The sequence below is a fragment of the Actinoplanes sp. GCM10030250 genome, assembly GCF_042666575.1.
In the GTDB taxonomy this organism is placed as follows: domain Bacteria; phylum Actinomycetota; class Actinomycetes; order Mycobacteriales; family Micromonosporaceae; genus Actinoplanes.
Map to the genome: position 1 here is coordinate 1 of NZ_JBHTDO010000008.1, position 56,999 is coordinate 56,999.

51 protein-coding genes and 1 pseudogene are annotated in these 56,999 nt (G+C 71.5%); 26 read left to right on the forward strand and 26 right to left on the reverse strand.

Annotation, left to right across the window (positions count from 1 at the left end; genetic code table 11):
* Positions 1-579: pseudogene (locus ACFQV6_RS13115) on the forward strand (glycogen debranching enzyme); the annotation flags it as partial.
* 8 nt (positions 580-587) lie between these two features.
* Here the strand turns inward: ACFQV6_RS13115 and ACFQV6_RS13120 are convergent.
* Positions 588-968: a MerR family transcriptional regulator gene (locus ACFQV6_RS13120; RefSeq protein ID WP_378027707.1), complete on the reverse strand. Its 381-nt coding sequence runs from the start codon at positions 966-968 to the stop codon at positions 588-590.
* A 61-nt stretch (positions 969-1,029) separates the two neighbouring features.
* Here ACFQV6_RS13120 and ACFQV6_RS13125 point away from each other — a divergent pair, with 61 nt between their 5' ends.
* The 9 genes from ACFQV6_RS13125 (at position 1,030) to ACFQV6_RS13165 (ending at position 11,508) form a co-directional block, all read left to right on the forward strand.
* Entirely contained in the window at positions 1,030-1,971 is a 942-nt protein-coding gene (locus tag ACFQV6_RS13125) for an aldo/keto reductase (RefSeq protein WP_378027708.1), read from the forward strand.
* A 76-nt stretch (positions 1,972-2,047) separates the two neighbouring features.
* Positions 2,048-2,773, forward strand: a complete 726-nt coding sequence (locus ACFQV6_RS13130) for an alpha/beta fold hydrolase (protein WP_378027709.1) — start codon at positions 2,048-2,050, stop codon at positions 2,771-2,773.
* Between the two features lie 86 nt (positions 2,774-2,859).
* Positions 2,860-4,047 (forward strand): MFS transporter, encoded by a 1,188-nt coding sequence (locus ACFQV6_RS13135; protein WP_378027710.1) that lies wholly within the window; start codon positions 2,860-2,862, stop codon positions 4,045-4,047.
* A 75-nt stretch (positions 4,048-4,122) separates the two neighbouring features.
* Positions 4,123-5,187, forward strand: coding sequence for a hypothetical protein (locus ACFQV6_RS13140; RefSeq protein WP_378027711.1), 1,065 nt, complete (start codon positions 4,123-4,125; stop codon positions 5,185-5,187).
* Between the two features lie 89 nt (positions 5,188-5,276).
* On the forward strand, positions 5,277-7,280 hold the full coding sequence (locus ACFQV6_RS13145) for a fibronectin type III domain-containing protein (protein ID WP_378027712.1): 2,004 nt from the start codon (positions 5,277-5,279) through the stop codon (positions 7,278-7,280).
* 19 nt (positions 7,281-7,299) lie between these two features.
* Positions 7,300-9,672 carry a hypothetical protein gene (locus ACFQV6_RS13150; RefSeq protein WP_378027713.1) on the forward strand — a complete coding sequence of 791 codons (2,373 nt, stop codon included), beginning with the start codon at positions 7,300-7,302 and terminating at the stop codon, positions 9,670-9,672.
* A 73-nt stretch (positions 9,673-9,745) separates the two neighbouring features.
* A complete protein-coding gene (locus ACFQV6_RS13155) occupies positions 9,746-10,141 on the forward strand; it encodes a ChaB family protein (RefSeq protein WP_378027714.1) in 396 nt (131 codons plus the stop codon).
* Positions 10,134-10,550, forward strand: coding sequence for a DUF1810 domain-containing protein (locus tag ACFQV6_RS13160; protein WP_378027715.1), 417 nt, complete (start codon positions 10,134-10,136; stop codon positions 10,548-10,550). Before ACFQV6_RS13155 ends, ACFQV6_RS13160 begins: the two co-directional genes overlap by 8 nt.
* A gap of 226 nt (positions 10,551-10,776) precedes the next feature.
* Complete coding sequence (locus tag ACFQV6_RS13165; RefSeq protein WP_378027716.1) at positions 10,777-11,508, forward strand: dienelactone hydrolase family protein; 732 nt, start codon at positions 10,777-10,779, stop codon at positions 11,506-11,508.
* A 75-nt stretch (positions 11,509-11,583) separates the two neighbouring features.
* Here the strand turns inward: ACFQV6_RS13165 and ACFQV6_RS13170 are convergent, their stop codons facing one another.
* Together ACFQV6_RS13170 and ACFQV6_RS13175 are read right to left on the reverse strand one after the other, a co-directional pair.
* A complete protein-coding gene (locus ACFQV6_RS13170; protein ID WP_378027717.1) occupies positions 11,584-12,183 on the reverse strand; it encodes a maleylpyruvate isomerase family mycothiol-dependent enzyme in 600 nt (199 codons plus the stop codon).
* 55 nt (positions 12,184-12,238) lie between these two features.
* Positions 12,239-13,495, reverse strand: a complete 1,257-nt coding sequence (locus tag ACFQV6_RS13175) for a zinc-binding dehydrogenase (RefSeq protein ID WP_378027718.1) — start codon at positions 13,493-13,495, stop codon at positions 12,239-12,241.
* A 141-nt stretch (positions 13,496-13,636) separates the two neighbouring features.
* Between ACFQV6_RS13175 and dacB the strand changes: the two genes are divergently transcribed.
* Together dacB and ACFQV6_RS13185 are read left to right on the forward strand one after the other, a co-directional pair.
* On the forward strand, positions 13,637-15,436 hold the full coding sequence (gene dacB / locus ACFQV6_RS13180) for a D-alanyl-D-alanine carboxypeptidase/D-alanyl-D-alanine-endopeptidase (protein WP_378027719.1): 1,800 nt from the start codon (positions 13,637-13,639) through the stop codon (positions 15,434-15,436).
* Positions 15,318-16,262 (forward strand): winged helix DNA-binding domain-containing protein, encoded by a 945-nt coding sequence (locus ACFQV6_RS13185; protein WP_378027720.1) that lies wholly within the window; start codon positions 15,318-15,320, stop codon positions 16,260-16,262. Before dacB ends, ACFQV6_RS13185 begins: the two co-directional genes overlap by 119 nt.
* Here ACFQV6_RS13185 and ACFQV6_RS13190 read toward each other — a convergent pair.
* Together ACFQV6_RS13190 and ACFQV6_RS13195 are read right to left on the reverse strand one after the other, a co-directional pair.
* On the reverse strand, positions 16,259-16,744 hold the full coding sequence (locus ACFQV6_RS13190; protein ID WP_378027721.1) for a hypothetical protein: 486 nt from the start codon (positions 16,742-16,744) through the stop codon (positions 16,259-16,261). The two genes, ACFQV6_RS13185 and ACFQV6_RS13190, sit on opposite strands and share 4 nt — an antisense overlap.
* An 82-nt stretch (positions 16,745-16,826) precedes the next feature.
* On the reverse strand, positions 16,827-17,177 hold the full coding sequence (locus ACFQV6_RS13195) for a hypothetical protein (protein ID WP_378027722.1): 351 nt from the start codon (positions 17,175-17,177) through the stop codon (positions 16,827-16,829).
* 152 nt (positions 17,178-17,329) lie between these two features.
* Between ACFQV6_RS13195 and ACFQV6_RS13200 the strand changes: the two genes are divergently transcribed.
* Complete coding sequence (locus ACFQV6_RS13200; protein WP_378027723.1) at positions 17,330-18,466, forward strand: epoxide hydrolase family protein; 1,137 nt, start codon at positions 17,330-17,332, stop codon at positions 18,464-18,466.
* Positions 18,467-18,750: 284 nt separating this feature from the next.
* On the opposite strand, the gene ACFQV6_RS13205 is transcribed toward ACFQV6_RS13200, so the two are convergent.
* On the reverse strand, positions 18,751-19,398 hold the full coding sequence (locus tag ACFQV6_RS13205) for an HNH endonuclease family protein (RefSeq protein ID WP_378027724.1): 648 nt from the start codon (positions 19,396-19,398) through the stop codon (positions 18,751-18,753).
* Between the two features lie 260 nt (positions 19,399-19,658).
* Between ACFQV6_RS13205 and ACFQV6_RS13210 the strand changes: the two genes are divergently transcribed.
* A complete protein-coding gene (locus tag ACFQV6_RS13210) occupies positions 19,659-20,339 on the forward strand; it encodes a DivIVA domain-containing protein (protein ID WP_378027725.1) in 681 nt (226 codons plus the stop codon).
* Between the two features lie 22 nt (positions 20,340-20,361).
* Here ACFQV6_RS13210 and ACFQV6_RS13215 read toward each other — a convergent pair whose 3' ends face one another.
* From ACFQV6_RS13215 to ACFQV6_RS13225, 3 genes are all read right to left on the reverse strand, one after another.
* Entirely contained in the window at positions 20,362-21,939 is a 1,578-nt protein-coding gene (locus ACFQV6_RS13215; protein WP_378027726.1) for a methyl-accepting chemotaxis protein, read from the reverse strand.
* 138 nt (positions 21,940-22,077) lie between these two features.
* Complete coding sequence (gene nhaA, locus ACFQV6_RS13220; RefSeq protein ID WP_378027727.1) at positions 22,078-23,385, reverse strand: Na+/H+ antiporter NhaA; 1,308 nt, start codon at positions 23,383-23,385, stop codon at positions 22,078-22,080.
* A gap of 147 nt (positions 23,386-23,532) precedes the next feature.
* Positions 23,533-25,098, reverse strand: a complete 1,566-nt coding sequence (locus tag ACFQV6_RS13225; RefSeq protein WP_378027728.1) for a diguanylate cyclase domain-containing protein — start codon at positions 25,096-25,098, stop codon at positions 23,533-23,535.
* Positions 25,099-25,214: 116 nt separating this feature from the next.
* Here ACFQV6_RS13225 and ACFQV6_RS13230 point away from each other — a divergent pair, with 116 nt between their 5' ends.
* Both ACFQV6_RS13230 and ACFQV6_RS13235 read left to right on the forward strand, forming a co-directional pair.
* Positions 25,215-26,450 (forward strand): MFS transporter, encoded by a 1,236-nt coding sequence (locus tag ACFQV6_RS13230; RefSeq protein ID WP_378027729.1) that lies wholly within the window; start codon positions 25,215-25,217, stop codon positions 26,448-26,450.
* 29 nt (positions 26,451-26,479) lie between these two features.
* The gene (locus ACFQV6_RS13235) at positions 26,480-26,908 is read left to right on the forward strand and encodes a PPOX class F420-dependent oxidoreductase (protein ID WP_378027730.1); all 429 of its coding nucleotides are present in this window, start codon (positions 26,480-26,482) and stop codon (positions 26,906-26,908) included.
* Here ACFQV6_RS13235 and ACFQV6_RS13240 read toward each other — a convergent pair.
* The 3 genes from ACFQV6_RS13240 to ACFQV6_RS13250 form a co-directional block, all read right to left on the reverse strand.
* The gene (locus tag ACFQV6_RS13240; protein ID WP_378027731.1) at positions 26,889-27,479 is read right to left on the reverse strand and encodes a GNAT family N-acetyltransferase; all 591 of its coding nucleotides are present in this window, start codon (positions 27,477-27,479) and stop codon (positions 26,889-26,891) included. The two genes, ACFQV6_RS13235 and ACFQV6_RS13240, sit on opposite strands and share 20 nt — an antisense overlap.
* Positions 27,480-27,564: 85 nt before the next feature.
* Complete coding sequence (locus ACFQV6_RS13245) at positions 27,565-27,963, reverse strand: hypothetical protein (protein WP_378027732.1); 399 nt, start codon at positions 27,961-27,963, stop codon at positions 27,565-27,567.
* 91 nt (positions 27,964-28,054) lie between these two features.
* Entirely contained in the window at positions 28,055-29,440 is a 1,386-nt protein-coding gene (locus ACFQV6_RS13250) for a sulfatase (RefSeq protein WP_378027733.1), read from the reverse strand.
* On the opposite strand from ACFQV6_RS13250, the gene ACFQV6_RS13255 reads away from it, so the two are divergent.
* Positions 29,424-29,603 (forward strand): hypothetical protein, encoded by a 180-nt coding sequence (locus ACFQV6_RS13255; RefSeq protein WP_378027734.1) that lies wholly within the window; start codon positions 29,424-29,426, stop codon positions 29,601-29,603. The two genes, ACFQV6_RS13250 and ACFQV6_RS13255, sit on opposite strands and share 17 nt — an antisense overlap.
* A 4-nt stretch (positions 29,604-29,607) precedes the next feature.
* Here ACFQV6_RS13255 and ACFQV6_RS13260 read toward each other — a convergent pair whose 3' ends face one another.
* From ACFQV6_RS13260 to ACFQV6_RS13270, 3 genes are read right to left on the reverse strand one after another with little or no spacing between them, the layout of a single operon-like run.
* Entirely contained in the window at positions 29,608-30,306 is a 699-nt protein-coding gene (locus ACFQV6_RS13260) for a hypothetical protein (protein WP_378027735.1), read from the reverse strand.
* Entirely contained in the window at positions 30,300-31,091 is a 792-nt protein-coding gene (locus tag ACFQV6_RS13265) for a hypothetical protein (protein WP_378027736.1), read from the reverse strand. Before ACFQV6_RS13265 ends, ACFQV6_RS13260 begins: the two co-directional genes overlap by 7 nt.
* Before the next feature lie 14 nt (positions 31,092-31,105).
* Positions 31,106-31,717: a GGDEF domain-containing protein gene (locus tag ACFQV6_RS13270; protein ID WP_378027737.1), complete on the reverse strand. Its 612-nt coding sequence runs from the start codon at positions 31,715-31,717 to the stop codon at positions 31,106-31,108.
* A 98-nt stretch (positions 31,718-31,815) separates the two neighbouring features.
* Between ACFQV6_RS13270 and ACFQV6_RS13275 the strand changes: the two genes are divergently transcribed.
* The gene (locus tag ACFQV6_RS13275) at positions 31,816-32,997 is read left to right on the forward strand and encodes an acyl-CoA dehydrogenase family protein (protein ID WP_378027738.1); all 1,182 of its coding nucleotides are present in this window, start codon (positions 31,816-31,818) and stop codon (positions 32,995-32,997) included.
* Between the two features lie 459 nt (positions 32,998-33,456).
* Here ACFQV6_RS13275 and ACFQV6_RS13280 read toward each other — a convergent pair whose 3' ends face one another.
* The 5 genes from ACFQV6_RS13280 to ACFQV6_RS13300 all read right to left on the reverse strand — a co-directional run bounded on the left by ACFQV6_RS13280 (position 33,457) and on the right by ACFQV6_RS13300 (position 39,904).
* Complete coding sequence (locus ACFQV6_RS13280) at positions 33,457-33,951, reverse strand: hypothetical protein (RefSeq protein WP_378027739.1); 495 nt, start codon at positions 33,949-33,951, stop codon at positions 33,457-33,459.
* Positions 33,952-34,163: 212 nt separating this feature from the next.
* The gene (locus ACFQV6_RS13285; protein WP_378027740.1) at positions 34,164-35,135 is read right to left on the reverse strand and encodes an SAM-dependent methyltransferase; all 972 of its coding nucleotides are present in this window, start codon (positions 35,133-35,135) and stop codon (positions 34,164-34,166) included.
* Positions 35,065-35,733, reverse strand: coding sequence for a GNAT family N-acetyltransferase (locus ACFQV6_RS13290; RefSeq protein ID WP_378027741.1), 669 nt, complete (start codon positions 35,731-35,733; stop codon positions 35,065-35,067). The genes ACFQV6_RS13285 and ACFQV6_RS13290 overlap by 71 nt, the downstream gene beginning before the upstream one ends.
* A gap of 94 nt (positions 35,734-35,827) precedes the next feature.
* Positions 35,828-38,881 (reverse strand): putative bifunctional diguanylate cyclase/phosphodiesterase, encoded by a 3,054-nt coding sequence (locus ACFQV6_RS13295; RefSeq protein WP_378027742.1) that lies wholly within the window; start codon positions 38,879-38,881, stop codon positions 35,828-35,830.
* 114 nt (positions 38,882-38,995) lie between these two features.
* Positions 38,996-39,904, reverse strand: coding sequence for a 5'-3' exonuclease H3TH domain-containing protein (locus tag ACFQV6_RS13300; protein WP_378027743.1), 909 nt, complete (start codon positions 39,902-39,904; stop codon positions 38,996-38,998).
* 200 nt (positions 39,905-40,104) lie between these two features.
* On the opposite strand from ACFQV6_RS13300, the gene ACFQV6_RS13305 reads away from it, so the two are divergent.
* Complete coding sequence (locus tag ACFQV6_RS13305; RefSeq protein WP_378027744.1) at positions 40,105-43,188, forward strand: NACHT domain-containing protein; 3,084 nt, start codon at positions 40,105-40,107, stop codon at positions 43,186-43,188.
* Positions 43,189-43,246: 58 nt separating this feature from the next.
* Here ACFQV6_RS13305 and ACFQV6_RS13310 read toward each other — a convergent pair whose 3' ends face one another.
* Positions 43,247-45,562: an FtsX-like permease family protein gene (locus ACFQV6_RS13310; protein WP_378027745.1), complete on the reverse strand. Its 2,316-nt coding sequence runs from the start codon at positions 45,560-45,562 to the stop codon at positions 43,247-43,249.
* A complete protein-coding gene (locus ACFQV6_RS13315; protein ID WP_378027746.1) occupies positions 45,559-46,251 on the reverse strand; it encodes an ABC transporter ATP-binding protein in 693 nt (230 codons plus the stop codon). Before ACFQV6_RS13315 ends, ACFQV6_RS13310 begins: the two co-directional genes overlap by 4 nt.
* Before the next feature lie 242 nt (positions 46,252-46,493).
* Between ACFQV6_RS13315 and ACFQV6_RS13320 the strand changes: the two genes are divergently transcribed.
* The 3 genes from ACFQV6_RS13320 (at position 46,494) to ACFQV6_RS13330 (ending at position 49,298) form a co-directional block, all read left to right on the forward strand.
* Complete coding sequence (locus ACFQV6_RS13320; protein ID WP_378027905.1) at positions 46,494-47,276, forward strand: sensor histidine kinase; 783 nt, start codon at positions 46,494-46,496, stop codon at positions 47,274-47,276.
* A gap of 119 nt (positions 47,277-47,395) precedes the next feature.
* The gene (locus ACFQV6_RS13325; protein WP_378027747.1) at positions 47,396-48,058 is read left to right on the forward strand and encodes a response regulator; all 663 of its coding nucleotides are present in this window, start codon (positions 47,396-47,398) and stop codon (positions 48,056-48,058) included.
* A 100-nt stretch (positions 48,059-48,158) separates the two neighbouring features.
* The gene (locus ACFQV6_RS13330) at positions 48,159-49,298 is read left to right on the forward strand and encodes an acyl-CoA dehydrogenase family protein (protein WP_378027748.1); all 1,140 of its coding nucleotides are present in this window, start codon (positions 48,159-48,161) and stop codon (positions 49,296-49,298) included.
* A gap of 476 nt (positions 49,299-49,774) precedes the next feature.
* Here ACFQV6_RS13330 and ACFQV6_RS13335 read toward each other — a convergent pair whose 3' ends face one another.
* A complete protein-coding gene (locus ACFQV6_RS13335) occupies positions 49,775-50,938 on the reverse strand; it encodes a carboxymuconolactone decarboxylase family protein (protein WP_378027749.1) in 1,164 nt (387 codons plus the stop codon).
* Between the two features lie 143 nt (positions 50,939-51,081).
* Between ACFQV6_RS13335 and ACFQV6_RS13340 the strand changes: the two genes are divergently transcribed.
* From ACFQV6_RS13340 to ACFQV6_RS13350, 3 genes are all read left to right on the forward strand, one after another.
* A complete protein-coding gene (locus ACFQV6_RS13340; RefSeq protein WP_378027750.1) occupies positions 51,082-52,206 on the forward strand; it encodes a sensor histidine kinase in 1,125 nt (374 codons plus the stop codon).
* Complete coding sequence (locus ACFQV6_RS13345; RefSeq protein WP_378027751.1) at positions 52,203-52,865, forward strand: response regulator; 663 nt, start codon at positions 52,203-52,205, stop codon at positions 52,863-52,865. The genes ACFQV6_RS13340 and ACFQV6_RS13345 overlap by 4 nt, the downstream gene beginning before the upstream one ends.
* 205 nt (positions 52,866-53,070) lie before the next feature.
* Positions 53,071-53,517 carry an Lrp/AsnC family transcriptional regulator gene (locus ACFQV6_RS13350; RefSeq protein WP_378027752.1) on the forward strand — a complete coding sequence of 149 codons (447 nt, stop codon included), beginning with the start codon at positions 53,071-53,073 and terminating at the stop codon, positions 53,515-53,517.
* A 76-nt stretch (positions 53,518-53,593) separates the two neighbouring features.
* On the opposite strand, the gene ACFQV6_RS13355 is transcribed toward ACFQV6_RS13350, so the two are convergent.
* Positions 53,594-53,992: a TIGR03668 family PPOX class F420-dependent oxidoreductase gene (locus ACFQV6_RS13355; RefSeq protein WP_378027753.1), complete on the reverse strand. Its 399-nt coding sequence runs from the start codon at positions 53,990-53,992 to the stop codon at positions 53,594-53,596.
* 76 nt (positions 53,993-54,068) lie between these two features.
* Complete coding sequence (locus tag ACFQV6_RS13360; protein ID WP_378027754.1) at positions 54,069-54,896, reverse strand: LLM class F420-dependent oxidoreductase; 828 nt, start codon at positions 54,894-54,896, stop codon at positions 54,069-54,071.
* Positions 54,897-54,932: 36 nt separating this feature from the next.
* Here ACFQV6_RS13360 and ACFQV6_RS13365 point away from each other — a divergent pair, with 36 nt between their 5' ends.
* Positions 54,933-55,556: a maleylpyruvate isomerase N-terminal domain-containing protein gene (locus ACFQV6_RS13365; protein ID WP_378027755.1), complete on the forward strand. Its 624-nt coding sequence runs from the start codon at positions 54,933-54,935 to the stop codon at positions 55,554-55,556.
* A gap of 214 nt (positions 55,557-55,770) precedes the next feature.
* On the opposite strand, the gene ACFQV6_RS13370 is transcribed toward ACFQV6_RS13365, so the two are convergent.
* Entirely contained in the window at positions 55,771-56,916 is a 1,146-nt protein-coding gene (locus ACFQV6_RS13370) for an acyl-CoA dehydrogenase family protein (protein WP_378027756.1), read from the reverse strand.
* Between the last annotated feature and the right edge of the window lie 83 nt (positions 56,917-56,999).

Here is a 56,999-nt window from a genome sequence, read left to right on the forward strand (position 1 = left end):
CTGCTGCTCAGCCAGGGCGTACCGATGATCGCCCACGGCGACGAACTCGGCCGCACCCAACAGGGCAACAACAACGTCTACTGCCAGGACAGCGAGCTGAGCTGGGTCGACTGGCAGGAGGCACGCCAGTACGACGTGCTCACCGGCTTCGTGCAGAAGCTGCTCAAGCTACGCGCCGAGCATCCGATCTTCCGCCGCCGCCGGTTCTTCACCGGCGAGCCGGCCGGCGACTCCAAGCTGCCCGACATCGCCTGGCTGCGCCGCGACGGCGAGATCATGACCGAGGCCGACTGGAACACCCGCAGCGGCATGACCATGACCGTCTTCCTGAACGGCCACGGCATCCCCGAACGCGACGCCCTCGGCGAGGAGATCAAGGACGACTCGTTCCTGCTGCTCTTCAACCCGCTCGACGAGGACGTGGCCTTCACCCTGCCGGCCCGCGATTACGGCCGGACCTGGGAGATCTCGGCCAACACCGCCGATCCGCTCCAGGCGGGACGTCGCAAGACCTTCAAGGCAGGAAGTCAGGTACGGCTGGTCCGGCACAGCCTGGCCGTACTGCGCTGCCGTTACTGAGCCTGCCGTTACTGAGCCTGCCGTTCCTGAGTTTCTGACACCGACCGGTACCACTTGATTTTCTCGCGGACGCGTTCCTGCTCGAGGCGCAACTGGGCGACCCTGTCGTCGATCTCCCGGTCGTGTTCCTCGAGCAGGGCGGTGCGCTGGTCGGCGTTGTCCTCGCCACCCTGGAGCAGCTCGGCGAAACGGCGCAGGCGGGCGATCGGCATGCCCGAGTCGCGCAGGCAGCGGAGCAGTCCGAGCCGGGAGAGATCGTCGTCGGAGAAGACGCGGCGGCCCCCCGAGTCGCGCCGGATGCCGTGCATCAGGCCGATCTTCTCGTAGTAGCGGATGGTGTCGAGGCTGACCCCGATCCGTCCGGCCGCTTCACCCGGCGTGTACGGCACTGGTGCCTCCCCGTATCGGCATATTGACCTGGAGCGCGCTCCAGCAACCAGGCTATCGGGCATGGCAACGGAGATCACGATCGTCCTCGGCGCGCTGGCATTCGGCACCCGGGTGGACGAGGCACAGTCGGTGGACCTGCTCGACCAGTACACCGAGCTCGGCGGCGAGTGGATCGACACGGCGAACAACTATTCCTGGTGGATGCACCCGAGCGGCCTCGGCGGGCAGAGCGAGGCGATCATCGGGCGGTGGCTCGGCAAGCGTCCCGGGATGCGGGAAAGAGTCAAACTCAGCACGAAGGCCGGCGCGGAGCCGACAGTGCCCAACGGCTATCCGGAGCACGTCGAGGGGCTTTCGGCGGCGGCGCTGCGGGCGGCCCTCGGTAAGAGCCTGGACCTGCTGCAGACCGAGCGGGTCGACCTGTACTGGGCGCACATCGAGGACCGGTCGGTGCCGCTGGAGGAGACTGTCGAGGCGCTCGGTGGCTTCGTGGCCGACAATCGGGTGGGCCGGCTCGGCGCCTCCAACCACCCGGCCTGGCGGGTGGAGCGGGCCCGGATGCTGGCGGCGGAGCGGGGGCTGACCGGGTACACGGCGATGCAGTTGCGCTGGTCGTATCTCCAGCCGATGCCGGGAGTGGCGCTGCCGCAGAGCGGGCACGTGCACGCTTCGGCGGAGACTTTCGACTACGTGGGGGCGACCGGGCAGTGGCTGTGGGCGTACAACACGATGCTGGACGGCGGCTACACCCGGCCGGACCGGCCGCTGCCGGAGGCGTACGCCCACCCGGGCACGGCCCGGCGGCTGGCCGCCCTCGACGAGGTGGCCGCCGAGCTCGGTGCCACCCGCAACCAGGTCGTCCTCGCCTGGCTGGCCGGCGGGCCGATTCCGGTCGCGCCGATCGTCGGGGTGACCACGGCGGCGCAGGTCAGTGAGGCTCTGGGCGCAAAGGCGCTGCGGCTGACCCCCGACCAGCGAGCCAAGCTGGACGCGGCGGGATGATCGCTGATGGCGTGGGTAACAGGTGTGGGTGTTCGAGGACCCGCAGTTTCCCCGTCGCTGGGTGACGGTGGGTGGTGTGCGCACGCACGACCGCCACTCCACCCGAGCCGCCGGCCTGCCAGTGGTGATGGTGCACGGCCTGGCCGTCTCGCACCGCTACCTGATGCCCACCGCCCGCGCGCTGGCCGCCCGCCACCCGGTGCTGGTGCCCGACCTGCCGGGCTTCGGGCTGAGTGACAAGCCGCGTCGTTCCTATGACGTCGGGCGGCACGCCGAGCACCTCGCGGCCTGGCTCGATGTGCTCGGCCTGTCCCGGGTGTGCGTTGCCGGGCACTCGTTCGGGGCCGAGGTGGTGGCGCGCCTCGCGGTGCTCCGGCCGGATCTGGTGGCCGGTGTGGTGCTGGCGAGCCCGACCGCCGACCCGGTGGCCCGGACGCGGCGGGGACTGTTCGGCAGGTGGGCGCTGGACCTGTTCGTCGAGCAACCCTGGCAGGCGGTGGTGCTCGCCCGCGACATCGTCGACGCGAAGCCGTGGCGGGTGCTGGCGACGCTGGGGCACTCGGTGCACAACGCGGTCGAGCGGGATCTGCGCCGGCTGCCGGTGCCGCCGCTGGTGCTGGGTGGCTCGCTGGACCCGGTGGCGCCGCCGCGCTGGCGTGCCGAGGTGACGGCGATGACGGGCGGGGTGTCGGTGACCGTTCCGGCCGCCGCGCACAACGTCATGACCACGTCGGGGCGGCGCTCGGCGAACGCGATCGCCGCGTATCTGGGTGCGATGACAACGAGCGGAAAAACCGTTTGACGGCACCGATAATCTGATCCTCCGTATCTCCGGGAGTCCGTGAGCCGCGAGGGGGCCCTGCCCCACTCTCGACTCAGGAGCCGTTCATGCGCCGGGCACCCGCCCTCTCCTTCCTTCTTGTCACCGTCTTCCTCGACCTGCTCGGGCTCGGCCTGATCGTGCCGATCGTGCCGGCCCTGATGACGGCCGTCACCGCCGATGCCGCTGATGCCGTGTTCTGGGCGGGCCTGCTCGGCTCGGTCTACGGCCTGCTCCAGTTCGTGGTGTCGCCGCTGCTCGGCCGGCTGTCCGACCGGTACGGCAGGCGGCCCGTCCTGCTCGTCTCGCTCGCCTGTCTCGGCGTCGACTGGCTGGCGCACGCGATCGCGTCCGGCCCGTGGACCCTGCTGGCGTTCCACGCCCTGGCCGGCGCCTGCGCGGGAACACCGACCGTGGTCAACGCCTACATCGCGGACGTCACCGAGCCCGAGGGTCGCGCCCGGGCGTACGGGCTGGTCGGCGCCGCCTTCGGACTGGGTTTCGTGGCCGGCCCGATTCTCGGCGGGCTGCTCGGTGCCGTCGACGTCCGCCTGCCGTTCTTCGCCGCCGCCGCCCTGTCGTTCGCCGGTGTCGCCTACGGCTGGCTCGTGCTGCCGGAGTCACGCCCCGGGGACCGCAGCACCCGGCTGACGCTGAGAGCGGCGAACCCGATCGGCGCTATCGCCGTGGTTTTGCGGCGTCCGGTGCTGGGGCGCCTCGCGTACGCCCGTCTCTGCGCCGACGTAGCCCGGATGATCCATCAGTCGACGTGGACGTTCTTCGTCACGGTCCAGTTCGCCTGGAACACCGCCCAGGTCGGCGCCGTGATGGCGGCCGGTGCGCTGGCCGGAGCGGTGTTCCAGGCGCGGGCGGTCGGCCCGATCGTGCGAAGGCTCGGTGACCGGCGTGCCGCGGTGGGCGGCAGCGTGGTCGGCGTGGTGGCGCTCGCGGGTACAGCGTTCGCGTCCGAGCCGTGGATGCTCTACGTGCTGCAGGGCGTCGGTGTGCTCGGGTCGGTCGGTGGTGCCGCCGCGCAGTCGTGGATCTCCCGCCAGGTCGGGGAGGACGAACAGGGGACCGTGCAGGGGGCGCTGACCGGGATCGGAGCCATCGCCGAGACCCTGGTCCCGCTCGCTGCCGGGTTGGTTTTCGGGTGCTCACTCTCGTACGGAAGACCGGGTTTGATCTTCATGGTCGCCGCCGTCTTCGCCGCCCTGAGTGTGCTGCTGCTGGCCGCGACGCCGGGCCACCGGTAGCGCGACCGGCGCCGTCGCGACAGGTTGCGTGGCCGGTGGTCTGGTGCGCGGCGGCCGATGGTGTTACGCAGAGACATGGATGCCGTGCCACGTGTCTCCGCCCTCCGCCCCCGCGTCCACTTCGCCCCGCGGACCGGCCGGGTCGGTGACCTTTTCGGCGTGCTGCGGCTCGCCGGTCAGTACCACGTCTTCTACGAGCACCGGCCGGACCCGCCGCTCGCCGACGGGCCCGGCGGCTGGGGGTGGGCGGTCTCCGACGACCTGGTCCTCTGGACCGAGCGGAGTGTCGCCCCGCCACCCGTCGAGCCCCGCTGCGGCACTGTCGTGGCGGGGCCGGACGGTCCGATGATCTTCTCGGCGCGTGACGGGAAGGTGGTGCGGGCGGTGGCCGCGCCGGATCTCTCCGGCTGGCGGGCCGGCACCGCCGAACTGTCGATCGACACCTCGCCGGACGTCCGCGATCCGTTCGTGTGGTGGGCCGGCGACGAGTGGCGGATGATGGTCGCCGCGCGCGGCACGATCCAGCAGTACCACTCCGCCGACCTCCTGACCTGGGAGCACGACGGCGTCCTGATCGCCGGCGGCGAGGACTGGAGCTGTCCCCGGTTCTTCCCGCTCGACGGGCACTGGGTGCTGCTGGTGACGACAGCGACCGGCGAGGTGGCGTACGCGATCGGCGGTTATGACGGCCGCGAGTTCACCGCCCGTGGCTGGGGCGTCTTCGGCCGGGGCTGTCTCGGCCCCGCCGTCACCTTCGTCGATGCCGCGGGCCGCCGCTGCGCGCTCGCCCGCCTCGGTGAGTCGGCAGCCCCGCCGGGGTCGGCCTGGGCGGGCACGCTCAGCCTTCCGTGGATTCTTTCGGTACGGGAGGAGCGGTTGATCGCGACCCCGCACCCGCACCTCGACCGCTATCTGATCAACGGGGCGTCGGGTCTGACCGCCGCCGGGGGAGAGGTCCGCGACAACGGCGAGCTGATCCTGAGCATGCCGCCCGGTGGCGAGACGCTGGTGCTGGCCGACGCCGACATCATCGAGGTGATCGTCGAGGGGGTCAGCGGTTTCGGTGTGGCGCGGCGTGCCGCTCCGGGGCCGGCGGGCATTCGCGTGGCGCGATTTGGAGGGGCGAAAAAGGTCAGATGATCCCGTACGGCCCTTAAAGGCCTAAGTTTTGGATCTGTGATGCCGATCACGCTACCGGTTCGGAAAGTCCGGACCGGAACGGAGATCCGATGTCCCGCCGCGCCGTTCTCGCTGGAGCCGCCGGCCTTCTGCTGACCGTCGTGTCGCCCCTGCCCGCCGCTCACGCCGACGCACCGGACGACATGCCTGTCGATGTGTGGCCGGAGTGCTCGAGTCCCGCCTCGGCGTACTGTCTCGTCTCGGCGACCACGGTGCCGGCCGGCGGCTCGTCGACGGCTCTGACCGATGTCGGCCTGATCCCGAGCGTCACCACCACGGAGTCCGACACCGGCACCTGGCTGCGGTGGGCGGTCACCGACTGGGCCGGGCAGTCGCCGTCCGTGACCGGCGGGCAGATCACCCTGGTGATCAACACCGGGGAGTTCGTGCCCCGGTTCACCAACGCGACGGCGGCCGGCCTGCGGGTCACCCGGGCCACCGGCCCGTCCGGCGATCACCTGCTGACCGTCACGGGGCGCGCGACCCCGGTCTCCTGGACGACCGGTGACCTCGCCGCCGACTGCACCGCGGGCCTGACCTGCGGCGACACCGACACCATGGCTGATCAGGCCGGGAGCGGGTGGCGGTTCGAGGGCCGCACCCAGGACCTGTCGGGCAGTGACGCCGCGTACGAGTCGGCGATGGACGGGGCGTTCGTGGCGACCGACGCGCAGGCGCGGGCCGAACTGCCGACCTACGACCCGGGCGGCGGAACCTCGCGGTTCAGCCTCTCCGCCGTCGGCAACCCCCAGGTGAGCGCGGACGGTGCGGCGGTGCGGAACTTCCTCACGGTGCAACTGCCGACCGGGTACTTCACCGCCGCGGGCACCACCGCGTCGGCGGCGGTGAACACCGGATTCGACGTGGTGACGGCCGGTAGCGACGGTCCGGTGGCGCAACGCGTCGTCGCGACGACCTCGGACGGTGGCGTACGCCTCGAAGTGCCCGACATCGGACCCGGGGCGGACCTCGCCGACGTGGTGGTTCGCCATGTGGCGTCGACGGTGCCGATGAGCGCGGCGGCGCCGGGTGCACCACGCGCGGTGACCGCCATCGGTGCGGCGGACAGTGCTCAGGTCACCTGGCAGGCACCGGCTGCTGACGGCGGGTCCGCGGTCACCGGGTACCGGGTGCGGGCCTACGGCGCGGTGAGCGGCGGGACCATGGTGTCGTCCTGCGAGGCGGTGACGAGCGGGTGCAAGGTCGAGGACCTGACCGACGGGGATGCCTATTTCGTGGCGGTCAGTGCGGTGACCGTACGCGGTGAGGGCACGCCCGCCGGCCGGGTTCGGGTCGTGGCCGGGGTTCCGGTGCGAGGTCCGGTGGTCGGTGTTCCCCAGCAGCCGGTTTCTTCTGCCACCCCCACTCCTTCACCCACGCCCACTCCTTCTGTCTCGCCTTCTATCACGCCCTCCGCTTCGCCCTCTGCTTCGCCCTCCGCGAGCCCGACTCCCTCTGCGCCGGCTGAAGCGCCATCGGCGCCCGGCTCCGTCAAGCTGACTCCCGGAGCGGGCCGCCTCACGGTCTCCTGGGCGGCGTCGGCCTCCAACGGCGGTGCCCCGATCACCGGATACACCGCCCGGGCCTACCTCGCGGCATCCGGTGGCTCACCCGTCGCCGTGTGCAAGACCGACGCGTCCCGCCGTTCCTGCCTGCTCACCGGGCTCGACGACGGCACCCGCCACTACGTGCTCGTCACCGCCACCAACAGTGCCGGGACCAGCACCGGTGGCGTCCGTGCCGCCGCCTCCACGTGGGGCGTGCCGGGACGTCCGCGATCGGCCGACGCCGTGTCGCCGAAGAAGGGCCGGGTCACGGTGACCTGGCAGGCTCCCGCGGCGAACGGCGGCACCCCGGTGACCGCCTACCGCGCCGAGCTCTCGGCCAAGGCGGGTGGCCCGGCCAAGGCCCGCTGCACCGCCGGCGCGTCCGAGCGCAGCTGCCGGGTGACCGGTCTCAAGGCCGGCAGCACCCTCCATGTCCGTGTCGTCGCCCTCAACGCCGCCGGTACCTCGGCCGCCGCCACCGGCGGCCGGGTCAAGGTTCACGGCTGATCCTCCGGAGGACCGAGAAATGAAAATCGTCCGCTCCGCGCGGTCCGGCACCGCGTCGCGGGTGACCCGCGTGGTCACCGCCGGTACGACCGCGCTGCTCCTCGCGTTCGCCGGGGCGAACCCCGCCCAGGCGTCACGGCCCAAAGCCTCCAACGGCAAGGCCTGCACCGTCCTCGGCACCAACGGCAACGACCACCTGATCGGCACCCACGGGTACGACGTGATCTGCGGCCTCGGCGGCAACGACGTGATCACCGGCGGCGGCGGCAAGGACGTGCTGGACGGCGGTGCCGGTGACGACCAGATCACCGGTGGCACCGGCACCGACACCGTGTTCGCCGGCGACGGCCAGGACACGGTCGCCGGCGGCGGCGGCAACGACCAGATCCGTGGCGGCGAAGGCACCGACACCCTGAACGGTGGCGGCGGCGCCGACGTGGTCGACGGCGGGCCCGGCGACGACACCGTGGGCGGCGGCACGCCGCAGGACGAGACGGACCCGGCGAACGCCGCCGACCGGCTCGTCGGCGGTGAGGGCGCCGACACCCTGACCGGCGGGCCCGGCGCCGACGTCATCAAGGGCGGCGACGGCAACGACGACGTCGACGGCGGCGACGGCAACGACGTGGCCGGCGGCGACAGCGGCGACGACACAGTCGCGGGTGGCGACGGCAACGACCGGCTCGACGGCGGAGCCGACACCGACACCCTCGACGGCGGCGCGGGCAGCGACGGCGTCAACGGCGGTGCCGGTGACGACGAAATGATCGGCGGCGCCGGCGACGACACGGTCAACGGCGGTGCCGGCACCGACCATGCCGCGGGCGGCGACGGCAGCGACCGGCTCAACGGAGGCCCGGGCGTCGACACCATGGAAGGCGGTGCCGGCAACGACCAGGTCAGCGGTGGTGCCGGGAACGACGTCATCACCGGCGGCGACGGCGACGACACCCTCATCGGCGGCGACGGCGACGACACGATCGGCGGTGGCGACGGCAGCGACCGGATCGAGGGCGGCGGCGGCAGCGACGACCTGGACGGCGGCGGCGGCAACGACGACATGGACGGCGGCCTGGGCGACGACAAGATGGACGGCGGCGCCGGGGACGACGCCGTCGAGGGTGGCCCCGGTGTCAACGTGTGCGTCAACGACCCGGACGACGCCGGTGGCGACAGGTGCACCGACAAGGGGTCGCCGCGGCTCGACACCGCGTCGCTGACCTGGTCTATCGAGCCGTCGGTGAGCAACGCCGAGAACGTGACAGTCCGGCTCCGTGGCCGTCTCACCGACGACCGCAGCGGCGTCGTGAACACCGGCATCTACTTCAGGAGCCCGGAGGACTGGGGTCCCTCGCTGTACCTGAGCTCCTGGTACGGCGGGCTCGCCGGCGGTGAGCTGCACGACGGAATCTTCGAGTACACGGGTACGCTGCCCGCGCTCGCGGTGCCCGGCGAGTGGACCATCGACTCGATCTCCCTGTCCGACCGGGTGCACCGGACCAGCAACTACTACCGGCAGGAGGACGGCACCTTCCGGGTGGACACCAGCGTGGAGGGTGACGACGAGCAGCCCGTGAACGTCGAGGTTCCGCCGCTGGTGGTGACCGGCGAGACGTACGACCGGGAGCACCCCGTGCCGAACGGCGCCGAGGCGGTCTGGATGACCGCGACGACGCAGGACAACAGCGAGTTGCGGGAGGTCAAACTGCGGGTCCCGGTGACCGACGACCTCAGCGGGGTGGCGTACGCCGCCGTCGTGCTGCGAAGCACCGACCCGGAGGGGCCGACGATCTGGCTCAGCCATGCCGAGAAGGTCGAGGGCGACGACACCGACGGGGTGTGGGAGGTGGGCGGGGCGCTTCCGGCGTATCTGCCGACCGGGGAGTGGCGTGTCGAGAACATCTACGCGACCGACCGCACCGGCCGCTACATCTACGCGACCCCGTCGGAGGGCGGCGAGTGGATCGAGCCGCTGACCATCACCGGCTCGGCGTCGGACGCGCTGTCACCCACGATCGACGTGAGCTGGGGCGAGTACGTCGGCCTGACCGAGGCGGACAACAGCGCCGACCGGGAGGTCCGGCTCAAGATCCGGGCGGCCGACGACGTCAGCGGTGTCCAGTACATCAGCGCCGACTACTGCACCGCGGGCGCCCGCACCTGGATGTCCAGCCAGGGCGAAGGGGTCGACGGCGTGTGGGAGCTGGTCGGCACCCTTCCGGCGACGACCACGCCGGGTGACTGGCGGCTCTGCTCGGTCACCGTCACCGACAGGGCGGGCCGGAGCCGGCAGTACCAGATCAGCGCCGACGGCAGTTACAGCATCGACGGCGTGCCTCAGGACGGCACGGTCGGCATACCGACCTTCCTGCTCAAGCCGGTCGGCTCCTGACCGGTGGTGACACCCCCGTCCACGCGCTGTGGGCGGGGGTTTTGCCGTGTGCCCGGTGGGAACGTTGAGAAGTATGCCTGGACGTGACGAACTGCCGGAAACCCTCAAGCGGTCACCGGAGAAGGCCCAAGACACCTTCATCAAGACTCACGACTCCGCCGTCGAGCAGTACGGCGAGGGCGAGCGTGCCCATCGGACCGCGTTCTCGGCCGTCAAGCACTCGTTCGAGAAGGTCGGCGACCACTGGGAGCCCAAGGACGAGAAGGGCCCGAGCGACGCCAAGGCCGCCGGCGGGCGCGACACGAAAGCGGAGACGGCCGGTGGTGTCGACGCCAACGCGAGCAAGGAGCACCTGCTCGGCATCGCCCGCAAGCTGGACGTTCCCGGCCGCTCCACGATGACCAAGCCGGAGCTGGTCAAGGCGATCCAGAAGGCCAACGACCGGGAGACGCGGCGCGCGCGTGGCTGAGCTGGACCGTTTCGTACGGGCACAGGACGGCGGCGTCCACGAACAGGCCCTGGCCGAACTGCTCGCCGGGAACAAGCGCAGCCACTGGATGTGGTTCGTGTTTCCGCAGCTCGCCGGGCTGGGCTCCAGTTCCACCGCCCACCAGTACGCGATTCGCGACCTCGGCGAGGCGCGCGAGTACCTGGCTCACCCGGTGCTCGGCCCTCGTCTCCGGGAATGCTGCACCGCTCTCCTCAAGCACTCGGGCCGCTCCGCCACGCAGATTCTCGGGTATCCGGACGACCTCAAGCTGCGCTCCTCGATGACGCTGTTCGCCCGCGCCGCCGCCGATCCCACCCTGTTCGACCGGGTCCTGGCCCGCTACTACGACGGCCCCGACGACCGCACCCTCACCCTCCTCTCCCGCTGAAAATTAGCTGGCCCTCAGCGGTGCCCCGCAGGCGATTTGTCCCCGCTCACAGCCAGCTGGTCGTGAGGGGTGTCCCGGGGGCGATTTGTGCCCGCTCAGAGCCAGCTGGTTGTGAGGGGTGTCTTGTGGGCGGTTTTTGCCCGCTCAGGGCCAGCTGGGGTCACTAAGGAGGGGGAGTCGGTGGGCGGGAGGGTCACGGCGGGGCGGGCGCCGTAGGGTCGGCGGCATGAAGTTGCGTGAGGACGAGGTGTGGGTGCCGGCGCCCGACTGCGAGATCCGGACGATCGTGGTCCGGCCGGCCGGGGACGACCCGCTGCCCGGCGTCCTGCTCTACACCGACATCTTCCAGGTCACCGAGTCGACACTGCGGACCGTGCGGCGCCTCGCCTCGTACGGTTTCGTCGTCGCCGTGCCCGAGATCTACCCCCGCACCGAGCTGGCCGGAAAGGCACTGGAATTCGACGACGCCGGGAAGCAGGCCGGTCTCGCCGGTGCCGCCGCCACCACGACCGCGCACTTCGACACCGACCGGGTGGCCGTTCTCAATCATCTGGAGCAGCGCTCCGACGTCACCACCCTCTACGCCACCGGCTTCTGCATCGGCGGCCACCTGGCCTTCCGAGCCGCCCTGGACCCGCGGGTCGCGGCCACCGTCTGCTTCTATCCGACCGGCCTGCACAACGGTGGCCTCGGCGCCGACGACCCCGGATCCCTCGCACAGGCTGGCGACATCCGCGGCCGCCTGATGGTCGTCTTCGGCTCGCGGGACCCGCACGTGCCCGCCGACGCCCGGCTCCAGACGATCTCCGCCCTCTACGCCGCCGGCCTCGACGACCTGGAACTGCACATCTATCAGGGCGGGGAGCACGCGTTCATGCGCGACGTCGGCCCCCGCCACGATCCGGTCCTCACCGACCTGGCCCTCACCGAGGCCGTCTCGTTCCTGACCGGCCGGTGATAGAAAGCCTGACCGGCCGGTAATAGAGAGCCTGACCGGCCGGTGATAGAAAGCCTGACCGGCCGGTAACGGCGGTCAGGAAAGGACCGGGAACAGGTCGGCCGACCCTCGCCCCGTCGCCGCCTCGATGAACGCGACGGGCGGCGCCATCTGAGCGAGCACCGCCGCCGTGTGCTCCAGCGCCTCCGCCGGCAGATCGACCGGCAGCCCCAGAGCCCGCCGCAGGTCGAGCAGGTGCACCGTCGACTCGACCACCCCGATACTGATCACCTCGTCGATCGGCAGCAGCCCGAGACCGAAATAGTCCACCACCACGGGACCCAGGCCTCGTGCCGTCGCGAGAGCTCGCTGTCCCGTACCCGAGAAGCTCTCGATCATTTGATCTGTGCTGTAGCGATCAGCGTCCGACCGTGCGTTCGCCGCGACCCGCTCCCGCCCGCTGTCGGCAACGCCGCCGGGTGTGTTGAACTGCCGTAACAGGTCGGCGGCGCGCGGATGGGTCGGTTCCGCGGCGCGCACCTGGCCGGCCACCGCCGCCAGACCGTGCGGCCAGGCGGCGACATGCGCGTAAAGGCTGCGCACATTCCAGTCGCCGAGGCGGGTCGGCAGCTTCCACTGTTCCTCGGTCATCGTCCGGCCGTGACCGGTCCAGATCTCCCACAACGACTCCAGCACGGCAGTGTCATCCCTTCCAGCGTCTGGCCCATGTCACCATCCCAGGCTGCCGGGCTCAGCCGGCCAACGGAATTTCCGGATTCGGGCGCAGCGTCACCTTCACCGCACCCGCCCGCGGACCGGCCGACGCCGCCGCCAGCGCCGCCCGCCAGCCGTCCAGTGCGAACGTGTGCGTGACCAGGTCGTCGACCGGGAACGCCGGGTCGGCCAGCCACTCCACCACCTGCGCCATCGTCGGGCGCCCGCCGAGCGACTCCTCCGGACCGGAGTTGACCGTGCCCTGGACCGTGAGCTGCCGGTTCCATACCAGTGACCAGTCCACCGACTGGCGCCCGGCGCTGCCGACCAGCACCAGCATCCCGGTGGGCCGCAGCACGTGCAGCGACAGGTCGAGGGTCGAGCTGAGGGCGACGCAGTCGAAGACCACGTCGACGCCCTGTTCCAGGATCGGCGTACGGGTCAGCCGGGGCCGGATCACCCGCCCGCCGTGCTCGGCGGCGATCGCCTCCACGACCCGCGGTCCGGGTTCCAGCGTGCGCGACGCGCCGGCGAGCAGGGCGCGCTCCCGGCTGAAGGCTCCCGGCCCGACGGCCGTGATGTCCAGGTCGGGATGCAGGCGGCGCAGCGCGGCGATGAGCAGCAGCCCGATCGTGCCGGGGCCGATCACCACGGCCCGGTCACCGCGCCGCGGCCAGCGCAGGGCGGCGTGCAGCGCGATCGAGGCCGGTTCGGCGAGGACCGCGCGGCGTGACGGAACCGCGCCGACCGGGTGCAGTTGCGTCTGGTGCGCGACGACCACCTCACCCCAGCCGCCGCCCAGCGCCGCGTCGAAACCCTGGGTGGGCGACCGGCATCCGGTGGTGCCGGGCTGGTCGAAGCGCTCGCAGACGTACGGGTACCCGTCCCGGCACGACCGGCACGGCTCGAACCCGCGGTGCACGCACGACAGCACCGGGTCCACGGCCACCCGATCGCCCTCCCGCACGCTCGTCACGCCCGGCCCGGCCGCCTCCACCACGGCGACGATCTCGTGCCCGAGGATCTGCCGCCGCGCCGAGTAGTACGCGCTCAGCACCGGCGACGACTTGGCATGGGCCACGGCGGTGTCGCTGCCGCAGATGCCGGAGAGCTCGGGCCGCAGCCGCACCCAGCCGGGCGCCCGCGGCAGCACCGGCTCCGGAACGTCGTCCCGCAGCGAGAGCAGGCCCGCGACACCCCAGCCGGCTCGGCTGCCGGCGCCGCGCGGGAAGGTCTGTGCGGCAGCGGTCATCAGGTAGCGGGGGATGGTCAGATCGGTGAGGACGGCACGCATCGGTCCTCCGGGGGCGCTCGGGAGACTGTCCAGGCATGGTGCCATCGATCACCGTCGCCGGGAAGCCTCCGCGGTTACGCCGTGGGCGAGATATCGGCGTGTTCATCCCCTATGCCCTGGCTGTCTTGCCAAGATCCGCGGGTGCCTTTCAGCGTCGCCATCACCGCCGTCCTTGCTGCCGCCCTCGCTCTACCGGCGGCCGTTCCCACCCCTCAGCCGGCTTCCGGCGCTGCCTCGGCGCCGGGGCGGGAGCGCTCGGCGCCCGTGCGGGAGCACTCGGAGCCGGCCGAGGTCGCGGCGGAGCTGGATCGGGTGCTGGCTGATCGGCGGCTGGCGGGGGCGACCGTGGTGGGTGAGGTGCGGGAGGAGGGGAGCGGCGTGATCGTGTGGGCGCGCGACCCGGATCGGCGGGTGCTGCCCGCGTCGAACCAGAAGCTGCTGACGGCGGCCGCGGCCCTGGAGATCCTCGGCCCGGAGTACCGGTTCCGCACCGAGGTCCGGAACACCGGCACCATCGGCGCCGGCACGCTGCGCGGCGATCTCTTCCTGGTCGGGCGGGGAGATCCCACCATGACGTACGCCCGATACGACACGCTCGCCACCGCCGTAGCGAAGTCCGGTGTCACCCGGATCACCGGCCGGCTCGTCGCCGACGACTCCTGGTTCGATGGTGTTCCGCTCGGACTCGACTGGTCCTGGCAGGACGAGCCGTTCGCGGACACCGCCCCGATCTCCGCCCTCACCTTCGCGGCGAACGATCGGCTCGACAACGCCGCCGTCGAGGTCCGCTACCGGCCGGGCGCCGCCGGGAAACCACCGGTGCTCACCCTGCACCCGCCGACCACAACGGTCCGGCTGGTGAACCGCGCCGTCAGCGGAAGGACCGGGGCCGTCGCCGTGACCCGTGATCACGGGGCCGGGACGATCGTGGTGAGCGGGACGGTCACCTCGGCCGGCACAGAGCTGGTGTCCGTTCCCGATCCGGCGGCGACCTCTGCCGACGTGTTCCGCGCGGCGTTGCGCCGGCACGGGGTCGAGCTCGTTCGCCGTACTGAAAGAGGGTCTGCACCGGCAACGGCCGTGACCGTGATCGCTCAGGTCTCCGACCCCCTGGCCCGGGTGTTGCCCACGTTCCTCAAGCTCTCGAACAACGGCATTGCCGAACTGCTGGTCAAGGCGATGAGCCGGGCCGCGGCACCGGGCGTGCCGGGAAGCTGGCCGGGCGGGCTGACCGCGATGTCGACCGCCCTCGCCGGCCTCGGCGCCGACCCGGCGGCGCTCACCCTGGGTGACGGTTCCGGGCTGAGCCGGCGTAACTGGGTCACCGCCAGGCAGCTCACCACCGTCCTCGTCGCCGCCCGCGAACGCACCTGGTTCCCCGCCTGGTACGCGGCCCTGCCGATCGCCGCGGACCCGGATCCGTCGGTCGGAGGCACCCTGCGCGATCGGATGCGGAACACCGCCGCGGCCGGGAACGTGCACGCGAAGACCGGCACGCTCACCGGTGTCAACGCGCTCTCCGGCTATGTCACGGCGGGTGACGGGCGGCGCCTGGTCTTCTCGGTGATCGCGAACAACGCGGTGGCCGGAGTGAGCGATCTCCTCGACCGGATCCCGATCACCCTGGCCGGGATTCAGCGGTCAGAAAGTGGCCGCTATGACCGTTACCGTTCGGGGGGTGACCGTGCGAACGCTCGACCGGCGATCCCTCAACCGCGCCACCCTGGCCCGGCAACTGCTGCTGCGGCGGGCCGATCTGACCGTGCCGGAAGCCCTGACCAGGCTCGGCGGGCTCCAGGCGCAGACGCCGCACACCTGGTACGTGGGGTTGTGGAGCCGGCTCGAGAACTACACGCCGGAGCCCACCGGGCAGCTGCTGATCGACCGGGCGATCGTCCGGATGGCGCTGATGCGCTCGACGATCCACCTGGTCACCGCTGATGACTGCCGATGGTTGCGCCCGCTCGTCGAACCGGTGATCGTCCGGAGCACGATGGGCGTTTTCGGCCGCCATCTCAAAGGGGTAGAGCGTGAGCGGCTGGTCGCCGCGGCGCGTGCGGTGCTCGCGGTCAAGCCGATGATCTTCAGTGAGCTGGGCCGCGCGCTCGCACCGGAGTTTCCCGGGCACGATCCGGCGGCGCTGGCCCAGGCGGTACGCGCGTGGTTGCCGCTGGTGCAGGTGCCGCCGCGCGGGGTGTGGGGGAGCAGTGGCCGGCCCGCGCACGTACCGATCGAGCAGTGGCTGGGCGGGCCGGTCGAGAAGGACCCGCCGGTCGACGAGTTGTTCCGGCGCTATCTGGCCGCGTTCGGGCCGGCCACCGTACGCGACGCGCAGCAGTGGTCGGGCCTGACGAAGCTCGCCGAGGTGGCCGACCGGCTCCGGCCCGCGCTGGTGACGTTCCGCGACGAACAGGGCCGGGAGCTCTTCGACCTGCCGGACGCGTCCCGTCCCGATGCGGAGACACCCGCGCCGGTCCGTTTCCTGTACGACTTCGACAACCTGCTGCTCTCCCACGCCGATCGCAGCCGGGTGGTGACCGTCGACTACACGGTGCAGGGGTGGGGTGGCGGCAACATGGAGCAGCCACGGTCGATCCTCGTCGACGGTTTCGTGGCCGCCACCTGGAAGATCACCGGTGGGACGCTGACCGTACGGCCGTTCCGGTCACTGACCGCCGGAGAGCGGGCTGGCGTCGAACAGGAGGGGGCGGCGCTGCTGGCGTTCCATGCGCCCCGCGCCGCCCACGAGATCGTCTTCCTGCCCTAGGACCTGCTGGTGGCGCCGGGGCTGGTGGTGGGTTCGGCGCCGAGTTCGGTGCCGCCGCCCGTGCCGGGGGAGACGATGCTCGACTTCAGGGCGTCGGTGTCCTGGCAGATCGTCTGCACCTTGAGGATCGCCGGGCCGACCTCGGCGGTCACCGTGGCCTCCTCGAAGGTGCCGGCCGCGGCCCCGGCCCGCAGCACGGCGGACTCCAGCACGTTCACCGCGCTGGTGATCAGGCTGCTCTGCGACGTCTTGCCGGCGGCGACGATCGCCGCGCCGGTCGTGGTGTCGAGGTCGCGGCCCTCCTCGCCAAGGGTCGCCTGGCGCGCGAGGACGCAGGTGGTCCGGGTGCCCTCGTCCAGGCCGGGGGTGATGGCCGGGGTGGTTCGATCGCCGCCGGGTGAGGCGGTCCCGCTCTCGGAAGCGCAGCCGAACAGCCCTAGAAGGGTGCACAGGGCGACAGCTGCGGTGGTGGATCTGCGCATGGCGGGAGGCTACCCATGCCGCCGTCCTGCCTTCCGCCCGGCGTTTCCGGGTGTGACCTGCGTCTGTTCCGGCCGTTACCTCTTATACCGTCTCGGACCCCTGCGCCGTCCCGGCCCAGATCTCGCCGCTGACTGTCAGGGCGAACGAGGGGCCGGGGCGGTCCGCCTGCCACCCCTGCGCGCGGGCCCGGCGGATCACGGCCGCGACGATCGACGGCACCACCGACACCCCGGCGGCGCCGATCCAGTTGCTCGGATGGGCACCCGGCATCGTCGCGATCAGCACCGCCCCCCGCCGGTCGGCCCGCTCGACCGCGAACGACAGCGGCGTCGCCGCGACACCCTGCGGGTACGTCGGCCGCCTGCGGACCCGCCACCGGTAGGCGAGGCCGTCGACGGTGATCACCCGGGAACCCTTCTTCACCAGAGCCATGACCATCTACCTTCCCCCGCTCGGGTGACCGCAACCCGGGTGGGCCGGTCACTGAGTTCTACGCCACGGTTTTCGCGCCACCGCGGAGGGCAGAGCGGACGGGGGATTGCGGTTGAATGGGACATCCGGCTCGGCCGGGAAGGGGAGCGGAGATGAGCGACGTCGACCGGTCCGCGCTCAGGCCGTACCGGGTGCGGGTGCCGCGCGGGGATCTGACCGACCTGCGGCGGCGGCTCGCGCGTACCCGCTGGCCCGAGCCGGCGCCGGCACCCGGCCACGGGATCGCCCTGGACGTGGTGCAGGACCTGTGCGGTTACTGGGCCGAGGGCTACCAGTGGCGGGTCACCCAGTGGCGCCTCAACACGGTGCCGCAGTACATGGTCACGCTCGACGGCCTGGACTTCCACGTGCTCCACGCCCGCTCCCGGCACCCCGGCGCGCTGCCGCTGATCCTCACCCACGGCTGGCCGGGCTCGGTCCTGGAGCTGCTCGGCCTGGTCAGCCCGCTCATCGATCCGCCCGACCCCGCCGACGCCTTCGACGTCGTGATCCCCTCCCTCCCGGGGTACGGCTTCAGCGCCAAACCGGCCGAGCCGGGCTGGGGCATCACCCGCATCGCCGGGGCCTGGGCGGAGCTGATGGCCAAACTCGGCTACTCGCGATACGGAGCGGCCGGCAGCGACTGGGGCACGAGCATCTCCAGCGAGCTGGCATTGAGGGATCCCGACCACGTCGCCGGGATCCACCTCGTCCCGCCGCTGGCCGGCCCCGAGCCCGGCTCAGCGGGTGATCTCACCGATGCCGAGCGGGCCGCCCTGGACACGCTGATCGAGCGGGGGCGCACCTCCTCGGCGTACTCCGAGATCCACCGCACCGCGTCGCAGACCGCCGGGTACTCCCTGGTCGACTCGCCGGCCGGCCTGTGCGCCTGGATGGCGGAGAAGATGCTGGCCTGGAGCGACGGCGGGCTCACCCGCGACCAGATCCTCGACCAGGTCACCCTCTACTGGCTGACCGGCACGGCGGCGTCCTCGGCCCGCCTCTACGCCGAAAGCATCGACCAGGTCACCGGGTGGATCACCGGGAAGGCGGCCGAGCCCGTGCCGGTGCCCGTCGGCGCCTCGATCTTCCCCGCCGAGGTGCCGCGCCCGTCGCGGCGCTGGGCCGAGCGGCGTTATCCCGACATCCGCCACTGGTCCGAACACGATCGCGGCGGTCACTTCCCGGCCCTGGAGGTTCCCGACCTCCTCGTCGACGACCTCCGCACCTTCTTCCGCACAGTCCGCTGAGAGCCAGCTGGCTCTGAGGGGTGTGTGCGGGGCGCCGAGGCCCCTCTCAGAGCCAGCTGGCTTTGAGGGGTGTGTGCGGGGCGCCGAGGCCCCGCTCAGAGCCAGCTGGCTTTGAGGGGTGTGTGTGGGGCGCCGAGGCCCCGCTCAGAGCCAGCTGGTGTGCCTGTCGGGGCTGCTTTCGAGGCGGTGGGCGTACGTCTCAAGGGGTTGGGGGTGGGGTGGGAATGTGGGGGAAGGCAGCGGACTGCCGCGCCGGAGAGGGCACGGCAGTCCGGGACGGTGGATCAGCCGCAGGTGTTCAGGGCGGACTGGAGCGCCGTCTTCTCCGCCGACTGGAGCTTGAGCGCCCAGTAGTACTTCACCGCGATCCACATCCTCGCGTAGGTGCACCGGTACGAGGAGACCGACGGCTGCCACGTCGACGGGTCCTGGTCGCCCTTGGACTGGTTCACGTTGTCGGTGACCGCGATCAGCTGCGGGCGGGTCAGGTCGTTCGCGAAACTCTGTCGCTTGCTGGTGGTCCACGCGCTGGCGCCGGACCGCCACGCCTCGGCCAGCGGCACCACGTGGTCGATGTCCACGTCCGAGGCGGCGCTCCAGGTCGCACCGTCGTACGGCGAGTACCAGGAGCCGGAGGTCGCGGCGCACGCCGAGCTGGTCACCACGTTGCTGCCGTCGCGCTTGAGGACGGTCTCGCGTGTGTTGCAGGTGCCGGAGATCGTGATCCAGTGGGGGAACAGGTCACGGTCGTAGGTGGAGGCGTTCGCCTCCGCGCCCACGGTCAGCGCGTTGAGATAGGTCTGCGCGGTGGCCTTGGACGGGATGCCGGTCGGCGCGGCCTGCGCGGGGGTGGTGAGCGCGGCCGTGGCCAGGGCACCGGCGATCAGGCCGGCGACGAGCCGGGGGATGAGGGGACGTACGGACAGGTGCATGTGAGCTCCCATCGAGCGGTCTGTGTCCTGATCGGACGACATAGAACTACGGGAGCCGAGAGTCATTCGGATGTTGATGGACGTGAATTTCTTGTGTCAGAACACACTGGTACAAAGCCGTGTGCGCCACCGGTGCCTGGCACGTGAGGCGTACAGTTGCCGTTCACCGCTCCGGTCGACCGTGCCCGAACCGGGGTGCCTGACCCTCACCCTTAGGTCATGATGCGACTGGGCGACCATCGCAGAACTCGAGGAGCACAGTGCCGTTAACCCCCGCCGACATTCACAACGTGGAGTTCCCGAAGACCTCCCTCGGCAAGCGAGGCTATGACGAGGAGCAGGTCGACGCCCTCCTGGACGAGGTCAGCCAGGAGATGATCCGGCTTCTGGAGGAGAACGACGCCCTCCAGCGCCAGGCCCGCCTCAGCGCGGCGGCCGGTGAGGCCGAGGTGTCCGGCAACATCCAGGCCGAGTTCTCGGCGGCGGCCGCCGAGCTGGACCGGGCCCGTCGCGCGTGCGACCTCGCCGAGCAGAACGCTCGGTTGATGGAGCGCCAGCTCGACCAGGCCCGCCGGTCCGCCGTCCCGCAGCCCCCGGCCTTCGGCGGGGAGAACCTCGACCGCGTGATGGCGCTGGCCCAGCGGACCGCCGACGACCACCTGCTGGAGGCGCGCGAGGAGTCGCACGCGCTGATCGCCGACGCCCAGTTGCGTTCCGAGCAGATCGCGGGTGAGGCACGAAAGCTGTCGAGCGACATCGGGCACGACGCCCAGCGCAACCACACCGAGGCGGTGGCCACGACGCAGGCCAGGCGCGCCGACCTCCTCCGGGAGATCGACGAGCTGACCCGCCTCGCCGTGGGCTACCGCGCCGCCCTGGCCGACCACCTGTCGCACCAGTCCGAGCGCCTCGGCGGCGAGGCCGACGTAGTCAGTACCTGACCCGGCCGCCGAGACGGGACCGTCAGTACTTGAACTGACCGACCAGGCCGTGCAGCGTGGAGCTCATCCGCGCCAGCTCGGCCACCGACTGCTGGGTGGAGACGATCCCGTTCGACGTCTCGCTGACCGCCGTCGACACCGTGGCGAGGCTGCCGGACACCGTACGGCTGCTCAGCGACGCCTCGTTGACGTTGCGCGCCATCTCCGACGTGGTGGCCGTCTGCTCCTCGACCGCCGAGGCGATCGTCATCTGGTAGTCGTTGACCCGGCTCACGATCTCGCTCATCCGGCTGATCGCCTCGCTGGTGGCGGACGCGCTCAGCTGGATGTCTGCCACCCGCTTGCTGATGTCCTCGGTTGCCCGGGCGGTCTCCTGGGCCAGCTCCTTGACCTCGCTGGCGACCACCGCGAAACCCTTGCCGGACTCACCCGCGCGGGCCGCCTCGATGGTGGCGTTGAGGGCCAGCAGGTTCGTCTGCTCGGCGATCTGCGTGATGAACTTGACGACGTTGGTGATCTCCGCGGAGGACTGCCCGAGCTCGACGACCGTACGGCTGGCCTCGCCGGCGACCCGGACCGCTTCGACGCCGGCCTGACTCGCGTCGGACGTGTTGGTGGCGATCTCGCGGATCGACGCACCCATCTCCTCGGCGCCCGCGGCGACGGTTGCCAGAGCGTCGCTCATCGTCGCCGTCGCGTCGGACACCCCGCCGACCTCGCGCGAGGTCTGCTCGGCCGAGCCGGCGATCTGGCGGGTTCCGCTGGACAGCTCCTCGCTGGCGGCGGCCAGAGCGGTCGCCTGGTCCCCGATCTGCCCGACGATGCCGCCCAGCTTCACGACGAACCGGTTGAAGGTCGCACCGAGCGTCCCGAACTCGTCCTTGCGCGACTCGTCGACGCGGCTGGTCAGGTCACCCTCGCCGTCGGCGATCTCCGCCATCCGGCCGGTCAGCGTGGACAGTGGCAGCAGGATGCTGCGCGCCAGCCGCCAGGCGAGGAACAGCACGAGCAGGGCGGCGAGGAGGATGCCGCCGATGATGACGGTCCGCGACGTCTCGGCCGTCTCCCGGGTGGTGGTGGCCCGCTCGGCGAGCAGGCCGGCCTCGGCGTCGGCCATCGTGGTCATCAGGGCACGGATCTTGTCCATGACCTCCTTGCCCTGGCCGGTCAGCACGACCGCCCGGGCGGCGCCGAAGCCCTCGGTGCGGCGGAGCTCGATCGTCTCGGCGAGCTCGTCGAACTTCGCCCGGACCAGCGGGCGGAGCTCAGCGATCCGCTCCTGCTGGGTGGCGTTGTCCGCGGTCAGCCCGGCGACGTCGTCGATCAGCCCGGTGACCTTCTTGGCGGCCGCGGTGTAGGGCGCCAGGTAGGCGTCCTCACCGGTGATCAGGAACCCGCGCTGGCCGGTCTCGGCGTCCTTGAGCGCCCCGTCGATGACCTCCAGGCCCTCGAGCACCTGGTAGGTGTGCGCGACCTGACCGCTGCTCTGCTCCAGGGTGTCCGTGTTGCGGTACGCCAGGGCGCCGACACCGCAGAGCACCACCAGGGGTACGGCGAACGAGGCGACCAGCCGCGTGGTGACACGATGCATCCAATCCATGGAAAGCAGGGCTCCTTCTCACTTAACCGGGTTCAGAAAGACAACCTGCCGATCGACCACGGTCAGCTGGACATGAGAATGATGCCGAGACGATCGCTGGGATCAGGGCGACCACGGGCGGGGAAGCCACCCGCGCGGTCAGTGTTCCTCGGTGTGCTCGGTCTCGTACACGTCGGGGATGCCGTCGTGGTCGGCGTCGACGCTCTCGGCGGCGTGGATGCGCCGGTACACCCGGTTACGGGCGCGCAGCACGACGGCGGCCAGCAATGAGGCGGCCAGCGACCCGGTCAGAACGGCGACCTTGACGTGGTCCTCGCGGGGGTTGCCGGTGCCGAACGCCAGCTCACCGATGAGCAGGGAGACGGTGAAGCCGAGCCCGCCGAGCATGGCCAGGCCGATCACGTCGGCCCAGCTCAGCCCGTCGTCGAGGCTGGCCCGGGTGAACCGCGCGACCAGCCACGTCGCCGCGGTGATGCCGATGGTCTTACCGATCACCAGACCGGCCATGATGCCGAGGGCGACCGAGTCGGTCAGCGACGCGCCGAGACCGCTGAGCCCGCCGATGGTCACGCCGGCGGACAGCAGGGCGAACACCGGCACGGCGAACCCCGACGACAGCGGCCGGAACCGGTGCTCGAAGTGCTCCGCCAGGCCGGGGCCAGCGTCCGGGCCACCGGCGGCGTCGCTGCGCACGACCGGCACGGTGAACGCCAGCAGCACCCCGGCGACGGTGGCGTGCACCCCGGACTCGTGCATCAGCACCCACGTCGCGGCAGCCAGCGGCAGCAGCAGCCACCACGAGCGGACCCGCCGCTGCACCAGCACGCCGAACACCGCCAGTGGCACGAGCATCCCCAGCAACGGCAGCACCGACAGCTGGGCGGTGTAGAACACGGCGATGATCGCGATGGCGAGCAGGTCGTCGACCACCGCGAGGGTGAGCAGGAACGTCCGCAGCCCGGCGGGGAGATGCCGCCCCACGACGGCCAGTACCGCGAGGGCGAAGGCGATGTCGGTCGCGGTGGGGATCGCCCAGCCGCGCAGCGCGCCGTCACCAGTGCCGAGGTTGAGCGCCGTGTAGATCAGGGCCGGCACGATCACGCCACCAACGGCGGCGGCCACGGGGACGGCGGCCCGCCGCGGGTCGCGCAGGTCCCCGGCGACGAACTCCCGCTTGAGTTCCAAGCCGGCGACGAAGAAGAAGATGGCCAGGAGGCCATCGGCCGCCCACGTCGCCAGGCTGAGGTCGAGATGCCAGGCCGCCGGGCCCACCGTGAACTCCCGCAACGCCTCGTACGACGACGCCCACGGCGAGTTCGCCCAGACCAGCGCCACCAGCGCGGCGGCCAGCAGCAGCGCCCCGCCGATGGTCTCCTGGCGCAGGATCTCGCCGACCCGGCGAGCCTCGAACCAGGAACCGCGCTGGAACAGAGAGCTGTTGCTCACGAAGGTGCTCGCTTTCAGGGTCGGGCCGGCCAACTGCCGACCAGACTTCCCGGCGCACCAGAGTTCACCCTATCCCAACACGAGCCGTCCGCCGGGGGCTTGTCGCCCCCGCGCCGCAGCCGAAGCGCGGCAGTTGAAGCGCCGGTGTCAGGCTGCTTCCATCGCCGGCTCGTAGCTGCGCCAGCAGTTCTTGCCGTGGTGCTTCGCCGCGTACATGGCCAGGTCGGCCTCGCGCAGCAGCGCCTCCACGTCCTCGTCGGCGGTGGCGCAGGCCACCCCGATGCTGGCGTGGGCGCGGATGGCCTGCCCGCCGACCGCCACCGGGATCTCCAGGTTCTGCAGGATCCGCTGGGCGGTCTGCTCGGCGCAGGCGAAGTCGCAGTCGCGCAGCAGTACGGCGAACTCGTCCCCGCCGAGGCGGGCCACCAGGTCATCGGTGCGCACCGACGCGTTCAGGTGGTCCGCGACGCCGGCCAGCAGCGTGTCGCCGGCCGCGTGCCCGAGCGTGTCGTTCACCGCTTTGAAGCCGTCCAGGTCGATGAGCAGCAGGGACACCGTGCCGGTCTGGCTGCCCTCGAGGGTCTCGGCGACCTGCTCGTGGAAGTGCGTCCGGTTGGCCAGCCCGGTCAGCCCGTCGTAGTGCGCCTGGTGCCGCAGCCGGGTCTCGTGCTCCCGCAGCTCGGCGAGCGTGACGTCGAGCTCGGAGATGAGCCGGGTGTTGTCGTGGAAGGCGACCAGCTGCCGGGCGGCGACCAGCGCCACGATCGCGCCGAGGCCGACGACGACGCCCCACACCCGGATGCCGATGCCCCCGCCGAAGCCGTCGCGCAGGACGGCGACCATCGAGGTGAAGACGACGACGATGGACCCGTACGGAAGAAGGCTGTAACGCTTGCGCCGCCGTGAGCCGAACGCGGTCTGGTCGAAGCCGGCGATGATCTGCTGGGTGCGGGGGCCGGCGGCGATCAGCAGCGACGGCAGGAATCGGATGGCGAAGACGTAGGCGGGCAGTGCCGTCTCGAGGTCACTGGGTGCGGCGAAGAAGCCGATGCCGTTCACGATCGCCGAGGCGATCATCGGGAAGGCCGCCGCCTTGTGCATCGGTGCGTTGCCGCTGAGGATCAGCTTGACCGAGGCGAAGGCCGCGGTGAGGATGACCGCGCCCGCGGCGATGGTGGCGACCAGGCCGTCGTCGGTGGCGTTCTCCGGTGAGACGGTGAAGACCCAGGCCACCACCGCCCCGCCGACGAGGACGGTGGCCGAGTCCAGCCAGAACGCCATCCGTTCGCGGGCCGACCGGTGCGGATGGGGGTGGATCAGCATCACCACGATGATTCCGGTGAGGCCGATGGCGAAACAGATGCTCTGCACCACGCCGCCGTTGGTGGTCCCCTGGTCCTTGCCGAGGAACGAGGTGACGGTCTGTGTGGTGTCGCCGACCACGAACAGGCAGCCGGCGATCGTGAGGATCCGCCAGAACCGGCGGATCGGGCCGGTGGCGATCCGGGCGACCCGCCACGACGAGTAGGCGAGCAGGACGTCCAGCGGCACCTGGAACAGCCAGAAGGCCTGGACGCGGGTGTTGGTGTCGTCGATCAGGAAGAGCAGCAGAATACCGATGGCTGTCCACCAGCAGGCCGCGGTGAGCAGCCGGTCGCGGCGGATCACGGGCGTGACGATCTCCCGCCGCGATCCCCGTCTCGACGAACTCATCAGTTGCGCTCCCTGCCCTGTCGTGGTCACCGCAGGACAGGATCGGCGGGATCGGGCCGAGCTTGAGAATTCCGGGTATGTGTACGGCCGTACACACGATGTGTACGATCGTACGCATGTCCGCCGCACCCCGATCCGCCGCCGCGCCCACCCGCCAGGCGCGGTACGCCAGAGCCGCCGTCGCCGCGGTCTTTCTCACCAACGGCGCTCTGTACGCCAACGTCGTACCCCGATTTCCCCAGCTCAAAGCCGACCTGGACCTGTCGAACACGGCTCTCGGCGCGGCCATCGCCGCGATGCCGCTCGGCGCACTGCTGGCCGGCCTGCTCGCCGCCGCCGCGATCCAGCGCTTCCGCTCGTCCCGGGTCGCCTCGATCGGCATCGTCCTGCTCGCCGCCGCCATGTTCCTCGTGGCGTTCGTGCCGAACGGTTTCGCTCTGGCCGCCGTCATGTTCACGGCCGGCGCCCTCGACGCTGTGATCGACGTCGCGCAGAACGCACACGGCCTGCGCGTCCAGCGCCGCTACGGCCGGTCGATCGTCAACTCGTTCCACGGCCTCTGGAGCATCGGTGCGGTCCTCGGCGGCCTGATGGGCTCGGCCGCGGCCGGGCTCGACGTGCCGCTTACCCTGCACCTCGGTTTCTCCGCCGTGCTGTTCAGCGCGGTCGCGATCGTGGCGTTGCGCTTCATGCTCCCCGGCCCGGACGGCGCCGATCCCGCACCTGCCACCACCGATACCGGCACCGCCACCGCCGCTCCCGGCACGCCCGGAGGCAAGAAGTGGTCCGGCCCGGCCGTGCGCATGCTCGCGGTCCTCGGCGTGCTCGCCGCCTGCGGTGCCCTCGTCGAGGACGCCGGCGCCTCGTGGGGTGCGATCTACCTGCGTGACGAGCTGGCCACCGGCGCGGCCGCGGCGGGCCTCGCCTTCGTCGCCCTCCAGGTCGCGATGACCGCCGGCCGGCTCACCGGTGACCGCGTCGTCGACCGGTACGGCCAGCGCACCGTCGTGCGTACCGGAGGCATCCTCACCGCCGCCGGCATGGGCCTCGCTCTCGCGTTCCCGTCACTCGGCACGACGCTTGCCGGTTTCGCCCTCGCCGGGCTCGGTGTCGCCACCCTCGTGCCGGCCGCCATGCACACCGCCGACGAGTTGCCGGGTCTCCCGCCCGGCCTTGGCCTGACCGTGGTCAGCTGGCTGCTGCGGGTCGGCTTCCTGCTGTCACCGCCGCTCGTCGGCCTGGTCGCCGACCAGAGCAGCCTGCGCGTGGGCCTGCTCACCGTCGTCGTCGCCGGCGTGGTCACGGCCATCTTCGCGCGAGTCCTGGTCAACCGCACCGAACCCGCACACTGAGGCGGGCCGCCGCACGGCAGGATGGCGGCATGGCGAATGAGATGAGCGACGCGCAGTGGCGGGCCTTCCTCGGCCACGGCACCCGTACCGGGAAACTGGCCACCACCCGCGCCGACGGCTCCGCGCACGTGGTGCCGATCTGGTTCGTCCTCGACGGCGACGACCTGGTGTTCAACACCGGGGCGTCGACCGTCAAGGGACGCAACCTGACCCGCGATCCACGGGCCACCATCTGCGTCGACGAGGAGGCCGCACCCTACGCCTACGTCACCGTCCGTGGCCGGGCAACGCTGAGCACAGACGTCGACGGCATGCGCGAATGGTCCACCAGAATCGCCGAACGCTACATGGGCCCCGGCCGGGCCGCCGAGTACGGCGCCCGCAACGCTGTCGACGGCGAGTTGCTGGTCCGCCTGCGCATCGAGCGCGTCAGCGCCTTCACCGGGGTCGCGGACTGACCGTTTCGAGCCATTCCCGCCGGGTGATCGCGTACTCGACCTCACCCTCCTCCGCACCCGGCAGCGGTTCGTCCCACTCCGGGTGGAAGGTGCGCACGTGCCGCATACCGACCGCCGCCATCACACCGCGTGACCCCGCGTTGACGGCCATGGTCAGCGCGATCACCCGCTCCTGCCCGGCGTCCTCGAACGCGTACCTCAGCAGCTCCCGCGACGCCTCACTGGCGAATCCCCGCCGCCAGCAGCGCCGCATCACCCGATAACCGAGCTCCGCGACGCCCGGCTCGGCGCGCCCGTGCTCATCCTGCGCAGGCGGCAGCATCATCAGCCCCACGAATCCGTCCGGCTTCTCCTCGCCCGCGAACGCCATCCAGAAGCCCAGCCCGTCGACCATGCGCCCCTCGGCCATCCGGTTCGCGTGGGCGCCGACCACCTCGTCGCGGGGCCGCGCCCGCCCGAACAGATACCGCAGCACCTCCGGATCAGAATCCAGTTCCACCTCGAGATCGAGGTGCCGGTCGGCGAGCGGGACGAGCAGGAGGCGGTCGGTGCGCAGGATCGGCTGGGGCATGCGCCCCAGCGTCACACAACGGTCAAATGCTTTTTCCGTACGATCGGAGCACTGTTCCCCGGCCGGATACTCCGATGATCCCCGCTCAGTCGTTGAGCCAGCCGAGAACCGACTGGACGTCGGGTCCCACGCCCACCGCCACCGTGCACGCCGCGGCCAGGCCACCGGCGATCAGGGCGGCGAGCAGCAGCCGGTTGCCGTGGGCGTACCGGGTGATCAGCAGGATCGCTGTGGCGACAACGGAGAGGCCGGCCACCAGCGGGCCCATGCTGAGTGTCCAGCCGACCGGCAGCGCCCACGCCCAGCCGCTGAGCATGTCGGCGTCCTCGTCGATCAGGAAGGGGAGCGAGGAGAACTCCGCGGCACGGTCCACAGCGAGGGTCAGGCAGAACACGAACCACGCCAGCCCGGCGAACTGGGCGGCCGCCAGCAGCAGCCCTCCGGTGGCGGTGCGGTGGCGCCGGGGCGCGGAGACTGCGGTCATCGGCGCATCGTAGACGACGTGGCGAGGCGTGCGCCGTTTCGCGCCGACGGGTGCGGGGCCGGCTTCAGGCCGGCGTGCGGGTGACGAGGAGTCAGCCGACCGCCTGACCAGCGCGCCGGCACTGCGCGGCGCCCACGCACTCCGCCAGCCCTTTCAGGGCGGCGCGCAGCTCGGTGATCCGCTCCGGGTCGAGCTTCCCGGCCAGGTTGAGCATCTGGTACGGGTCGGAGCGGCGGTCGTAGTACTCCCGGGTGCCGTCCACGTACTCGACATAGGTGAACGATCGCGTCCGCAGCGCGTCGTACGTCGGCGGGGTGTTCTCCGAGTACCGCTGATAGTCCGGGTCGGCGGGATCGGCGGCGGGGTCGCCGTGCTCGATCAGCGCGGCGGTACGCCACTGCGCCGGGGTCTCACCCGCGAGCAGCTGCCGGAGGCTGCGCCCGTCCACGGCGGCGGGAACCTCGACGCCGGCCAGGTCGGCGAAGGTGGGGCGCAGGTCGATGTTCTCCGCCGGTGCCCGAGCGACGTGCCCAGCCCTCACCCCGTACCCGGCGGCGACGAGCGGCACGTTCACGTCGGTGTCGAACGCGGTCTGCTTGCCGGCGTTCAAGCGGTGATCGCCGAGGTGATAGCCGTTGTCCGAGCTGAAGATCACCACGGTCTCGTCCGCGATCCCGGCTGTGGTGAGCGTGCTTCGCAGCGAACCCAGCATGCGGTCGATCGCCTGCACCGACTGGACCCGCTTGCGGAAGGCCCGATCGAACTGCACGTGCAGCGCGGGCGTCAGCGGCGGGTGCTTCGCGAGCCACGGCGGCGCGTTGACCGGCACCCGGCCGTAGGCGGGAGTGCGCGGTGCCTTGAGGCCGGCGAAGGCGTTCGCGTCGCGCGGTGCCGGGGTGTACGGGTGGTGCGGCGTGTAGGTCGAGATCTCCACCAGGAACGGGATCCGCTTCGCCGCCGAGGTGGTGATGAAGCTGGTGGCCTTCGCGGCGAGCACGTCGGTCAGGTAGTCCTGCGGGCGTGAGCCGTACCGCCGGAGTTTCCCGTTCTCGTTCAGTGTGTAGTCGAAATTCGCGTAGTCGTTGCCTCCGCCGTACCACTCGGTCCAGCCCGGCGGCACGTACGGCCTGCCCCCGGCAAGGGTCTCCCTCGGCACGTACTCGTTGAGGTACTTGCCGAGGAAGGCGGTCCGGTAGCCGCCCTTCCGCAGGTCGGTGGCGAACGTCGATCTCTCCTGGCCACGCTCGTGGAAGAGCCGGAAACCGCCGTCCGCCCCGTGGTTCTTGATGATGCCGGTGTTGTGCGGGTACTGCCCGGTGAGGATCGACGCCCGCGACGGGCAGCAGAGCGAGTCGGTGACGGTGTAATCCGTGAACGTCGTGCCCTCCCGCTGCATCGCGAGCACGTTCGGCATGTACGGCACCAGGTTCGCCGCCAGGTCGTCGGCGAGCACGAACACGATGTTCGGCTTCGTCACGGTGCTCGGCTTCGTCACGGTGCTCGGCGGGATCGCCGGTGAGACGCTCACGGCGGGCGCCGGCAGGGACTCGGCAGGGGCCGCCCGGCTGCCGCTTCTCGCTGAGCAGGACGCCGTGATCAGCAGTGCCGCGACAAGAAGACCGGCAACGCCGCGGGGCTGAGAGGTCATGACGGTGCGGTTGCCGCCAGGGTGCGGGTGACGAGGAGCAGGTCCGCCGGGGAGAGGCCGTTGGGGTTGCGCACGGAATACTCGAAGTCGCACGTCAGGGTCTCGCCCTGCCACGTCCAGCCGGCCTCGTCGGCGAGGAGCTGGCGGGCGGCGTGGTCGGCGACGGCCGGGTCGCAGCCGGGGTTGCCGGCCGCCAGCAGGGCCGCCGCGACCTGCGGGATCGCCTCGTCGGGAACGGCGGCGTCGCCGAGGGCGGGGAGGATCAGCAGCAGCCGCTGGCCGGGAGTGCCCAGCGTGCCGTGGTCGACCAGGCGGCGTGCCTCCGGCCAGGACAGGCCGGGGCCGTGGCCGTGGCCCTCCATGGAGGCGATGCTGAGGCAGCGCCCGGTGTTCTCGGGCAGGACCACGTAGTCGTAGCCGCCCTCGAAGTCGGAGCCGTGCCAGGAGACGAAGGCCAGCGGCCCGAGGTTCAGCACCGGCCACGTGCCGGACTTGCGGACCTCGTCGTCGAAGGCCTCGAGGTCGTCGTCCTCGCCGTCGAAGAGCTCACCGACGAGGTCGGGCTCGGCGGCGCCGTCGACCAGGCTGAGCCAGAAGGCACGGCGGGTGAGCAGCCAGGTGCCGTCGGTCAGGATCTCCGGCGGTACGCCGTGGTATCGGCGCACGTAGTCGGTGGCCTGATCATGGTTCAGCATCCGAGGAGGGTATACGGCCCGGTCCCGCACGCGCGGACCCCGTGGTCCAGCAGGACCCGGTAGGACTTCTCCACGGCCTCGCGGCTGCCGGTCGCGATCGGCTGGTCGCCGGTCCGGCCGGCCCACAGGGTGAGCATCACCGCATCGGCGAGATCCACACCGGACAGTGCGCGCCAGACCGCGGTCACAGCGGAGTCCAGGGTGTGGTCGCGGTCGGCGCCGAGGTGGAGCGCGGCCACCGGGGCGACGTCGTCAAGCCGGTACGGCGGCGGCGGGGACTCATCGGACAGGCGGGGCCACACGACGGCGACGAGCCCGGGGATGTCCGCGGTGTCCCGGAAGTCGAAGCCGGCCGGGCGCGGGGGATTCCGGCCCGGTACCGCGGGGAAGGGTGCCGAGCAGGCAGCGCACCGGCCGCCCAGGTGATCACCCTGGCGGGCCAGTTCACCGGGCCGCTCCGCGGCGTGCACCACGTTGGCGAACGGGCCCATGGCGTACCGGGATCTGATCTCTCGCTTGATCTGCCGGGCGGCCTCGAACGCGCCGGGCCCGCGCAGGCGCAGCACCTCGGACGGCCCGTCGCACAGATAGCGGTCGAGGAGCGCGCGGGTCAGCACGTGGCCGTCCTCCGTGTACTCCGACCAGAGGAACCGGGTGTCACCGGGCGTCAGCTCGACGGCGTGGCGGCACTCGGCGCGCAGACCGGCCCACGCGACGGCCCGATCCACCTCGCGGGTCAGGCCCAGCCGCAGGCAGTCGGGTTTGAGCAGCAGGAACGCTTCCAAGTGTCCGATGATAGTCAGGCCGCGGCGGGGTAGGTGCCGGCGTCCGGTTCGAGGGGCTCCTGCCAGACGGCCCAGCGGGTGTCCGGCCCGAGCGACTTCGCCCGGTACATGGCCAGGCGGGCGCGGTGCACCAGCTCGTCGTGGGTCAGCTCGCCGGGGCCGGCGACCGCCACACCGATGGCGGCGGCCAGCGTGATCAGGCGCCCCTCCACGGCCACCGGGCCCAGGGCGGCCGCGATGCGCCCCGCCACGTCGTACGCCTGCGCGAAGCTCTTCGTCTCGGGCAGCACCACGGCGAACTCGTCGCCGCCGAGCCGGCAGGCCAGGCCGGGCAGCCGCACACATTGCCGCAGGACCTCGGCGAACGCCACCAGCACCTGGTCGCCGGACCTGCGCCCGAGAGTCTCGTTGATCTCCTTGAAGCCGTTCACGTCGATCATCAGGATCGCGGTGGACTGCCCGGTGCGGGCGTTGCGGGCGAGCGACCGGTACGACGCGGCCTGAAAGGCCCCGCGGCCGGCGAGCCCGGTCAGCCGGTCCGTGCGGATCCGCAGGAGCGCGTTCAGCATCGCCACCGGTGATCTGCGGCGGCCGGGCGGCGGCACGCGTCGCGTCCAGGTGTGCAAGGTGCCTCCTCAGCCGGTTCGGACGCGCAGTTGATCGGTACCGGGAAGGGCCACTTGAGAAACCGCCGACGTCAGAAGCCGGCCGATAGGATTTGCGGATGCCAGTACCGCAGACACATGACGAGGCCGTCGCCGCCGCCCACCGGCTCGCCGCGCACCTCGAACCCGGCGCGATCCAGCGCGACCGCGACGGCGCCACCGTCGTACCGCGCGAGGCGCTCGCCGCCCTCGACGACTCCGGCCTGCTCGGCATCTCGATCCCGGCCGCCGACGGTGGACCCGGTCTCGGACCGCGCACCCTCGCCGAGATCACCCGGATCATCGCGGCGGCGGACCCGGCCATCGCCCAGGTGCCGCAGGGCCACTACCTGATGGTCGACGTCCTGGCCCTGTACGGCGGGGCGGAGGCACGCAAGCGGCTCTTCGGGGATGTGCTGGCCGGGCGCCGGCTCGGGAACGGGCTCGCGGAGCGCGGCGGCAAGCACGCCCAGGACCTCAGGACCCGGATTTCCGGGGGGCTGCTCAGCGGCGTCAAGTACTACACGACGGGTGCGCTGACCAGCGCGTGGATCGCGGTCAGCGCCCTCGACGAGGATGACCGGGTGGTGCTGGCGTTCGTCGCCCGCGACGCCGAGGGCGTCAGCGTCGGCACCGACTGGGACATGCTCGGGCAGCGGGCGACGATCAGCGGGACGGCGACCTTCGCCGAGGTGCCGGTCGAGGAGGGGCTGCGCCTTCCGTACGCGGACGCGTTCACGGTGCCGCAGCAGCTCGGGGCGCGGGCGCAGCTGGTCCACACCGCGATCGAGGTGGGGATCGCGGGGGCCGCGCTGCGGGACGCCCGTGAATACCTGCGCGGGAAGGCGCGGCCGTCGACGGAGGCGGTCCGCGCGGGGGCTACCAGTGCGGCTGACGACCCGCACGTCCTGCACCGGTACGGGCGGCTTGTCAGCCGGGTTCGTGCTGCTGAGGCTCTGCTGGAGTCGTCCGCCCGTACCCTCGAGGAAGTAGGCCTGGTCCCCGCTGACGCTGACGCCGCCGCACGTGGCTCCCTCGCGGTCGCGGCGGCGAAGGCCTTCGGTAGTGAGATCGCGCTCGAGGCCGGGTCGGAGCTGTTCACGATGTGCGGTACCAGTTCGGCGGCGGCGAAATACGACCTGGACCGGCACTGGCGCAACGCGCGCACCCACAGCGTCCACGATCCGCTCGACTGGAAATACCACCACATCGCGGCGTACGAGCTCGCCGGCCGGCTCCCCCCGAACCACGGCCAGCTCTAATCCCAGCCGCCCCTTCCCGCCCCTTCCGCCCGTTAGTTACCCCCCTCAGCCCCAGCCGAGCGACCCAGCTGGCGCTGAGCGGGGCTTCTGGGCTCGTCGGTCCCCCCTCAGCACCAGCCGGGTGGCTCGGCTGGCGTTGAGTGGGGCTTTTCGGCTCGTCGGGCCCCGCTCAGCACCAGCTGGGCGGCTCGGCTGGCGTTGAGTGGGGCTTTTCGGCTCGTCGGGCCCCTCTCAGCCCCAGCCGGGTGGCTCGGCTGGCGTTGAGCGGGGCTTTTCGGCTCGTCGGTCCCCCTCAGCACCAGCCGGGCGGCTCGGCTGGCGTTGAGTGGGGCTTTTCGGCTCGTCCGGCCCCGCTCAGCACCAGCCCGCCGGCCCGGCTGGCTTCCAGTGCTGTGTCGGCGGGCGGGATGCAGCACTCAGCGCCAGCTGCGTCGGTGGGACTACGGCGCGAGTCGCGGGTCAGGCCAGGCGCCAGCGGAGTTCGGGGTCCCAGGGGCGTGTGCGGCAGGCAAGTGGGATGCCGGATCTCGTCTCGGCGCGGGCGCCCTCGGGGGAACAGTCCGCGAGGAGCTGGGCGATCTGCGGGGAGGTCGCGGTCGGAGTCGGAGCCGGCTGCCGGGTCGGTGATGTGGAGGCGGGTGGTTTGCGGGTCGGGTTGCGGGAGGGCGAGGCCGAAGTGGGCCTGGGTGAGGGTTTGGCGGAGAGCTTGCGGGCGGGCAGGCTCGTCCGCGCCGGGCTCGGTGAGCCGGTGGCCGACGGGGACGCCGGTGCCGACGGGGACGCCGACACGGAGTAGGGGGCCGTGGCGGTCCGGTCGGGGTCGTCGCCGGGCTGCGGGGTCGCCCACGACGGTTCGGCGGGGCGGTCGAGCATCCCCGCGACGATCATTCCGATGCTGAGCAGCGCCAGGAGCACCACGCCGGACACGACGAGCTGGCGCCGGTGGACGGGCAACGCAGGTGCGCCGGTTGCCACAGGCGCCGTGGCGGGCGACGGCGCGGACGAAGAGGGCGCGGGGGAGGGCGGCGCGGACGAAGGGGGCGCGGGGGAGGGCGGCGTGGACGGGGACGCCGCCGGCGACGCGGGGCGGCCGTGGATCATCAGGACAGCTTTGCCCGTACGCGATGATCTTGACTATCCGCCGAACCGGTGGGCGGAAGTGTCCGCTACGGCTTGCGGGCCACCCCGGCGTACCCGTCGACCGCCGGGCGATCCTCGGAGTCGGGCCGCCACAGCGGGGTCGGCACCACGCCCGGCTCGACGAGGTCCAGCCCGTCGAAGAACGAGGTGAAGTCGGCGACCTCGCGCAGGTGGTACGGCACCGCGCCGCTCTCGTTGTACTGCCGGTGCGACTCGATCACCCGCTCGCTGGTCGCCGTCCCGTCGGACATCGCCAGGTAGCTGCCGGACGGCAGGCCGGCGACGAGCTCCTGGACGATCCGGCGCGCCTCGGCGGGGTCCTCGACGTGCCCCATGACGCCGAGCAGCATCAGGGCCACCGGCTGGGAGAAGTCGAGGATCCGCGCGGCGGCCTCGAGGATCGCGCCGGTGTCCCGCAGGTCGTGGTCGATGTACTGGGTGACGCCGTCCGGGGTGCTGGTCAGCAGCGCCCGGGCGTGGGTCAGGACCAGCGGGTCGTTGTCGACGTAGACGATCTTCGCGTCGGAGGCGGCCCGCTGCGCGACCTCGTGGGTGTTGTCCGCCGTCGGCAGGCCGGTGCCGACGTCGAGGAACTGCCGGATCCCCTCGCCCGCCAGGAAGGTGACGGACCGGCGCAGGAAGGCCCGGGTGTGCCGGGCCGCGCCGACGATCTCCGGGAAGACCGCGCGGACCTGGTCACCGACGGCCCGGTCGGCGGCGAAGTTGTCCTTGCCGCCGAGCCAGTAGTTCCACACCCGCGCCGAATGGGGGATCTCGGCGTTCAGTTTGTCCACGATCGCGTCCGTCACGGCAGCAGTGTCCCGTTCGGCAAGGCCTCGCGCAACCCGCTGAATCCCAGCGAAGAATCGCAACCCGCTGAATCCCAGCGAAGAACCGCAACCCGCTGAATCCCAGCGAAGAACCGCGTCAGCTCTGGCCGGCATACCGGAAGGACGCGAAGACGACGTCGCCACTGTGCTCGAACCCGAGCCGCTCATAGAGCCGGATCGCACTGTCGTTGTCGTGCACCGCGTGCAGGAACGGCAGCTCACCGCGCGCCAGGATCCCCGCCGCGACGGCCATCGTGAGCCGGGCACCGAGCCCCTGGCCGCGGAACTCCGGATCGGTGCAGACGGCGCTGACCTCGGTCCAGCCGGGCATCCGCAGCCGTTCGCCGCCCATCGCGATCAGCCGCCCGTCGGGGGCACGGATGCCCAGGTAGCGGCCCAGGTCGATGGTCCGCTTGCGGAACGGGCCGGGCTGGGCGCGGGCGACCAGCTCCAGCATCTCCGGCACGTCGTGCTCGGTGAGCGCGACCGCTTCCGGATCCTCGACGCCGGTCATGCTCTGGCCGACCATCTGCACGCCGTGCATCACCGACTCGGTCTCCCAGCCGGCGAGCGGCGTGATCGACGGGCCGGTGAGCAGCGCCTGGTCGGTGAGCGCCGCCAGGTCGCGCCAGCCGGCCGGGTCACCGGGGTCGCGCAGCGCGCAGAACGGGGCGATCTCGGGCACGTATCGGGCGGCATCGCCGGAGGCCTCGGCGAAACACGCCTGCGGCCCGGAGAGGCTGGCCCACACGGGGTTGTTCAGCACACCCCCGACCCTGCCCCGTTCCGCCGCTTCGCGCCAGTAGATATCCGTCTAACCACCCACCGGGGATTGTCCGGCATCCGGCAGACAAACCCGCTCAGACGGTCACCACGGCCTGCTGCTCGGCGGGTGCCACGGCCATCGCCGGGATGTCGGCCGGCCACAGCGGCTTCGCGAACAGGTAGCCCTGGCCGTAGTCGCAGCCCATGGTGTCGAGCGCGGCGTGCTGGCCGGGCTCCTCGATGCCCTCGGCGACAACGGCGAGGTCGAGGTTGTGCGCCAGCGTGACGATCGTGTCGACGAGGGCGTGCTGCTGACGGCTGTGCAGGATGTCGTCGATGAACGACTTGTCCAGCTTCAGGACGTCGACCGGCATCTGCCGCAGGTAACTCAGGGAGGAGTAGCCCGTACCGAAGTCGTCGATCGCGATGCGCACGCCCATGGCCCGCAGGGCCTTGAGTTCCGCCAGGACCTTGTCGGCGTCGCGCAGCACCAGGCTCTCGGTGATCTCCAGCAGCAGCCACTCCGGGCGGGCGCCGGTGTCGGCGAGCGCCTGGCGGACCACGTCGGCGAAGTCGAGGTTGCGGAACTGCCGTGCCGACACGTTGACGCTGACGTACCGCAGGGTCATCGAGGGGTTCTCGGCCCGCCACTGGCCGAACTGGCGCAGGGCCTCACGCAGCACCCAGGTGCCGATGCCGACGATCGCGCCGCTCTCCTCGGCCGCCTCCACGAAGTGGTACGGCCCCAGCAGCCCCCGGGTCGGATGCTGCCACCGGACCAGGGCCTCGACCCCGGTGAGCCGCTTGTCGACGAGCTCGACGATCGGCTGGAACTGGAGCACGAACTGCTCGTCCTCGATCGCCTCGTGCAGGGCCGTACGCATCTCCAGCCGCTGCACCATCGCGTTGTGCAGGTCGGTCTGGTACCGCTGCCAGCTGCCCTTGCCGAGCCCCTTCGCCAGGTAGAGCGCGAGGTCGGAGTGGCGCAGCAGCTCGGTGGCGTTCTCCGCGTCCCGGCTGGTGGCGACGCCGATGCTGGCGGCGCCGCTGACCTGGTGCACGGTGCCGTCCGGGCCGGTCACCTCGATCGGCTGGGCCAGCGCGGCGAGCAGCAGCGCGGCCAGGTCCTCGGCGGCGTCGGCGCTGTCGCTCTGCTCCACGAGGACGGCGAACTCGTCCCCGCCCATCCGGGCGGCGGTGCTGCCGGCCCCGATCACCGCGGAGATCCGCTGTGCCACCGTGAGCAGCAGCTGGTCACCGACGGCGTGCCCGAGGGTGTCGTTGACCTCCTTGAAGTCGTCCAGGTCGACGAAGAGCACACCGAGGGTGGCACCGTCGCGGACGGCGACGCTGAACGCCTGTTCGAGGCGGTTCTTGAACAGCACCCGGTTGGCCAGGCCGGTCAGCGAGTCGTGGAACGCCTGGTGGGTGAGGTCGTCCTCGAGGCGGCGCCGCTCGGTCACGTCCCGCAGGGTGATCACGAGTCCGCGTACCGTCGGATCTTCTCGAAGATCGCGCAGATCGCACTCGATCTCCACGCGCCGCCCGTCCCGATGCGCAGCGAGGTCGATGCCGTCGAGGTCGCCGGCGCAGCGGCCGATGCGGGCCATGACCTCGCGCAGCGTTTCGAGGGAGTCCTCGGTGAACAGGTCGGCGAAGGGGTGACCGGTCGGGTCGGTGTGGTCGAAGAGGGCACCGGCGGACGGGCTCGCGTAGCGGATCGTGCCGTCGGCCTCCACGATCAGGATGACGTCGGCGGCGCTCTGGATCAGCGTACGGAAGTACGCCTCGGTGTCCCGCTTGCTCACCTCGGCGGTCAGCGCGATCCGCTCCAGCACCACGGTGACCTGCGCGCCGAGCGCCTCGAACGAGGGGCGCACCGCCTGCAGCACGTTCTGCGGACCGCCGACGATCATCACGCCGTAACCGCCGGAGGGCAGCGGCTGGATGCCGTAGAGGGCGTGGCTGAAACCGCCGGCCCCACCGTGCGGGAGATCCTCGGCCGGCATCAGCACGATCGTGTACTCGGGGTCGCCGGGGAACACGTGCGGCACCAGTTCCAGGTGGTAGGGCTGGTCAGCCGGCATGAGACGGGCGGCCGCGTGCTGCACGCTGATGCCGACGTCCTCGACTGTCGTGGCGGCGAACAGGGTGGCGCTGGCCTGGCGCAGCGCCCGCTCCCGGGCGCCGGCCTGCCGCTGCGCGAGGGCGAGGCCGGCGACCCGGCCCAGCACCAGCAGGAACATCACCGCGGCCGCGGCTGCTATCACCGGCGCGTCGACGACACCTCCGCGGGCGATCTCGATCTCGGCACCCTGGGCGTACTCGAGGGCGAGCACGGCCGGTGCGATCAGGGCGGCGGCAGCCAGCCAGAAGATGCGGTGCCGGCCCATGTCGAGCGACTCCTGCCCGGCGGGCACGGTGAGCGCCCGCATCGACGGCTGGAGTGCGACGTACCCCATCAGGCCGTAGAAGACGATCCAGCCGAGGTCGACCGGGCCGCCCAGCGCCCAGGCGCTGCTGAGCTGCGACTGACCGTAGAAGATGTCGGAGATCAGCAGGCCGACCATGGCGATCCCGATGGTGGTGACCGCGCCGCCCCGCCGGCCAGCGCCGGTCAGCATCCGCAGGATCATCGCCAGGACCAGCACGTCACCGAGCGGGTAGCCGATCGAGACCAGCTTCTCCAGCAGCGACAGCTCGTCGGAGCGGGTGAACGGGGCGATCCAGTACACCCAGGCGAGCAACCCCAGGCCGACAGTGGGCACCAGCGCGTCGAGCAGCGCGCCGCGGTTCGTGCCGCCGCCCGCGCGGGCCCGGATGAACATCAGCAGCCCGGCGGTGAGCAGCGGGTACACCAGCAGGTAGAAGAGGTCGGCGAAGCCGGGGAAGTCCGGCTGGTCACCGAGCGCCAGCACCAGGTTGTACCAGGTGTCGCCGGTGGTGAAGCAGGCGAGCGCGGCGCTGATCAGATACCACGGCGCCTTGCGTTCCGGCTGGTTCAGCCGGACACCCACGAGGACCATGGCGGCGCAGGAGTAGCCCAGCGCGGCCCAGGTGTAGAGGTGGGCGCCCGGCAGCGCGTAGTAGACGCCGGTGAGCACCAGGATCCAGGCGCCGAAGCACGCACGAGCTGTTCGCGTCGACAAGGCGTACTCCGATCAGGCGGCGGCGGGGTTGCCGAATGCCCGTATCGGGAGCGCGACCGCCGACCTGAGATCACGTACCGGGCCGCACCCGTCCGGCAACCTGCCCGCAACCGATCAGCCGGCCAGAGCGTCCACCAGCCGCCGTCCGGAGCCCGCGAGGTTCCATCGCTCGGCGAGCGCGAGCAGCGCGTCCGGGTCGCGCGGCGCCTTCGGCAGGGCCGGATCGAAATCCGGCAGGGGCACGTCGTGGGCGACCTTGCAGACCGGCAGGGCTTTGGCGAGATAGTCGCGCGCCGCGTCGAGCTTGTTCCGTACGCCGGGAGCGAACCCGGCGCCCGGATCGTCGAGGGCCGCGAGGATCTCCTCCACCCCGCCGTACCGCTCGATCAGCCGGGCCGCCGTCTTCTCCCCGACGCCGGCCACCCCGGGCAGGCCGTCGCTCGGGTCGCCCCGCATGGCGGCGAAGTCCGCGTACCACCGGGCGGGCACGCCGTACTTCGCCCGCACCAGGGCCTCGTCGGCGTCCTCCAGCTTGGCCACGCCACGCCCGCAGTAGAGCAGCCGGGTGCCCCGCGCGTCGTCGACCAGCTGGAACAGGTCACGGTCGCCGGAGACCACCTCGACCGGTGCGGGCTGACCGGTGGCGAGCGTGCCGAGCACGTCGTCCGCCTCGTACCCGTCCACGCCGAACGCCGGGATGCCGATCGCCGCGAGCACCTCCAGCAGCACCGGAACCTGCCGCTCCAGCGACGACGGCACCACCTCGACGTCGCCGTGCGCCACCCGGTGCTTCTTGTACGACGGAACCAGCTCCACCCGCCACGCCGGCCGCCAGCTCGCGTCCAGCGCGCAGACCAGCCGGTCGGGCTGCCGCGTCCGGATCAGCTGGGCCAGCATGTCCATGAAGCCGCGGATCGCGTTGACCGGTTCCCCGGCGGGGGTCTGCGCGGCTTTCTCCGGAATGCCGTGAAAGGCACGGAAGTACAGACTGGGGGCGTCGACTGCCAGCAGTGGTCTGGTCACCGCAACACCCTATGCGCCCGCCTACCCCAGCAGGCACGCTGGCGGCATGAGCGAGCTTGCGAGCGAATCATCGGGCTCAGTTTTCAGCTCATGGCGACGCCGGAGCGCAGCGGAGGTGGCGGTATGAGTGAGCTTGCGAGCGAATCATCGGGCTCAGTTTTCAGCTCATGGCGACGCCGGAGCGCAGCGGAGGTGGCGGCATGAGCCGTTCGCTGTCGTACGCCGACGCGGTGCGCATTTTGGGCGGGCAGAGCCAGGCTGTGACTGTGATCGACCGGGCCACCGGTGGCCTGCTGCTCGCCGCCACGGCGGGTGGCAGTGCGCTCGCCCTGAGCCTGTTCGACGCGAGGTCCGAACTCTTCCGGACGACGCAGGGCCTCGTCGCGGACCTGGGGGACCGGCTGGCCGGGCTGAACCGGATCGACCGTACGCAGCGCCTGGCAGCGGGCCACGCCGCCCTGGTGACCTGCGCCTACTTCGGTGCCCTCCCGTCACCGGAGATCACCGGCACCGAGCTGGTGCACCTGGCCACCGGCGCCCGGCCCGGCGGCGAACGGCTGGGCGACCTGGCCCGTGCACTCCTGCACTCCGACGTGCCGATGCCCGCACCCCACCAGCCGTACGAGGACCTCCTCACCGAGCTGGAAGCCTTCTACCGTCGCCTCTCCGACTCGGTGCTGCGCTTCCTCTCCGGCCTCGCGGCATGGGACGACCTCGGCGGGGCCGATCGTGACCGGATCGGCAGCGCGCTGCGCGGCGCCGTCGTCGAGAAGGCGCTGGCCGACTACCAGTCCGGCTTCCGGCGGATGGCCGGTGACGTCCCCGAGTTCGGGTTCTGGGTCAACCTCCTCGACCACCAGGCCACCCGCCGCCGGATGGACGAGCTGACCGTCGGTGTCGCCGCACTGCGCGAATCCCTCGGTTCCCTCGCACCGCGGCGAGCCGCCGCCGAGAAACGGACCGCACTCTCCCGCGCCTACACCGCCGCCCTGCTCGACCCGGTGCTCGACGCGGAGAGCGGCGACGCCGGCCCGAACATCCCGGACATCGCCTCCTCCTACATCAACCCGTCGTTCCGGGTCTCGGCCGTCACCCCGCAGGTCCCGCTCGCCGCCGAGGAGTGGTGGGAACAGGTGCCGGCGCAGGACGACCTCATGCGCTTCCTGGTCGGTCACCTGACGTCGATGCCGGCAACGGCCGGCCCCCTGCTGCTGCTCGGCCAGCCGGGATCGGGCAAGTCGCTGCTCACCCGGATGCTCGCCGCCACCCTGCCGCCCGAGGACTTCGCCGTGGTCCGGGTTCCGCTGCGTGACGTGCCCGCCGACGCGAGCCTCCAGGTGCAGATCGAGCAGGCGATCTTCGACGCCACGGGGGAGCGGGCGACCTGGCCGGAGGTGGTCGGCGCGATCCCGGGGGCGCTGCCCGTGGTGCTGCTGGACGGCTTCGACGAGTTGCTCCAGGCCACCGGCGTCAGCCAGTGGGACTACCTGCAGAACGTCGCCCGGTTCCAGGCCCGGGAGGCCGCCGAGGGCCGGGCGGTCGCGGTCGTCGTCACTACCCGCACCGCTGTCGCCGATCGTGCGCGCCCGGTGCCGGACACGGTGGCTCTGCGACTGGAGCCGTTCACCGACGAGCAGATCGCGCGGTGGCTCACCGTCTGGAACACCGCGAACGAGGCGTATTTCCGGGCCGCCGGCCTGCTGCCGCTGTCGCTCGCGGCGGTGACCGGCCATCCGGAGCTCGCTTCGCAACCTCTCCTGCTGCTGATGCTGGCCATCTACGACGCCCAGGACAACGCGCTGGCCGCCGGTGCCGCTACCGACCTCGACCAGGCCGACCTCTACGAGCGCCTGCTGAGCAGGTTCGCGTGGCGCGAGGTCCTGAAGGAGGGCGCGGGCCACCCGGAGAGCCACCGCCAAGTGCTGGTCGAGGAGGAACTGCTGCGCCTGTCACTCGTCGCGTTCGCCGCCTTCAACCGCGGGCGCCAGTGGGTCACCGAGGCCGACCTCGACGCCGACCTGCCTGTGCTGCTGCGCACCGGAACCACCGGACCGGCCGCGACAGTGCGACGGGTGCTGACCGTGGGAGAAACTGTCCTCGGCCGCTTCTTCTTCATCCATGAGGCACGCGCGAGGCGCGACGGACAGGCACTGCAGACGTACGAGTTCCTGCACGCCACCTTCGGCGAGTACCTGGGTGCCCGGGCTCTGGAGCGGGAGCTCGCCGATCTCGTCGAGGACGACCTCCGGCAGAGCCGCCGCAGCCGGACAGCGCCCACCGACGACGACTACCTGCACGCGCTGCTGTCGTTCTCGCCGATCAGCCAGCGCCGTACCCTGCTGGACTTCCTCACCGACCGGCTCGCCGGCTGGCCCACCCAGCGGCGCGACGCGCTCCGGCCGATGCTCCTGGGCCTGTTCCACCGTGCCCTGGACCCCCGCGAGCGCGGCCGGTACGCCGACTACGCACCGGCGCCGCTGTCCCTCCCGGCCCGCCACGCCGTCTACTCGGCCAACCTCGTCCTGCTCCTGGTCGCCACCGGCGCCGCGCTGACCACCGACGAGCTGTTCCCGGACACCGACGACCGGATCGACGAGTGGCGGCGTCTCACCCTGCTCTGGAGATCACAGCTTCGGGTCGACGCGTGGAGCCGCCTGGTCGGCACGATCGGGGTTCAGCGGCAGTGGGCCGGCGAGCAGCGCGTGCTGGTGCTGTCCCGGGACACCTCGTGGCCCAACGCCGCAGCACCGGCCTCGGACCTGTACTGGACGCGGGACGTGCTGACCGCCGACAAGGACGACCCGGAGTTCCTGCGCGGTCACTTCTCCTGGACGCAGGGCAACGACCGCCTGCGACAGTGGCAGGCCAACTTCCACTGCGACCCGCTGGAGGACCTCGCCCGGCACGCGCTCGAGCCGCTGGAGACGGCGTTCGAGGACGCGGTCATCATCGTGCACGGCTATTGGCAGGACCGTGCGATCTCGGCGGCGCAGTCACTGATCACCCTCTGGCTGCGCCTCTCGGTCGACTCCGAGCCCGAGGAACTGCTCGACGCCTTCCGGGTTGCCATCGACATCGCCTGGCGAGGCTTCCCCCCGACCGGCGTCGACGCGCGCCGGACCTACCGGATCATCGTGCTGCGCGCTCTGCGTGACAACCAGGTGCGGCTAGGTCCCGCCGCGTGCGCCGAGCTCCGGCACCGATTCGAGGCCAGAACCGCGACCCGCGAACCAGACGATCTTGCCGCGCTCATCAACCGGATCCTCGGCGCCGCCCCCGCTTGAGCGGTGCCGCCCCCGCTTGAGCGGTGCCGCCCCCGCTTGAGCGGCGCCGAGGACCTCGTCATTCGTTGTGCAGGACGCTGGCGATCGTCAGCCGCGCCGCTCGGCGGGCCGGCAGCAGTGCGCCCACCACAGCGATCAGCACCCCGCTGAGCGCCATCAGCGCCAGCGTGCCCGGGTCCCAGACCTGTAGGACGTAATCCGGCAGGCGAATCTTCGCGGCGTCCGCGGCGAGCGGCACGACCACACCGTGCGCCGCCATCCCGAGTGGCATGCCGATGATTCCGCCGACCACCCCCAGCGCCGCCATCGAGGTGACCGTCATCGTCACCACCTGCCGGGGTGTCATCCCGATCGACTTCAGCATGCCCAGGTCACGGCGCCGGTCGTGGACGTTGAGGGCGACCGTGTTCAGCACGCCCAGCGCCGCCACCGTCGCCAGCAGCACCCCGAGCACGGTGGAGAACGTCGTCACCACGATGGCGAACTCGTTCCCGCCGAGGTTGCTCCAGGCGTCCAGGCCGGGTTCGGCGGCGTCCACCGCGGCGATGTAGGCGTCCAGGTCGGTGCCGTCGGTGACCTGCACCTGATAGAAGAAGTCCTGCGGCTGTGTGTTGTCGAAGGTGCGCCACTGCGCGAACAGGCCGTCCGGCCCCGGGAAGCCGCGCACCGTCTCACCCACCACGGTGTAGGTGCTGCGCACCCCGCCGATCTCCAGGTTGAGCTGCTCGCCGATCGTCAGCCCGCGTTCGTTGAGGAGCTGGCTCGGCGCGACCACCTCGTCCGCGGCCTCGATCCAGCGCCCCTCCAGCACCTGGTCCTTGTAGCCCATCTCGGCGACGTCCCCGCGGGCGAAGTTGACGAGGATCGGCTCGCTGTCGCCGAGGCGGGTCACCTCCCGCCCGACGACCACCGCGACGCGTTCGGCGCCGGGGATGCCGCGCAGCATCTGCTCGACCTCGGCATCCGTCTTCGTGGTGACCGGGCCCATGCCCAGCGGGTCGGCGCGCACCGCGATGTCGCCACCGGAGAGGTCACCCACCTCGGCCACCCGGATGATCGAGTCGGAAAGGCCGGCGGCGAACGTCACCGTGACCACGCCGAGCAGCAGCGACGCCATGGTCAGGGCGGTGCGGCCGGGCCGGGCGAACGGCAGGCCGAGTCCGAGGCTGACGGCGCGCGGGAGCCGCGTACCCGAGAGTTTGCGCTGGACCCGCAATCCACGCCCGCGGCGCGGCGCGGCGCCGGCGCTGATCGCCTCGGCCGCGGAAAGGCTGTGGGCGCGCCGGGCGGGAAGCATCGCGGCCAGAAGGACCAGGGCGAGTACGCCCAGTGGCGTCACGATCTGGACCCAGGCCGACACCCCGGCGTCACCGTAGCCCAGCCCCTGGAACGTGTCGGACAGCATCGGTTCCGCCGCCATCGTGCCCAGCACCACGCCGAGCACCGCGGCGACCATGGCCGGCACCGTCACCATGGTCAGGTAGACCGCGACCACCTGCCGCGGTGTGAAGCCGATCGACTTGAGCACCCCGATGTGCCGGAAGCCGGAGACCACCGCGCCGCTCACCACGTTGCCCACGATGATCACCGCGACCAGCAGGCCGAGCACGCCGAAGGTGCCGAAGAACGGCAGGTAGGTGCCGGGCTGCGCGGCCGCCTGCTCCTTCAGGACGGTGTACGGCTGGGCCGCGATCAGCGCACCGGCGGGAAGCCCCGTGGTCACCCCGGCGAGGCGCTGATCGACGGCGGCCTTGGTCGAGACGTCGCCGGTGAAACGGTAGAGGACCTGCGTACCCGTCGGTTTCAGCGCCGCCATCTGCTCCGGCGTCACCCAGCCGTCCGCCGACCCGCTCATGCTGTGGGCCCAGCCGACCACGGTGAACGCCTGCCCGCCCAGGGTGACCGATTTCGCCTCGTCGATGAACTGGAGGGCGAAGTCCTCGGTCTGCGGCGTCTCGTTCAGCACGATCTCGCCGGTCGCGGACGGCCATCGCCCCCGCCACAGGTTCAGCTGGTCGACCTCTCCACCGGGGCCGGCCCGCCCCGCCACCGTCATCGGCCCGTTCGGCCCGGGCCTCGGGCGATCGTCCGCCGGTTCCAGCACCACCTGCCCGAACGGGCCGCTCATCGCCTCCACCCCAGTACGGGCTCCGGCGAGCTGCGCGTCCGTCACCTTCCCCGGGTCGTACGCGGCGATCGCGTGCGCACCCTTCTGCTGGGCGAACGCCCTGTCGAACGGCGCCGACGCCGCGTCCAGCAGAGCCAGCGACACCACCACTGTGCTCGTCGAGAGCAGCACCACCAGGAAGATGACGAAGGTCTGCAGCTTGCGCCGCCGCACCGCCGCCCGGGCGGCGGTCCAGACGGCGTTCACACCCGGTCCAGGGCGGACTCGCGGGCGATCCGGCCGTCGGCCAGCTCGATCAACCGGCTGGCGCACCGGTGGGCGAGCCGCTCGTCGTGCGTGACGATCAGCAGCGTCTGACCGATCTGGTTCAGGTCGAGCAGCAGGTCCATCACCTGGTCGCCGGCCTTGCTGTCCAGCGCGCCGGTCGGCTCGTCGGCGAGCAGCAGCGCCGGCCGGTTCATCAGCGCCCGGGCTACCGCGACCCGCTGCCGCTCGCCCCCGCTGAGCGCCGCCGGGTAGTTGTTGCGCCGGTCGGCGATGCCCAGTTCGTCGAGCAGTTCCAGGGCACGCTTGCGGGCGGCGCCGGCCGAGGTGCCGGTGAGCTGGGCGGCGAGCGCCACGTTGTCCAGCGCCGGCAGGTCGTCCAGCAGGTTGAAGAACTGGAAGATCATGCCGAGGTGGTGCCTGCGGAACAGCGCCAGCCTCGTCTCGTTCATCTCGTCGAGCCTCTCGTTGTGGACGGTGATCTGCCCGGCGCTCGGCCGGTCCAGCCCGGCGATCATGTTGAGCAGCGTGGACTTGCCGCATCCGGACGGGCCCATCACCGCCACCGCCTCGCCGGCGCGGATCTCCAGCGAAACGCCGTCCAGCGCGATCGTGTCCCCGTACTCCTTGCGGACGCCGTCGAGACGCACCACTGGGGTATCTGTTGTCATGGGTGGGACGCTACGTAGCCCGTACCCTAAAAGGCATCGGCCGCTGGATGCATCCATCCACGGTTGTCATACCGTGGATGTACTCGCGTCGGCGCCCGGGTTGATGCGCCGGATGGCGGCGATCTGCGAAGGTGTGCGTCGTGGAACTGGTGTGGCTCTCGATCGCGCTCGCCGCCGCGGTCTGCGCCGCCGCCGGGCTGGGCATCGCGCTGGTGCGTGCCCGCCGCCGGCATCTGCGGGCCATGGGCGAGCGCGGCTGGCTGCTGGAACGCGAGCGGGAGACCGCCACCCGGGTGGCCGTCGACGAGGAGCGGGCGCGCATCGCCCGCGAGCTGCACGACATCGTCAGCCACAACGTCAGCGTCATGATCGTGCAGGCGGGCGCGGCCCGCGAGGTGTTGGCCACGCTGCCGGGCGAGGCGGCGAGGGCGCTCACCGAGGTCGAGCGCGCCGGGCGGACCACCATGACCGAGCTGCGGCACCTGCTGGGGCTTCTGGCGCCGGCCGCGGACGGCGAAGAACAAGATCTCGAGGGTACGGGACTCGCGCCCCAGCCCACCCTGAGCAGCCTCAGCCCGCTGATCGACCGGATCGCGTTCGCCGGACTGCCCGTGGAGGTGCGGGTGTCGGGGGAGCGGCGGCCCCTGCCCTCGGGGATCGACGTGACCGCCTATCGGATCGTGCAGGAGGCGCTGACCAACGCCCTCAAACACGGCACCGGCGGGAAGGCCGAGGTCACCATCCGGTACGCGGACCATGCTCTCCGCGTCGAAGTCCTCACCACCGGCCCGAGCGTGCTGTCGGGCTCGCTGCCCGGCCCCCTGTCCGGCTTGTCCGGCTCCTTGTCCGGCCCCCTGTCCGGCTCCCTGCAGGGCGATTCCATGTCGGCCGGTGCGGGTGCCGGCCGCGGCCTGATCGGGCTTCGCCAGCGGGTGGCCGTCTACGGCGGCGACCTGGACGCCCGGCGCCGGCTCGGCGGTGGCTACCGGGTCCGTGCCCGCATCCCCCTGGAGGCCCGCCCGTGACCGGCCCGCCCTCGCCCGTGACCGGCCCGCCCTCGCCCGTGACCGGCCCGCCCTCGCCCGTGACCGGCCCGCCCGCGTCTGATCCGCCCGTGACCGGCCCGCCCGCGTCTGATCCGCCCGTGACCGGCCCGCGCGTTCTCATCGTCGATGATCAGGAATTAATCCGCACCGGTTTCCGGCTCATCCTCACCGCCCGCGGCATCGAGGTGGTCGGCGAGGCCTCCGACGGCGCCACCGCTGTCGCCGCCGAGCAACGGCTCCGCCCCGACGTGGTTCTGATGGACATCCGCATGCCCGGCATGGACGGCCTCGAAGCCACCCGCCGCATCCTGGCCCGCAACCCGGCCTGCCGCATCCTCATGCTCACCACGTTCGACCTCGACCGCTACGTCTACTCGGCACTGGCCATCGGCGCCAGCGGCTTCCTCCTCAAAGACGTCACCGCCGATCACCTGGCCGCCTCGGTCCGGCTGGTGGGCACCGGCGACGCCCTGCTCGCCCCGTCCATCACCCGCCGCCTGGTCCAGCGCTTCGCCGCCACCGCCGACGAGCCACCCGCCGTGCACCGCGACCTGACCGCGCTGACACCCCGCGAGCGTGAGGTGCTCGCCCTGCTGGGCCGCGGCCTCTCCAACACCGAACTGGCCGAAACCCTGACCCTGAGCGAGGCAACGGTGAAAACCCACGTCGCCCGGATCTTCGCCAAGCTGGAACTACGAGACCGCGCCCAGGCGGTCGTCCTCGCCTACGAAACCGGCCTGGTAACCCCCGGCGACACCTGACCCGTTCCAGGCCCGCACCCGCGTCCCGGCGGGCATAGTCAACTCACGGACCCGGCGCGGGCGCCTTTCAGCGATGCTGAACGACCGTTAAGCTCGGCGCATGACCGTGGACCGACTGCTTCCCACCCCCGAAGCACATGACCTCCTCGACCTCACCCGCGACCTCGCCACCCGCGAACTCGCACCCCGGGTCGACGACTTCGAGGCACGCGGAGAGTTCCCCCGCGACGTCCTGCGCACGCTGGGACGATCCGGGCTCCTCGGCCTGCCGTACCCGGAAGCCGACGGCGGCTCCGCCCAGCCGTACGAGGTCTACCTCCAGGTCCTGGAAATCCTCGCCGGCACCTGGCTGGGAATCGCCGAAGCGGTAAGCGTGCACACCCTCTCCTGCTTCCCGGTCGCGGGCTTCGGCACCGAACGCCAGCGCAAAATGCTCCCCGACATGCTCGGCGGCGAACTCCTCGGCGCCTACTGCCTCTCCGAACCCCAGGGCGGCTCCGACGCCGCGGCCCTGACCACCAAGGCCGTAGCCGACGGCGACACCTGGCTGGTCAACGGCACCAAGGCCTGGATCACTCACGGCGGCCGCGCTGACTTCTACAACCTGTTCTGCCGCACCGGCGGCCCCGGCCCCCGCGGCATCTCCTGCCTCCTCGCCGACGCCGACACCCCCGGCCTCCTCCCGCAGCAACCCGAACGGCTCATGGGCCTGCGCTCCTCGGCCCCCGCCCAAATCGTCCTCGAAGACGCCCGAATCCCCCGCGACCGCCTGGTCGGCGCAGACGGCGAAGGTTTCGCCATCGCCATGAAGGCCCTCGACGCCGGCCGCCTCGGCATCGCAGCCTGCGCCGTCGGCCTGGCCCAGGCAGCAGTCGACTACGCCACCGCCTACGCCCGCGAACGCGAACAGTTCGGCCGCCCCATCGGCCGCTTCCAGGGCATCGGCTTCATGCTCGCCGACATGGCCACCCAGGTCTCAGCAGCCCGCGCCCTCCTCCTCTCAGCCGCCCGCCTCAAGGACGCCGGCCGCCCGTTCTCCATCGAAGCGGCAAAGGCCAAACTTTTCGCCACCGACGCAGCCATGCGCGTCACCACAGACGCCGTCCAGGTACTCGGCGGCTACGGCTACGTCAGCGACCACCCCGTCGAACGCTGGTTCCGCGAAGCCAAAGTCCTCCAAATCGTCGAAGGCACCAACCAAATCCAACGCCTCGTGATCGCCCGCTCCATGACCGGCTGACCCCCACCCCACCCGTCCCATTCGCCGGTCGGGCGCCAACCGTGACACGCTCGCCAAGCTGACCGCCGCCCTCGGCCGCCCTCGGCCGACTTCGCCCGTCGCCCGTCGCCCGTCGCCCGTCGCCCGTCGCCCGTCGCGGGTCGCCGGTCACCTCGTTGCCCGTCGTCCCTTGCTCGTCGCGCTCCCGCCACGCTTGCGATCAAGGCTCGACGGCGGCTGCGAAGCGCCGAACCAGCGTGGGTAGCCGCACACGTTGGCGTTACGTGTGCGCTGACAAGGCCCCTGACGTGGGCAGACGCGCACGCAACCTCAATGTGCGCTCCTACTTACGCCCGCCACCTCAACGTGCGCTTCTACCTATGCCCGCCACCTCAACGTGCGCTTCTACCTATGCCCGCCACCTCAACGTGCGCTTCTACCTATGCCCGCCACCCCAACGTGCGCTCCTACCTACGCCGGCCACTGCCACCACCCCGTCAGGCGCTCCGCTGCCGGGCCGTCTCACAAGGTTGCGGCTCACCGCCCACGGCCAGCCCAGCCGCGATCTTGTCCACCGCGGTAATGGCACCGAAAGCGAGCAGCCGAACCAACCGCCCGTCCTCCCCTTGCTCCACACCTCCCCGCCACGCACCCACAGCGACGTCGGTAAGCCGATAAGGCGCAATCGCCGCAAGCAGCACCAGCCGCACAGCCGGCCGCTCCTCCAACTCCACATCACCCAGAAGCCGCCCCGGCCAGTCACTACCGATCGCCGGATGACCGCCGTCCCACCCCTCCACTACTCCGGCCACGACTTCCCTGGCGTCCTCGCTGAGCAGGTCACCACCCCTATGAGCAGCGGTGCGGAAAGCCGCGTACGCCGTACCGATGAAGGGGTTGTCCCTCGCCCAAGCCGGAGAACCGCCCGCCGCAGCACGGCCGAGCAACCGCAAACTGTCTCCCGGCCGCACCGGGCGGCGCACCCGGCGCGACAGTGCCGCCCCCGCCAGACGGCGCAGCGGGCTCACCACCACGTCCCCCGCCGGACCGGGAAGCGACGGCAGGATCGATCCCGGCCGCAGCGCGTCGACCATGCGGTTGATGAAGTGGTTGACCAGCACGGTGCCCACAAACTCCGCGGTTTCCCCCGCCGGGAAAGGCACAGCGCCAGCAGGCGACGGCGCCGCGCCGCCCGGCAACGATGCCGCGCCGCCCGGCAACGATGCCGCGCCGCCCGGCAACGGCGCCGCACCGCCCGCCAACGGCGCCGCACCAGCAGGGAACGGGCGTGAACCAGTAGCCCAGCCAATCAGCGCGGCGTCGGCCGGATCGTCGGGAGGCTCACCGCGCAAAACCGCCCGCGCCAGCCGATGAGAACCGGTCGCGTGCAGCAACACACCATGCGCATCAATGCAGAACGGACACCGGTTGGCGACCGCCACAGCAAGGGCGACAGCCTCCTTACGCGCACGCGGGGCCGCACCGGCAAGCATCGACTCCCGCAGCAGCGACCAGGTAGCGGCGTGCAGATCCGGTGCCGCCATGAGGTGCGGCGCGAACGGCGCGCCCAGCTCGCGGCGCGACTGGGCGAAGACGAGGGCGGGCGTCCCGGTGGCAGATGCGACCGGGTCGGGGCTGATGTACCGGTACGGCTCAGGCATGCGCCCATCCTGCGAGCCGCCGCCCTCCATCCGCGTCCCCCCGCGGGGGTGTTCCTGCGGCGCCGTCTACCCCCTCGGGGGTACGCCGAGACTGCTCCCACGGAGGGATGCCAAGCAGCAGACCGCTCGTTTACCGTCCACATGTGAGAGTGCAATGGCGTGATGCAGCCCTGGCCGCAGCCGCAGGGCTGGCCGCGGTCGCGGGTGCGGTGATCGCGCCCCCGGGACGGTCGGCCCTCGACGCGGGCGGGTTGGCGCTGCTGCTGGCCTCCGCGGCGGCTCTTGTCGTGCGCAGGCTCGCGCCGGTGCCCGTGCTGGTCGTGACCGCTGCGGCCCTGGTGGCATACATGGTGGCCGGCTATCCCGGGTTCGGCCCGGCTGTGCCGGTGATGGTCGCGGCCCACACCGTCGTCTCCGAGGGCCACCGGCGGGCAGCGGGGGCGGCTGTCGTGGCGCTGCTGGCGATCGGGCCGGCGGCTGAGTTCCTGCTGGCCGGCGGCGGCCGCGAGGCGACCCAGCGCTGGCTGTTGCTGCTGGGCTGGATCGTCGCGTCCGCGGTGATGGCCGAGGTCCTGGTGCAGCACCGGGCTTACCTTGCTCAGGCTGAGCAGCGCGCCGCCGAGGCCGAGCGAACCCGTGAGGAGGCAGCCCGCCGCCGCGCCGGTGAGGAACGCCTGCGCATCGCCCGTGAGCTGCACGATTCGCTCACCCATTGCATTTCGATCATCAAGGTTCAGGCGGGCGTCGCGGTGCATCTGGCCCGTAAGAGCGGCGATCCGGTGCCGCCCGCGCTGCTCGCGATTCAGGACGCCGGCGCCGAGGCGATGCGCGAGTTGCGGGCCACCCTCGACGTGCTGCACGGCGACGAGCCCGAGCACGGGCTGCATCAGCTCAAGGAGCTGGTCGACCGCGCCGGCCTGGCCGGTGTGCCGGTCACGGTGACGGTCCGTGGTCATGAGCGCGAGCTGCCGGGCCCGGTCTCCGCCACGGGTTACCGCATAGTGCAGGAGTCCCTCACCAACGTCGGCCGCCACGCCGGGCAGGCCCCCGCGACCGTGCTGCTCGACTACGGCGACAACGACCTGACGGTGGAGATCACCGACGAGGGCACCGGTCCGCCGGGCCGGCCGGTTGCGCCGGGCCGCGGCCTCAGTGGCATGGCTGAGCGGGTGGCCGGGCTGGGCGGTTCGCTGGATGCCGGGTGGGGCCCTGCGGGCGGCTTTCTGGTACGGGCAAAGCTGCCCCTGATCGTCCCGGAGCAGCAGTGATCCGGGTGCTGCTGGTCGACGACCAGCCGATGATCCGGGCGGGATTCCGGGCTCTGCTCGAGGCCGAAAACGACATCGACGTGGTCGGAGAGGCCGGCGACGGCGCTCAGGGGGTGCGGCTCGCCACCTCGCTGCTGCCCGACGTGGTGCTCGCCGACATCCGGATGCCCGTCCTGGACGGCATCGAGGCGACCCGCCGGATCGCCGCCGACCCGCGCCTGACCGCGGTGCACGTGGTGATCCTGACCAACTTCGGCGTCGACGACCACGTCTACGCAGCTCTGCGAGCAGGCGCCGCGGGCTTCCTCGTCAAGGACAGCGACCCGGACGACCTGCTGCACGGGATCCGCCTGGCGGCCCGCGGTGACGCGCTGCTGTCCCCGGCCATCACCAAACGCCTCATCGCCGACTACGTCTCCCGCCCCCGCCCCGGCAGCGAGTCGGTACGCCTGGCGACGCTCACCGCCCGGGAGCGCGAGGTCGTGGCGCTCGCCGCCCGCGGCCTGTCGAACGACGAGATCGCCGCGTCCGTCGTGATCAGCCCAGCGACCGCGAAGACCCACATCAGCCGAGCGATGATCAAACTCGCCGCCCGAGACCGCGCACAGCTGGTGGTGATCGCCTACGAGTCAGGTCTCGTGACAGCGCCACAACGATAGGACCACCCCATCTCCACAAGACCGCCCCACCTCCATGGGGCGCCGCCCCATGCGCGGGGCGCCGCCCCATCCGCGGGACCCGCCACGTCCGCAGGGAGGCCGCCTCGTCCGCCGGACCCGCCACATCCGCAGGGACGCCGCCACAACCACAGGGACGGTGACGCCGCCACAACAACGGGGTCTACGAGCAAGTAATGTGACCGCCGTGGAAGAGATCGACCGGGCGATCGTGTCGGCCCTGACCGCGGACGGCCGGTTGTCGTACACCGACTTGGCCGAGCGGGTCGGGCTGAGCGTGTCCGCCGTGCACCAGCGGGTTCGCCGCCTCGAACAGCGCGGCGTGATCGCCGGTTACGCCGCCCGCGTCTCCTACGAGGCACTCGACCTGCCGCTGACGGCCTTCGTCGCGATCCGCCCGTTCGACCCGTCCCAGCCGGACGACGCCCCGGACCGCCTCGCCCATCTCTCCGAGATCGACTCCTGCTACTCGGTCGCCGGCGAAGACTTCTACATGCTTCTCGTACGAGTGAAAAGCCCCGCCGACCTGGAACGCCTCCTTCAGGACATCCGAACAGCCGCCAACGTCACCACTCGGACCACGGTCGTGCTGTCCACCCCGTACGAGAACCGGCCACCCCGCATCGCCGAGTGACCTCCTCGTCCCGCCGGACGCCTGACGGCACGACGCCTGACTTCCTGACGTCGGATCCTCACGCCCGGCCGGGTGATCAGGCCGTCCAGGAAGTCCAGCGCTCCACCTGAATCCGCAGGAACGGCCCCGGCGGCGGCTGCACCGCGTACTGCGGATAGCGGGCGACCAACGTCGCCTCAGGCTCGTCGGACACCGTGGCGATGCCGTCCGCGCGCACCCACCACAGGGCCGACCAGTCCTCGTCGTAGTGATCGACCAGCACACTCACCCGAGGCTCGTGCGCAATGTTGGCCAACCGCTGCAACTGCCGATGCCGTTTCGGCTTGCCGTCGACCGCCGTGCTGATCACGTCCCCCACCAGCGCGAACACGATCGGCACCAGATGCGGCGCCCCGTCCGGGGTGACCGTCGCCAGCCGCGCCACCCGGGCAGCGGCGAACCGCTCGGCAGGCGTCCGCCCCGCGTGCGGACTCATCGATTCCTCGATCCGCCTCACCGACCCCTCGATCCGCGTATCCGATCCCTCGATCCGCGTGTCCGGCCGATCCGCCTCACCGGCCGGTGAACTCGCCGATCGCCCGCTCCCACTTCTCCAGCTTCGCCTCGATCACGCTCCACGGACCAGACGGCAGCCACGTGGACGCCCGGTGCACACCGGCGTCCTCCAGCCGTTCGAGAACCCGCGGGTCGGACGGCGCGCTGAGCACCTGAACCTGCAACGGCCGATCGGCCCGCGACCGCAGCTCGGCGATCCGCGGCAGCACCGACTCGCTGTAGTTGGGGAACCAGCCGTCCCCGTACGCGATGACCCGGTCCAGCACACTCGGCCCGTCCCCACCGACGAGCACCGGCGGCCACGGCTTCTGCGCCGGCTTCGGCCACGACCAGATCCGCTCGAACTTGACGAACTCGGAACTGTACGACGCCTCGTCCTGCGTCCAGATGGCCTGCATGGCACGCACCCGGTCGCCCATCAGCCGCATCCGTGTCCGCGGATCAGTCCCGTGGTTGGCCATCTCCTCCCGGTTCCACCCGGCGCCGATCCCGAACTCGAACCGGCCACCGCTGAGATGGTCGACGGAAGCGACCTCCTTGGCGGTCACGATCGGATCCCGCTCGGTCACCAGGCAGATTCCACTACCCACCCGCAGCCGCGACGTGGCCGCCACCGCATCCGTCAGCGCGACGAACAGGTCATAGGTGTGCCAGTACTTCCGTGGCAGCTCACCCCCACCCCCATAGGGCGTCTCCCGGGACGCCGGGATGTGCGTGTGCTCAGCGAAGAAGAGCGCATCCTGCCCACGCTCCTCGACCCGCCGCGCCACCTCCCCGGGCCGCACCGCGTCATGAGTAGGAAAGTAGCCAACCCCGAACTCCACGAACCGAGTCTATGCACTTCCCCCTCTCCTCGCCGGATGCCTCTCGCACCCGGCACCCCAGCTGACAGTGCGGCTGCCATGCTGGCGTGGATGAACGCCGACGATGTGGAACTCGCGAAGAACGCGATGCTGACCGCCCTCGAGCCGACCACCGGCGCTCCGGGCTGGGGGAACAAGGCCGGCACCCTGCATTGGACCTGCCGTGAGACGTGCGCCCACATCGCGCACGACCTCATCGCGTACGCGACACAGCTCACCTCCCGTTCGGACGACGCCTACCTCCCTCTCGATCTGGTCGTCCGCTCCGACGCCACAGCAGCCCAGCTGGTGCAGATCACCGCTGGATGCGCCGACCTGCTGTGCGCCGCGTTGCGGACCGCCGGCCCCGAGGCGCGGGCCTGGCACTGGGGTCCCACCGACCCGTCCGGTTTCGCTGCGCTCGGGTGCAACGAGATCCTGCTGCACACCTACGACATCACGAGCGGGCTGGGCGTCGACTGGCCACTGCCGGACTCGCTCTGCGCCGCCGTGCTGGCACGCCTCTTCCCGGACGCGCCCAGCGGCGACCCGGCGCAGACACTGCTCTGGTGTACCGGCCGCATCGCGCTTCCCAACCGCCCTCGCCTCACCTCCTGGACACTTCGCGCCGCAGTCGGCTGAACGTGGCCGGGCGGCGGCGAGCCGCTAAGTCACGCTAAACGTGGCCAGGCCGTGGCGAGTCGCTCAGTCACGCTGAACCGGGCCGCGCGGGCGGGCGATCGGCAGTCACGCGGGGGTGCCCGCGGCAAGGCGCGGATCGCCGGTCGCGTCGCGGGATGGCGGCAGGGCTGGGGCGGGCGGGTGGGGCTGCTGGAGGCGTACGTCTGCATGGGGGTTAGAGGCCGTAGGTTTTTCCGATGATGTCGCGCTGGATTTCGCTGGTGCCGCCGTAGATGGTGGAGACCAGGGTGGCGCGGACGTGGCGTTCCATGTCGTATTCGGTGGCGTAGCCATAGCCGCCCATCATCTGCATGCCGGCCAGGGCGGTTTCGCGGGCGACCTCGGTGGTCTTGAGTTTGACCATGGAGCTTTCGCGAGGGAGCACCTTGGCCGGGTCGCGGTCGACCAGTTGTGCGGTGCGGTGGACCAGCAGGTCGCAGCACTCGATCTCGGTGGCCAGGTCGGCGATGCGGTGGCGCAGAACCTGGAAGCTGCCGATCGGGCGGCCGAACTGGCGGCGCTCGCGGATGTAGCCCAGGGTGTCGTCGAAGGCGCGCCTGGCGGTGCCGAGCATGAGGCCGGCGAGGATGAGGCGCTCGACGTTGAGGCCGGCCATGAGTTGCCACCAGCCGCCGCCGACCGCGCCGACCACGGCGTCGGCGGGCAGGGTGCAGTCGGTGAAGTAGAGATCGTTCACCTCGCGGCCGCCCATCGTCTCAATGCCGGATATTCGCAGGCCGGGGGTGCCGGTGGGAACGAGGAACATGGTGAGGCCCTCGTGGTCGCCGGGCACGCCGCCGGTGCGCGCGACGAGCAGGATCGCGTCGGCGAAGTGGGCGTTGGAGCACCAGGTCTTCTGTCCGTTGATCAGATAGCCGCCGTCGGGCCCGGGCGCGGCGCGGCAACTGAGGGCGGCGACGTCGGAGCCGGCCCCGGGCTCGGACATGGCGATCGCATAGGTGCGGCCGGCGGTGACACCGCCGAGCACGAGCTTCTTCTGCTGCTCGGAGCCGGAGCGCTGCACGGCGGCGGCGACGATGGCCGACGTCGCGAAGCCGCCGACGGGCAGCATGCCGTAGCCGATGCGCTCCAGGAAGAGGCACGTGTCGACCATGCCGCCGCCGGATCCGCCGTATTGCTCGGGGACGGCGGCGCCCAGCCACCCGAGGTCGGCGAGTTTCTGATAGGTCGCCTGATGATGGGCGTGGCGGCCGGCGCCGGTGAGCGCGTCGCGCTGCTCCCGGCTGCCGGCCTCGCGCTTGCAGAAGTCGTCGATGGCGTCGGCGAAGGCGCGCTGCTCATCCGTCAGGTCGAGATTCACAATGATCCCTTTCAGTCGGTCACTTCCGGCGGTGTATCCGGTGGATCTTTGCTGGTGGCGGTGGGTATTGACAGCGACCGTAG

Bases quoted from the DNA above. Each gene is read 5' to 3' on its own strand.
- ACFQV6_RS13125 (WP_378027708.1), top strand. From the start codon at position 1,030: ATGGCAACGGAGATCACGATCGTCCTCGGCGCGCTGGCATTCGGCACC.
- ACFQV6_RS13135 (WP_378027710.1), top strand. From the start codon at position 2,860: ATGCGCCGGGCACCCGCCCTCTCCTTCCTTCTTGTCACCGTCTTCCTC.
- ACFQV6_RS13140 (WP_378027711.1), top strand. From the start codon at position 4,123: ATGGATGCCGTGCCACGTGTCTCCGCCCTCCGCCCCCGCGTCCACTTC.
- ACFQV6_RS13145 (WP_378027712.1), top strand. From the start codon at position 5,277: ATGTCCCGCCGCGCCGTTCTCGCTGGAGCCGCCGGCCTTCTGCTGACC.
- ACFQV6_RS13150 (WP_378027713.1), top strand. From the start codon at position 7,300: ATGAAAATCGTCCGCTCCGCGCGGTCCGGCACCGCGTCGCGGGTGACC.
- ACFQV6_RS13155 (WP_378027714.1), top strand. From the start codon at position 9,746: ATGCCTGGACGTGACGAACTGCCGGAAACCCTCAAGCGGTCACCGGAG.
- ACFQV6_RS13165 (WP_378027716.1), top strand. From the start codon at position 10,777: ATGAAGTTGCGTGAGGACGAGGTGTGGGTGCCGGCGCCCGACTGCGAG.
- ACFQV6_RS13175 (WP_378027718.1), bottom strand. From the start codon at position 13,495: ATGCGTGCCGTCCTCACCGATCTGACCATCCCCCGCTACCTGATGACC.
- ACFQV6_RS13190 (WP_378027721.1), bottom strand. From the start codon at position 16,744: ATGCGCAGATCCACCACCGCAGCTGTCGCCCTGTGCACCCTTCTAGGG.
- ACFQV6_RS13195 (WP_378027722.1), bottom strand. From the start codon at position 17,177: ATGGCTCTGGTGAAGAAGGGTTCCCGGGTGATCACCGTCGACGGCCTC.
- ACFQV6_RS13200 (WP_378027723.1), top strand. From the start codon at position 17,330: ATGAGCGACGTCGACCGGTCCGCGCTCAGGCCGTACCGGGTGCGGGTG.
- ACFQV6_RS13205 (WP_378027724.1), bottom strand. From the start codon at position 19,398: ATGCACCTGTCCGTACGTCCCCTCATCCCCCGGCTCGTCGCCGGCCTG.
- ACFQV6_RS13215 (WP_378027726.1), bottom strand. From the start codon at position 21,939: ATGGATTGGATGCATCGTGTCACCACGCGGCTGGTCGCCTCGTTCGCC.
- ACFQV6_RS13225 (WP_378027728.1), bottom strand. From the start codon at position 25,098: ATGAGTTCGTCGAGACGGGGATCGCGGCGGGAGATCGTCACGCCCGTG.
- ACFQV6_RS13230 (WP_378027729.1), top strand. From the start codon at position 25,215: ATGTCCGCCGCACCCCGATCCGCCGCCGCGCCCACCCGCCAGGCGCGG.
- ACFQV6_RS13235 (WP_378027730.1), top strand. From the start codon at position 26,480: ATGGCGAATGAGATGAGCGACGCGCAGTGGCGGGCCTTCCTCGGCCAC.
- ACFQV6_RS13240 (WP_378027731.1), bottom strand. From the start codon at position 27,479: ATGCCCCAGCCGATCCTGCGCACCGACCGCCTCCTGCTCGTCCCGCTC.
- ACFQV6_RS13245 (WP_378027732.1), bottom strand. From the start codon at position 27,963: ATGACCGCAGTCTCCGCGCCCCGGCGCCACCGCACCGCCACCGGAGGG.
- ACFQV6_RS13255 (WP_378027734.1), top strand. From the start codon at position 29,424: ATGTTCGGCTTCGTCACGGTGCTCGGCTTCGTCACGGTGCTCGGCGGG.
- ACFQV6_RS13260 (WP_378027735.1), bottom strand. From the start codon at position 30,306: ATGCTGAACCATGATCAGGCCACCGACTACGTGCGCCGATACCACGGC.
- ACFQV6_RS13275 (WP_378027738.1), top strand. From the start codon at position 31,816: ATGCCAGTACCGCAGACACATGACGAGGCCGTCGCCGCCGCCCACCGG.
- ACFQV6_RS13285 (WP_378027740.1), bottom strand. From the start codon at position 35,135: ATGAGCGGCTCGGGTTCGAGCACAGTGGCGACGTCGTCTTCGCGTCCT.
- ACFQV6_RS13305 (WP_378027744.1), top strand. From the start codon at position 40,105: ATGAGCCGTTCGCTGTCGTACGCCGACGCGGTGCGCATTTTGGGCGGG.
- ACFQV6_RS13315 (WP_378027746.1), bottom strand. From the start codon at position 46,251: ATGACAACAGATACCCCAGTGGTGCGTCTCGACGGCGTCCGCAAGGAG.
- ACFQV6_RS13320 (WP_378027905.1), top strand. From the start codon at position 46,494: ATGGGCGAGCGCGGCTGGCTGCTGGAACGCGAGCGGGAGACCGCCACC.
- ACFQV6_RS13330 (WP_378027748.1), top strand. From the start codon at position 48,159: ATGACCGTGGACCGACTGCTTCCCACCCCCGAAGCACATGACCTCCTC.
- ACFQV6_RS13335 (WP_378027749.1), bottom strand. From the start codon at position 50,938: ATGCCTGAGCCGTACCGGTACATCAGCCCCGACCCGGTCGCATCTGCC.
- ACFQV6_RS13355 (WP_378027753.1), bottom strand. From the start codon at position 53,992: ATGAGTCCGCACGCGGGGCGGACGCCTGCCGAGCGGTTCGCCGCTGCC.
- ACFQV6_RS13365 (WP_378027755.1), top strand. From the start codon at position 54,933: ATGCCTCTCGCACCCGGCACCCCAGCTGACAGTGCGGCTGCCATGCTG.